Origin of the sequence: Serratia sp. CY47444, from assembly GCF_052168635.1 — a bacterium.
GTDB lineage: Bacteria > Pseudomonadota > Gammaproteobacteria > Enterobacterales > Enterobacteriaceae > Serratia > Serratia bockelmannii.
The window spans coordinates 1-55,991 of sequence record NZ_JBJNMH010000020.1; the positions used below are offsets into that span (position 1 = coordinate 1).

At 62.5% G+C, this 55,991-nt stretch carries 55 protein-coding genes (1 of these 55 running past the window's edge); 35 read left to right on the forward strand and 20 right to left on the reverse strand.

Annotation, left to right across the window (positions count from 1 at the left end; genetic code table 11):
* Window positions 1-17: 17 nt before the first annotated feature.
* The 6 genes from ACJ8IL_RS20810 to ACJ8IL_RS20835 all read right to left on the reverse strand — a co-directional run bounded on the left by ACJ8IL_RS20810 (window position 18) and on the right by ACJ8IL_RS20835 (window position 6,661).
* On the reverse strand, window positions 18-1,100 hold the full coding sequence (locus ACJ8IL_RS20810; protein ID WP_442516805.1) for a porin: 1,083 nt from the start codon (window positions 1,098-1,100) through the stop codon (window positions 18-20).
* A gap of 31 nt (window positions 1,101-1,131) precedes the next feature.
* Window positions 1,132-1,923: an ABC transporter ATP-binding protein gene (locus tag ACJ8IL_RS20815; RefSeq protein ID WP_193402583.1), complete on the reverse strand. Its 792-nt coding sequence runs from the start codon at window positions 1,921-1,923 to the stop codon at window positions 1,132-1,134.
* A gap of 15 nt (window positions 1,924-1,938) precedes the next feature.
* Window positions 1,939-3,660, reverse strand: coding sequence for an ABC transporter permease (locus ACJ8IL_RS20820; RefSeq protein ID WP_238476084.1), 1,722 nt, complete (start codon window positions 3,658-3,660; stop codon window positions 1,939-1,941).
* 484 nt (window positions 3,661-4,144) lie between these two features.
* Window positions 4,145-4,834, reverse strand: a complete 690-nt coding sequence (locus ACJ8IL_RS20825) for a trehalose-6-phosphate synthase (protein ID WP_049207774.1) — start codon at window positions 4,832-4,834, stop codon at window positions 4,145-4,147.
* Window positions 4,835-4,847: 13 nt separating this feature from the next.
* Window positions 4,848-5,258, reverse strand: a complete 411-nt coding sequence (locus tag ACJ8IL_RS20830) for a GNAT family N-acetyltransferase (RefSeq protein WP_043136244.1) — start codon at window positions 5,256-5,258, stop codon at window positions 4,848-4,850.
* Between the two features lie 32 nt (window positions 5,259-5,290).
* Window positions 5,291-6,661, reverse strand: coding sequence for a glutamine synthetase family protein (locus tag ACJ8IL_RS20835; RefSeq protein ID WP_334274024.1), 1,371 nt, complete (start codon window positions 6,659-6,661; stop codon window positions 5,291-5,293).
* A gap of 236 nt (window positions 6,662-6,897) precedes the next feature.
* On the opposite strand from ACJ8IL_RS20835, the gene ACJ8IL_RS20840 reads away from it, so the two are divergent.
* Complete coding sequence (locus tag ACJ8IL_RS20840; RefSeq protein WP_163966142.1) at window positions 6,898-7,197, forward strand: hypothetical protein; 300 nt, start codon at window positions 6,898-6,900, stop codon at window positions 7,195-7,197.
* Window positions 7,198-7,621: 424 nt separating this feature from the next.
* Here the strand turns inward: ACJ8IL_RS20840 and ACJ8IL_RS20845 are convergent, their stop codons facing one another.
* From ACJ8IL_RS20845 to ACJ8IL_RS20855, 3 genes are all read right to left on the reverse strand, one after another.
* Window positions 7,622-8,017, reverse strand: coding sequence for a hypothetical protein (locus ACJ8IL_RS20845; protein ID WP_025305147.1), 396 nt, complete (start codon window positions 8,015-8,017; stop codon window positions 7,622-7,624).
* A complete protein-coding gene (locus tag ACJ8IL_RS20850) occupies window positions 8,017-9,021 on the reverse strand; it encodes a hypothetical protein (RefSeq protein ID WP_442516806.1) in 1,005 nt (334 codons plus the stop codon). Before ACJ8IL_RS20850 ends, ACJ8IL_RS20845 begins: the two co-directional genes overlap by 1 nt.
* Window positions 9,022-9,129: 108 nt before the next feature.
* Complete coding sequence (locus tag ACJ8IL_RS20855) at window positions 9,130-10,029, reverse strand: LysR family transcriptional regulator (protein ID WP_197781089.1); 900 nt, start codon at window positions 10,027-10,029, stop codon at window positions 9,130-9,132.
* 168 nt (window positions 10,030-10,197) lie between these two features.
* On the opposite strand from ACJ8IL_RS20855, the gene ACJ8IL_RS20860 reads away from it, so the two are divergent.
* The 7 genes from ACJ8IL_RS20860 to ACJ8IL_RS20890 all read left to right on the forward strand — a co-directional run bounded on the left by ACJ8IL_RS20860 (window position 10,198) and on the right by ACJ8IL_RS20890 (window position 17,430).
* A complete protein-coding gene (locus tag ACJ8IL_RS20860) occupies window positions 10,198-10,896 on the forward strand; it encodes a CoA transferase subunit A (RefSeq protein ID WP_004933280.1) in 699 nt (232 codons plus the stop codon).
* Between the two features lie 11 nt (window positions 10,897-10,907).
* Window positions 10,908-11,561: a CoA transferase subunit B gene (locus tag ACJ8IL_RS20865; protein ID WP_019453268.1), complete on the forward strand. Its 654-nt coding sequence runs from the start codon at window positions 10,908-10,910 to the stop codon at window positions 11,559-11,561.
* Window positions 11,562-11,575: 14 nt separating this feature from the next.
* Entirely contained in the window at window positions 11,576-12,760 is a 1,185-nt protein-coding gene (locus ACJ8IL_RS20870) for an acetyl-CoA C-acetyltransferase (protein ID WP_442516807.1), read from the forward strand.
* A gap of 18 nt (window positions 12,761-12,778) precedes the next feature.
* Window positions 12,779-13,702: a 3-hydroxyacyl-CoA dehydrogenase family protein gene (locus tag ACJ8IL_RS20875; RefSeq protein ID WP_414104717.1), complete on the forward strand. Its 924-nt coding sequence runs from the start codon at window positions 12,779-12,781 to the stop codon at window positions 13,700-13,702.
* A 45-nt stretch (window positions 13,703-13,747) separates the two neighbouring features.
* Entirely contained in the window at window positions 13,748-15,139 is a 1,392-nt protein-coding gene (locus ACJ8IL_RS20880) for a GntP family permease (RefSeq protein ID WP_072626667.1), read from the forward strand.
* A gap of 12 nt (window positions 15,140-15,151) precedes the next feature.
* Entirely contained in the window at window positions 15,152-15,922 is a 771-nt protein-coding gene (locus ACJ8IL_RS20885; protein WP_147823097.1) for a 3-hydroxybutyrate dehydrogenase, read from the forward strand.
* A 371-nt stretch (window positions 15,923-16,293) separates the two neighbouring features.
* Entirely contained in the window at window positions 16,294-17,430 is a 1,137-nt protein-coding gene (locus tag ACJ8IL_RS20890; protein ID WP_025305156.1) for a porin, read from the forward strand.
* Window positions 17,431-17,464: 34 nt separating this feature from the next.
* Here the strand turns inward: ACJ8IL_RS20890 and ACJ8IL_RS20895 are convergent, their stop codons facing one another.
* Window positions 17,465-18,286 carry an AraC family transcriptional regulator gene (locus ACJ8IL_RS20895; protein WP_060448205.1) on the reverse strand — a complete coding sequence of 274 codons (822 nt, stop codon included), beginning with the start codon at window positions 18,284-18,286 and terminating at the stop codon, window positions 17,465-17,467.
* Between the two features lie 121 nt (window positions 18,287-18,407).
* On the opposite strand from ACJ8IL_RS20895, the gene ACJ8IL_RS20900 reads away from it, so the two are divergent.
* The 10 genes from ACJ8IL_RS20900 to ACJ8IL_RS20945 all read left to right on the forward strand — a co-directional run bounded on the left by ACJ8IL_RS20900 (window position 18,408) and on the right by ACJ8IL_RS20945 (window position 27,368).
* A complete protein-coding gene (locus ACJ8IL_RS20900) occupies window positions 18,408-18,785 on the forward strand; it encodes a hypothetical protein (protein WP_060434112.1) in 378 nt (125 codons plus the stop codon).
* A 10-nt stretch (window positions 18,786-18,795) separates the two neighbouring features.
* Complete coding sequence (locus ACJ8IL_RS20905; RefSeq protein ID WP_025305159.1) at window positions 18,796-19,671, forward strand: helix-turn-helix domain-containing protein; 876 nt, start codon at window positions 18,796-18,798, stop codon at window positions 19,669-19,671.
* 232 nt (window positions 19,672-19,903) lie between these two features.
* On the forward strand, window positions 19,904-20,824 hold the full coding sequence (locus ACJ8IL_RS20910; protein WP_025305160.1) for a L,D-transpeptidase family protein: 921 nt from the start codon (window positions 19,904-19,906) through the stop codon (window positions 20,822-20,824).
* A 254-nt stretch (window positions 20,825-21,078) separates the two neighbouring features.
* A complete protein-coding gene (locus ACJ8IL_RS20915) occupies window positions 21,079-21,459 on the forward strand; it encodes a type II toxin-antitoxin system RelE/ParE family toxin (RefSeq protein WP_033641319.1) in 381 nt (126 codons plus the stop codon).
* The gene (locus tag ACJ8IL_RS20920; RefSeq protein ID WP_049207794.1) at window positions 21,422-21,745 is read left to right on the forward strand and encodes a helix-turn-helix domain-containing protein; all 324 of its coding nucleotides are present in this window, start codon (window positions 21,422-21,424) and stop codon (window positions 21,743-21,745) included. The genes ACJ8IL_RS20915 and ACJ8IL_RS20920 overlap by 38 nt, the downstream gene beginning before the upstream one ends.
* A gap of 244 nt (window positions 21,746-21,989) precedes the next feature.
* Window positions 21,990-22,397: an ExbD/TolR family protein gene (locus tag ACJ8IL_RS20925; protein ID WP_049207797.1), complete on the forward strand. Its 408-nt coding sequence runs from the start codon at window positions 21,990-21,992 to the stop codon at window positions 22,395-22,397.
* A gap of 1 nt (window position 22,398) precedes the next feature.
* Window positions 22,399-23,145 (forward strand): energy transducer TonB family protein, encoded by a 747-nt coding sequence (locus ACJ8IL_RS20930; RefSeq protein ID WP_261126839.1) that lies wholly within the window; start codon window positions 22,399-22,401, stop codon window positions 23,143-23,145.
* A gap of 39 nt (window positions 23,146-23,184) precedes the next feature.
* Entirely contained in the window at window positions 23,185-25,428 is a 2,244-nt protein-coding gene (locus tag ACJ8IL_RS20935; RefSeq protein WP_049204587.1) for a TonB-dependent receptor family protein, read from the forward strand.
* A 46-nt stretch (window positions 25,429-25,474) separates the two neighbouring features.
* Window positions 25,475-26,125 (forward strand): MotA/TolQ/ExbB proton channel family protein, encoded by a 651-nt coding sequence (locus ACJ8IL_RS20940; protein ID WP_147823090.1) that lies wholly within the window; start codon window positions 25,475-25,477, stop codon window positions 26,123-26,125.
* Complete coding sequence (locus ACJ8IL_RS20945) at window positions 26,118-27,368, forward strand: phospholipase D-like domain-containing protein (RefSeq protein ID WP_442516808.1); 1,251 nt, start codon at window positions 26,118-26,120, stop codon at window positions 27,366-27,368. The genes ACJ8IL_RS20940 and ACJ8IL_RS20945 overlap by 8 nt, the downstream gene beginning before the upstream one ends.
* 38 nt (window positions 27,369-27,406) lie before the next feature.
* Here ACJ8IL_RS20945 and ACJ8IL_RS20950 read toward each other — a convergent pair whose 3' ends face one another.
* From ACJ8IL_RS20950 to ACJ8IL_RS20965, 4 genes are all read right to left on the reverse strand, one after another.
* On the reverse strand, window positions 27,407-28,516 hold the full coding sequence (locus ACJ8IL_RS20950) for a DmpA family aminopeptidase (protein WP_442516809.1): 1,110 nt from the start codon (window positions 28,514-28,516) through the stop codon (window positions 27,407-27,409).
* A gap of 2 nt (window positions 28,517-28,518) precedes the next feature.
* The gene (locus ACJ8IL_RS20955; RefSeq protein WP_442516810.1) at window positions 28,519-29,895 is read right to left on the reverse strand and encodes an APC family permease; all 1,377 of its coding nucleotides are present in this window, start codon (window positions 29,893-29,895) and stop codon (window positions 28,519-28,521) included.
* Between the two features lie 126 nt (window positions 29,896-30,021).
* Window positions 30,022-31,530 (reverse strand): CoA-acylating methylmalonate-semialdehyde dehydrogenase, encoded by a 1,509-nt coding sequence (locus tag ACJ8IL_RS20960; RefSeq protein ID WP_442516811.1) that lies wholly within the window; start codon window positions 31,528-31,530, stop codon window positions 30,022-30,024.
* 10 nt (window positions 31,531-31,540) lie between these two features.
* Window positions 31,541-32,881 (reverse strand): aspartate aminotransferase family protein, encoded by a 1,341-nt coding sequence (locus tag ACJ8IL_RS20965; RefSeq protein ID WP_442516812.1) that lies wholly within the window; start codon window positions 32,879-32,881, stop codon window positions 31,541-31,543.
* Window positions 32,882-33,016: 135 nt separating this feature from the next.
* Here ACJ8IL_RS20965 and ACJ8IL_RS20970 point away from each other — a divergent pair, with 135 nt between their 5' ends.
* Window positions 33,017-33,946, forward strand: coding sequence for a LysR family transcriptional regulator (locus ACJ8IL_RS20970; protein WP_025305173.1), 930 nt, complete (start codon window positions 33,017-33,019; stop codon window positions 33,944-33,946).
* Window positions 33,947-34,081: 135 nt separating this feature from the next.
* Here ACJ8IL_RS20970 and ACJ8IL_RS20975 read toward each other — a convergent pair whose 3' ends face one another.
* A complete protein-coding gene (locus ACJ8IL_RS20975) occupies window positions 34,082-35,209 on the reverse strand; it encodes an iron-containing alcohol dehydrogenase (protein ID WP_442516813.1) in 1,128 nt (375 codons plus the stop codon).
* A gap of 229 nt (window positions 35,210-35,438) precedes the next feature.
* On the opposite strand from ACJ8IL_RS20975, the gene ACJ8IL_RS20980 reads away from it, so the two are divergent.
* The 3 genes from ACJ8IL_RS20980 (at window position 35,439) to ACJ8IL_RS20990 (ending at window position 37,984) form a co-directional block, all read left to right on the forward strand.
* Entirely contained in the window at window positions 35,439-36,197 is a 759-nt protein-coding gene (locus ACJ8IL_RS20980) for a helix-turn-helix transcriptional regulator (RefSeq protein ID WP_147823084.1), read from the forward strand.
* Window positions 36,198-36,298: 101 nt separating this feature from the next.
* Window positions 36,299-37,600 (forward strand): NAD(P)/FAD-dependent oxidoreductase, encoded by a 1,302-nt coding sequence (locus ACJ8IL_RS20985; RefSeq protein WP_033636959.1) that lies wholly within the window; start codon window positions 36,299-36,301, stop codon window positions 37,598-37,600.
* 18 nt (window positions 37,601-37,618) lie between these two features.
* Window positions 37,619-37,984 (forward strand): cupin domain-containing protein, encoded by a 366-nt coding sequence (locus ACJ8IL_RS20990; protein WP_015376517.1) that lies wholly within the window; start codon window positions 37,619-37,621, stop codon window positions 37,982-37,984.
* Between the two features lie 46 nt (window positions 37,985-38,030).
* Here ACJ8IL_RS20990 and ACJ8IL_RS20995 read toward each other — a convergent pair whose 3' ends face one another.
* The 4 genes from ACJ8IL_RS20995 to ACJ8IL_RS21010 form a co-directional block, all read right to left on the reverse strand.
* Complete coding sequence (locus ACJ8IL_RS20995) at window positions 38,031-38,837, reverse strand: alpha/beta hydrolase (protein WP_442516814.1); 807 nt, start codon at window positions 38,835-38,837, stop codon at window positions 38,031-38,033.
* 95 nt (window positions 38,838-38,932) lie between these two features.
* Window positions 38,933-40,045 (reverse strand): class II histone deacetylase, encoded by a 1,113-nt coding sequence (locus tag ACJ8IL_RS21000; RefSeq protein ID WP_167324818.1) that lies wholly within the window; start codon window positions 40,043-40,045, stop codon window positions 38,933-38,935.
* On the reverse strand, window positions 40,042-41,229 hold the full coding sequence (locus tag ACJ8IL_RS21005) for an MFS transporter (RefSeq protein WP_043136167.1): 1,188 nt from the start codon (window positions 41,227-41,229) through the stop codon (window positions 40,042-40,044). Before ACJ8IL_RS21005 ends, ACJ8IL_RS21000 begins: the two co-directional genes overlap by 4 nt.
* A 139-nt stretch (window positions 41,230-41,368) precedes the next feature.
* Window positions 41,369-42,016, reverse strand: coding sequence for a helix-turn-helix transcriptional regulator (locus tag ACJ8IL_RS21010; RefSeq protein ID WP_043136164.1), 648 nt, complete (start codon window positions 42,014-42,016; stop codon window positions 41,369-41,371).
* A 482-nt stretch (window positions 42,017-42,498) separates the two neighbouring features.
* Here ACJ8IL_RS21010 and ACJ8IL_RS21015 point away from each other — a divergent pair, with 482 nt between their 5' ends.
* The 7 genes from ACJ8IL_RS21015 (at window position 42,499) to ACJ8IL_RS21045 (ending at window position 49,960) form a co-directional block, all read left to right on the forward strand.
* The gene (locus tag ACJ8IL_RS21015; RefSeq protein ID WP_049204609.1) at window positions 42,499-44,211 is read left to right on the forward strand and encodes an arylsulfatase; all 1,713 of its coding nucleotides are present in this window, start codon (window positions 42,499-42,501) and stop codon (window positions 44,209-44,211) included.
* A complete protein-coding gene (locus ACJ8IL_RS21020; protein WP_149569893.1) occupies window positions 44,208-45,392 on the forward strand; it encodes an anaerobic sulfatase maturase in 1,185 nt (394 codons plus the stop codon). The genes ACJ8IL_RS21015 and ACJ8IL_RS21020 overlap by 4 nt, the downstream gene beginning before the upstream one ends.
* Before the next feature lie 129 nt (window positions 45,393-45,521).
* Window positions 45,522-47,015, forward strand: coding sequence for an APC family permease (locus tag ACJ8IL_RS21025; protein ID WP_261425211.1), 1,494 nt, complete (start codon window positions 45,522-45,524; stop codon window positions 47,013-47,015).
* Complete coding sequence (locus ACJ8IL_RS21030) at window positions 46,990-47,580, forward strand: DUF3156 family protein (protein ID WP_043136151.1); 591 nt, start codon at window positions 46,990-46,992, stop codon at window positions 47,578-47,580. Before ACJ8IL_RS21025 ends, ACJ8IL_RS21030 begins: the two co-directional genes overlap by 26 nt.
* On the forward strand, window positions 47,573-48,355 hold the full coding sequence (locus tag ACJ8IL_RS21035) for an SDR family NAD(P)-dependent oxidoreductase (protein ID WP_043136148.1): 783 nt from the start codon (window positions 47,573-47,575) through the stop codon (window positions 48,353-48,355). Before ACJ8IL_RS21030 ends, ACJ8IL_RS21035 begins: the two co-directional genes overlap by 8 nt.
* A gap of 11 nt (window positions 48,356-48,366) precedes the next feature.
* A complete protein-coding gene (locus ACJ8IL_RS21040) occupies window positions 48,367-49,164 on the forward strand; it encodes a molybdenum cofactor biosynthesis F family protein (RefSeq protein ID WP_261425208.1) in 798 nt (265 codons plus the stop codon).
* Window positions 49,165-49,168: 4 nt separating this feature from the next.
* Window positions 49,169-49,960, forward strand: coding sequence for an SDR family oxidoreductase (locus ACJ8IL_RS21045; protein WP_442516815.1), 792 nt, complete (start codon window positions 49,169-49,171; stop codon window positions 49,958-49,960).
* Window positions 49,961-50,016: 56 nt separating this feature from the next.
* Here ACJ8IL_RS21045 and hpaR read toward each other — a convergent pair whose 3' ends face one another.
* On the reverse strand, window positions 50,017-50,469 hold the full coding sequence (gene hpaR, locus ACJ8IL_RS21050; RefSeq protein ID WP_049204618.1) for a homoprotocatechuate degradation operon regulator HpaR: 453 nt from the start codon (window positions 50,467-50,469) through the stop codon (window positions 50,017-50,019).
* Window positions 50,470-50,795: 326 nt separating this feature from the next.
* Here hpaR and ACJ8IL_RS21055 point away from each other — a divergent pair, with 326 nt between their 5' ends.
* The 6 genes in view from ACJ8IL_RS21055 to hpaH are tightly spaced (at most 50 nt apart) and all read left to right on the forward strand, a layout consistent with a single transcriptional unit that may run on beyond the window.
* Window positions 50,796-51,428, forward strand: a complete 633-nt coding sequence (locus ACJ8IL_RS21055) for a fumarylacetoacetate hydrolase family protein (protein WP_197835648.1) — start codon at window positions 50,796-50,798, stop codon at window positions 51,426-51,428.
* Window positions 51,425-52,189, forward strand: a complete 765-nt coding sequence (locus ACJ8IL_RS21060; protein WP_033641766.1) for a fumarylacetoacetate hydrolase family protein — start codon at window positions 51,425-51,427, stop codon at window positions 52,187-52,189. Before ACJ8IL_RS21055 ends, ACJ8IL_RS21060 begins: the two co-directional genes overlap by 4 nt.
* Window positions 52,186-53,640, forward strand: a complete 1,455-nt coding sequence (gene hpaE / locus ACJ8IL_RS21065) for a 5-carboxymethyl-2-hydroxymuconate semialdehyde dehydrogenase (protein WP_033636981.1) — start codon at window positions 52,186-52,188, stop codon at window positions 53,638-53,640. Before ACJ8IL_RS21060 ends, hpaE begins: the two co-directional genes overlap by 4 nt.
* Window positions 53,641-53,677: 37 nt before the next feature.
* Window positions 53,678-54,751: a 3,4-dihydroxyphenylacetate 2,3-dioxygenase gene (hpaD, locus tag ACJ8IL_RS21070; protein WP_089180517.1), complete on the forward strand. Its 1,074-nt coding sequence runs from the start codon at window positions 53,678-53,680 to the stop codon at window positions 54,749-54,751.
* Between the two features lie 50 nt (window positions 54,752-54,801).
* Window positions 54,802-55,188, forward strand: a complete 387-nt coding sequence (locus ACJ8IL_RS21075) for a 5-carboxymethyl-2-hydroxymuconate Delta-isomerase (RefSeq protein WP_004933172.1) — start codon at window positions 54,802-54,804, stop codon at window positions 55,186-55,188.
* Between the two features lie 14 nt (window positions 55,189-55,202).
* Window positions 55,203-55,991, forward strand: the 5' portion of a protein-coding gene (gene hpaH, locus ACJ8IL_RS21080; RefSeq protein WP_043136119.1) for a 2-oxo-hept-4-ene-1,7-dioate hydratase. It continues 15 nt past the right edge of the window; 789 of the gene's 804 nt are visible here — the first part of the coding sequence; it begins with the start codon at window positions 55,203-55,205; the stop codon falls past the right edge of the window.

Genomic DNA, 55,991 nt, shown 5'->3' on the forward strand with positions numbered 1-55,991 from the left:
CTGCGGCCGGTATCGGGTCAGAACTGATACATGATGCCGGTTTCGACAATGTCGTCGGCGCCGGCGCCGACGGCGTTCTGCCGTTGCAGCAGGTTGAGCTTGTACTCCACGTAGGTCGACATATTGGCGTTGAAGCTGTAGTTCAGCGCCAGATCCAGGTATTTGACCAGATCGGCGTCGCCGATGCCGGGCAGGTTACGGCCGCGCGTTTGCAGGTAGGCTACCGAGGGCGTGACGCCGGAATCGAAGTGATACTGCGCGACCGCCTCGACGGCGTCCGCGCGGGGGGCGAAGCCGGCGTAGCGATCGCCGTCGACGTAGGTCATGTTCTCGGTGCGCGCGTAGCTGGCCGCCAGGTAGAGGTTGTCCTGGTCGTATTTCAGCCCCAGGGTCCAGGCCCGGGCGCGATCGCCGTCAGCCAGGCCGAAGCGCTGTTGCGCCAGCGTGCGCGCAGAGTTGGCGTAGGCGCCGCCAACGTTGAGCCCCACGCCGGTGTCGTAGGTGGCGGAAAAGGCGTAGCCATCGCCGTTTTGCGTCTGAATATCCTTCGCCCGCAGAGCGTCGTCCCCCCGATTCTTCCCCTGATATTGCAGGCCGAGATCCAGGCCGTCGACCAGGCCGCCCAGGCTGCGGTTGTGGTAGGTCAGCAGGCCGTTGGCGCGGCCGGTCATAAAGTTGTCGGCCGCTTCGTAGCTGTCGTTGCCGAATTCAGGCAGCACGTCCGTCCAGCCGGCCACGTCATACAGCAGGCCGTAGTTGCGGCCGTAGTCCAGGCTGCCCCAGCGGCCGAACGTCAGCCCGGCGAAGCCCAGCCGGGTATAGCTATTGCCCGGCCCGGCGCTTTCCGGCTGATCGAGCCCCGCCTGATATTCCCATTGGCCATACCCTGTCAGCCCGTCGGCGATCTGCGTCTCGCCTTTGAAACCGAAGCGGGTGTAGGAGCGATCGCCGTTATTGTCGGCATCGCTGCTGAAGTAATGCACCCCGTTCAGTTGGCCGTACAGATCCAGTTTATTGCCGTCTTTGTTGACGATTTCTGCCCCGGCGGCGGCCGCCGGCAGCAGGATGACCAGCGCCATCAGTAAGCTTTTATGTTTCATTTCACTACCCTGAGTTAACGAAAATGCGGCCTTATCCGGCCGGTTGTGCTTGCGCGATTTTTTTGTATAGGCAGCTGCGGATCCGATCGGTGAGGTGCCGCAGGCTTTCCCGGTTGCGCGCCGCACGCGGGATATTGACGCTGAATTCGTCATCGATCCGTTTGCTGGTCGCGTCCAGGATCAGCACCCGATCGGACATCAGCACCGCCTCTTCGACGTCGTGGGTCACCATCACCATGGCGCGCGTGCGCAGCCGGTTGTCTCCCCACAGCGCCAGCAGATCGCTGCGCAGTTTTTGCGCGGTAAAGATATCGAGGGCGGAGAAGGGCTCGTCCAGCAGCAAGACATCGGGCTCTACCGCCAACGCCCGGGCGAAGCCCACGCGCTGGCGCATGCCGCCCGAGAGCTCGCGCGGCCAGGCGTGCTCATAGCCGCTCAGCCCCACCAGGCGCAGCAGCGCCCCCAGCCGCTCGGCGATCGTCTGCGGCGGCAGCCGTTGCGCCAGCAGCCCGAAGGCGATGTTGTCGTACACCGTTAGCCAGGGATAGAGCGCGTAGGACTGAAACACCATGCCGGCGTTGGCGCTCGGGCCATTGATCGGTTTGCCCGCCAGGGTGAGCGTGCCGCTGTCCGGCGGGATCAGCCCGGCCAGCATGCGCAGCAGCGTGGACTTACCCGAACCGGATTGCCCCAGAATGGTGACGAACTCGCCGGCGTGCACGGTCAGCGACACGTCGCGCAGCACGGGGGTGGGGCGCTTGTTTTCGCCGATAAACGTCTTGTTCAGCCGGCGGGCGCTGATAATTACCTCTTGAGTCAGCATGTTGTTCCCCCTTGATCAGTCATATTTGAATTTGGTTTCCGCGATGCGATACAGCGGTTGCCAGACGAAGATGATGCACAGCGCCACCAGCGCACACATGGCGGCGCAGCCCAGCGCAGACTCCGGGTTCTTACCGGCGTCGGTGACGACGGAAATGAACGCACCCAGCCCGGTGGCGCTGAGGGTGGTGCTGCCCCACTGGATCACTTCGGCGGCGATGGCGCTGTTCCAGGCGCCGCCGGCGGCGGAGATGATGCCGGTCACGATGTAGGGGAAAATTGCCGGCAGCATGTAGTAGCGCCACCAGCGGAAACGGCGCAGCCCGAAGGTTTCGCTGACCTCGGTGATCTGCGTCGGAATGGCGGAAACGCCGGCGATCACGTTGAACAACACGTACCACTGGGTGCCCAGCATGATCATCGGGATGGCCCACCAGCCGAGATCCTGATGATAAATGGCGATAAAGGCGGCGATCAGCGGGTAGAAAATGTTGGGCGGAATGGCCGCCAGGATCTGGATGATCGGCTGGAAGATCTTCACCAGCCGTGGATTCAGGCCGATCCACACCCCCAGCGGCGTGAAGATCGCCACGCTGAGCAGCATGGCCGCAGCCACGCGCGCGGTGGTAAGCAGCATCCACTCCGGCAGCATGGCGAAGTACTGTTTGGGGAAGTATTCCCACAGCCGGTAACCGAACCAGACGCAGGCCAGCACCACGCCGAGATACCACAGGCTGCGCCACAGCCAGTTCCCCTTGGCGGCGAGCCTGAACAGGCGGTGCAGGCCGAGGGCGTACCACAGCCGCGGCAGCTTGAACAGCCACAGGTCAGCCAGCGCGCGCAGCGTGCGGCCGAGCGCCGCGCCGACGTGCGAGAAGGCCAGGCTGTTGTAAAACCACGGATTGCCGAGCGGGCGATTGGCGGTGACGTCTTCGTATTTGAAGCGGGCGGTGTAACGCACCAGCGGGCGGAAAACCAGCTGATCGAGCAGCACGATGTTGGCGGCCAGCGCGACGATCGCATACAGGATCGCCGGCACGTTCTGCTGCGCCAGCGCTTCGGCGATATAGGAGCCGACGCCGGGCAGTTCGACCGAGCGATCGCCGACCGGAATGGCTTCGGAGGCCACCAGGGCGAACCAGGCGGCGGATTGCGACACCATGGCGTTCCACAGCAGGCCCGGCACCGAATAGATGAATTCCAGCCGCCAGAAGCGTTGCCACGGGTTGTAATTGAAGCTGCGGGCGGCTTCATCCAGCTCCTTGGGCACGATGCGCAGCGTCTGATACAGCGTCAGCATCATGTTCCAGGCCTGGCCGGTAAACACCGCGAAGATGGCGGTGCACTCCAGCCCCATCACGCTGTGCGGGTAGAGGTTGAGAAAGTACACGGTCGTGAAGGTCAGGAACCCCACCAGCGGCACCGACTCCATAAAGTTGACGAAGGGCAGGATCACCCGGCGCAGCGGCGCATAGCGCGCGGCCAGCACGGCGAACACCACAGAAAACAGCAGCGACCAGGCCATGCCGAGGAGAAAACGCATGCTGGTTCTGAGCGAATAATAAAGCAGGTTCCAGGCATCGAGACTAATGGCAGAGACGTTTTGTTCATTGAAGTCGCCGTGCATGTCGCCCCACGCGCGAATAAAAAAGGCAATGAAGAAAACGCCGATGGCGATAACGATAAAGTCATTTAAATAAGACTTTCTGAAAATAGATGTACCCCGGTTATTTTGCATAACGCAATACCTTATTTTTCCCATAAGAAATCCGTCGCCGCTCGGGTAATAGGCCCGGCGACACCAGATAAATACCGCTGTAGCGGTTGAGACAGACGTTGTTTTCGCAGCGGGGCGATGGGCGGGCAGGCAGAGCGGGAAAGGCCGTCAGAAGGAGAGCGGTTGCCGCATTCCGTATCTTTCAGAATGCAACGTGGATGGCATTACTGAAAGGTGCCCAATAGCATTAGCATAAAACTAAAACTTTCATCGCCCATAGGGCCCTCCTCGGTTTAAATATGGCACGGAGAGGGTAATGTGTTTTGCTGATAAAAAGCAATTGGCGGCGTAGGGTTTTTACGGTTGATATGTAACAGGATGAATATTTATTTTTTAATCGCTATATTCAGAAAATGAAATAACCTATTTTGATGGCGGTAAATACGGTGAAAATAAATCACGGCGAAATAAAGCGGCGCGCCCGAAGGGGGCGCACCGCCGTAAATTAATAAACCTGCCTGCCGTTGATGCCGGCGGGGAAAATGCCGGTGGCGAACAGATGCCCGTTGGCCTGGATCTGATCGTCGGGCAGCATCTCCAGCGGGAATTCGCCCGCCAGGCAGCTGAGAAAGGCGTTGCGATCGTCGGTGGTGGTAAAACCGATCAAATCGTAGAACAGCAGCGACGCGATCAACTGGCGATGTTCCGGGATGCGCCGCAGCAGCGCCGCCGACGGAAACGGCAGGTGGAAGAAGAACGCGCAGGCGTTCAGCAGCCCCTGTTCCTTCAGCGCCTGCGCGCAGGGCAGCAGCTGGTAGTCGTCGATGCAGACGATGTCGCCCGGACACAGGTGCTCGCAGGCGATATCGGCAAACCGGCGGTTCAGCTGCCGGTAGGCGCGGTAGTTTTCCGGCGTGAAGTGCGCTTTCTCCGGCTGGTTGTGGAACACCGGCCACAGGCCGTCGTGGTAGTAGCCCTGATAGTGGCGGCGGAACTCTTCGATCGACAACGGGAAGGTCACCTGATCATAACCGGCACGTTGGCGGCAACTGATCGGGCGCTGCGCGAAATTCTGCACGTCGCCGTTCCAGCCGAGCCACAGCCCCGGTTCGGCGTCGGCCGCCAGCGTCTGGCCGGCGCAGGCCAGATCCTTGCCGTCGCACTGCTTGTTGGAAATCAGCACCAAACGAGACATGAGGGTCTCCTTATCAGTGAAGGGCACGCAGGGCGTGCGCCGAACCATCGGCGCGCCAGGGCGCTTGCAGAGCGGGCAGCGTGACGCGCAGGCCGCGCAAAGCCGGGTGCGCCAGGCAGCAGCGCGTCAGCCAGCTTCCCAGCCCGACGCCGCGGTACTCGGCGCTGACGAACAGTTCGCTCACCGAGGCGAAGGTGGCGTAGTCGGTCACCATGCGGGCGAAACCGAGCAGGTGGCGCTTGCGGTATAGCCCGAAGCACAGGCCGTGGTGTACCAGGCGCTCCGCCGCCGCCCGATCCTGCAGGCTGAGGAAACGCTGGATCGCGTCGATATCCAACAACTGCCGATCGGTGCTGATATGAAAAACGCCTTTGCGCCAGCAGAGCAGCGGCTGCACGGACGCCCGTTGCGGTTGCATGTTCATGATTATCCTTAGGTTAACGAATCGGAGGTCGGTTACAGCATCCAGCCGAGTTCGGCGGCGGTGACCTGTTCCTCGAAGCGGCGCAGCTCGGCGCTTTTGCAGGTGTGCCACAGGGTACAGAACGCCGGGCCGAGCAGCTCACGCAGCGGATCGCTGTGGCGGAACAGCGCCAGCGCCTCCTGCTGGCCGAGCGGCAAGGGCGCGGCGTTATCGCTCTCGCAGCCGTTGGCGGCGGGCGGCAGCGGTAGCGGGTGTTCCAGCCCGTGCAACAGGCCGCCGAGCATCACCGCCAGCGCCAGATAAGGGTTGGCGTCGGCGCCGGCCAGGCGGTATTCGATACGCTGGTTGGCGCTGTCGGCGCAGGGCAGGCGCAGCGCCACCGTGCGGTTGTTGTGGCCCCAGGAGGCGCGCAGCGGCACGTGCATGCCGGGGCGGAAGCGGCGAAACGCGTTGATGTTGGGCGCCAGGATCGCCATCGATGCCGGCATCAGCGCCAGCATGCCCGCCATCGCCTGCTGCATGTTATCGCTCAGTTCGCCCGGCGCGCCGGTCAGCAGGTTCTCGCCGTGCTCGTCCTGCAAGCTGATATGGAAATGTAGCCCGCTGCCGGCAGCGTGGGCGCAGGGCTTGGCCATAAAGCAGGCGTGCTGGTGATGCTGCTCGGCAATCTGCCGCGTCAGGCGTTTCAGCGCCATGATCTGGTCGCAGGCTTCCAGCACGCGCCGGCTGTGATGCAGGTTCAGCTCGTACTGGCCGGAAGCGGCTTCGGCCACCACGCCGGTCAGCGGCAGGCTTTGCAGCCGCGCGTGCCGTTCGATGTCGCTCAGCAGCGCATGGTGGCGCTCGGGCGCATCCACCGCGAAGCTCTGCGTTGGGCAGGTTTCCGCCTCGGCGGGATGCTGCGGATCCTGCAGGTAGAACTCCAGTTCGGCCGCCACCACCGGGAAGCAGTTGCGCTCGTGCAGGCGCTTCAGCACCCGTTGCAGCACCACGCGCGGCTCCAGCTCGCAGGCGCCGCCGTCGGCGTTTTGCATCGTCAGCAGCAGCTGGGCGTGGCGTTCGGGATCGCGCGCGCAGGGGCGCAGCGTGCCGGGCACCGGCAGGCACAGCCGATCCGGCTCGCCCGCCCGTTGCCCCAGCCCGCTTTCTTCAATCACCCGGCCGTGCAGATCCAGGGCGTAGATCGACAGCGGGAAGTAGCAGCCTTTTTCCAGCCCAAAGGCTTCGGCGATCGGCAGGCGCTTGCCGCGCAGCTGGCCGTTCAGATCGTGCAGATAAATATCCAACTGTTCGGTATCCGGATAGCGCTGCAGGTAGTGTTCCAGCTCTTTGCGGAAGGTGCGCGTCGGCGATGCGGGCAGCTCCGCCAGCAGAGGATTGAAGCCGATGATATTAGCATGCATGGCGCGCTCCAGAACGAAGACCGGTCACGGCCAGAGGCAGGGATAAACGCATGAGACAACTCTCTTGTGAGGCCATAGCGGCGATGTGAAAAGGGTATCTGCGGCGGCAAAAACTGTCTGTAAAAACGCCGTAACGTTAACGGGGCGCGGAATAAAAATGCCGTAAAGAGCGCGGCGGGTTGGCCGGGTCGGTACGGTCTATACTGGCGAGATGGGCCGTAGAAGGAGAGGTAACGATGAAGAGAATAGGGCTGCTTATCGCCGCGCTGGCCGCGTTCCACGCCACCGCGTCTTCCCCACAGGCGTGGGCCGAGAGCGAGCGGGCGATGCGCGCCGCCTGCCTGAAAGCCAGCGGGCTAAAAAACGCCAGGGTGGAAGGGGCGATCGTTCACTACGGTGATGACGTCGGCTATTCGGCGCTGTTTATCGGTGGGCGCTACCCGCAGCCGTTTATGAAAAACCAGCCGGGCAGGGAGCTGTGCTTATATCAGCGCGCCACGCAGAAGGCGGCGGTGCAGGCGGTGGAGGGGGATTAGACCGACTTCAGGAGATAGTTCAGGAGACACATGATGATTAAGAGTGCTCCTTGTAACATTAATAATCTGAAATCATTACGGATCCAATTTTTTAACCTTGGTGATGAAGCTGCTCGAACGAAATCGTAGGTTTTGGGACTTAGCCAAACGTTGCGAGTCAGTTTTAATTTCCGGTTGTTCAAAATCCAACGAAACCACTGGGCTTTTAGTGAAACACCGATGAAGTTAAGGTTGTCCGCTATCACGACAAAAAGTGGAACAGGGTGTTTACTCACCACATAGTGTTGATAAAAGAGATCAAACTCTTTTTTATGAAGTCGATAGTAAATAAATTGGATAATAGCGATAAGAAGGAAAAGAAAGAATAGTAATACCACTAAGAGTTTTATCTCTTTTATGTAAGACTCAATATAATTGATCATTTTTATACGCTGATTTTGATGAGATAAATAAAAATACAGCCCACGGTGGTAATAATGGCTTCTACGAGCAAAAGTATAAAGTCCATCGCCAGCCACTTCTGTAGCTCAGGAGAGGCGGTTTTTTGCACGAAATCGTAGGTTTTCGCATCGAGCCAAACTTGATCCCTTATTTTTATTTTTTTCCTTTTCAGAATCCAAAGAAACCACTGTGCTTTCAATGAGGTTCCAAGCATGCCGAGGCTATCGGCAAAGGCGACGTAGGGCGGAATAAAATGTCCGCTGCCAGCGTAACGTTGATAGAAAGCATCAAACTCTTTTTTATGGCGACGGTAACCAATGAACTGGATGAAGGCGCTTAAAACCAGCAATATCAAACACGATATGACGATAAATTTCATCATTCACCTACCACTAACGTCGTCAAATAATCGGAACCCATGCCACCCAGTGTGGATCCTGCTGCGCCGCCTATAGCGGCTCCAGCGATACCACAAACGATCGCACCTGTTCCTGCTGTTGCTGCACCTAACACAATTGAACAGGCTGCAATCGCAAGACCTGCACCTGCATTCCCTACCCAAATCCCCGCCGAAGTACTTGCCGCAAAATGACTGTATCCCTTCACCGCGATCTTGGCGCACTCTTGTTCGCGGCCGGTGGTGCAGGCGTTGTAGACGTCGTTGGTGGTATTCAGCCCACTCAATCCGATGCCGATCCAGCCGCCGGCTTTCATAAACTTGGCCGCCCGGCTGGCGCTGTCGACGTAGTTCGAATAACCCTTGATGGCGCCGACGCCGGCGGTGCTCCATTCATGCACCAGCGATTTACTGGAGAGCCCTAGCGCGTGTTTGATTTGCGCATACTCTTTCATATTGAGTTGAGCACGAGTAAGGCGATTCAGTAACGGTTTTAATGTACCGAACAGCCGCGCTCGTTCCACCTGAAACTGGGTGCCAATCAACGCGCCACTCGTGCGGAACTGATTTTGGTAGGTTTTTTCAATCTCGACCAGGATATTTTTGATCTGGCTGAAGTAGCGTTCTCCGGCATCCGAAGCCAGCCCGACGACCGTTTCCCCATAGCTGGTGAAGGCGGCGATAGCGGCGTAATTGCGGTGCAAGAAGGTGGAGAAATCGCTGTCACCGGCTTTCACCGCTTTGCTGGTGCGGCTCTTGGCCTGCATCAGGGCGGCGATCTGCGTAGATTGGTTATGATTGCGCGGATCGGCGACGATCAGCATTTGCCCCGGTTGAACCAGCGGCGTATCGGCATTGAGCTGCATAAAAAAGCGTGCCGCTTCCGATGGCTTGCCACCGAACAGATAGTTGGCGTGGAAGGCGAGCGGGCCGGTTTGTTGGGCGATGCAATAGCCCGGTGCGATGCTGCTGGATTTCTGTTCCATGTCGAAAAGCCTCCTTATTTTTAGGAAACTTAACATTTTCTACAGGGTGGTAACAGGTTCTGGCTCACGCTCTCGATCGGAGAATCATCTGAAAATGCTGGTGCCGCCTTACCCGCCACTCCCCGCCATTTCCCGTTCGATCACCGTCGCCAGCGCCTGCGCAGCGGAAGAGAGTTGGTGCTGTGCCAGGCGGATCAGGCCCACGCGCCGTTCGATGATCGGGCCGATCAGCGGCACGCAGACCGCCCCCAGCTCATCCATCTGTCGCTCGCACAGCGCAGGCACCGCGCTGGCGCCGAGGCCGTTGGCCACCATGCGCCCGACCGTCACCAGCTGGTGGCTCTCAAACGCCACCTCCAGCGTTCGACCGCTGCGGGCCAGCTCCTGCTCCAGCATCAGCCGCACCGCCGATGGCCGCTGCAGGGTGATGAAATCCAGCGTCAGCAGCTCCTTCCAGCTCACCTGCGCCTTGCGCGCCAGCGCCGAATCCTTCGGCACCACCGCCAGAAAGCGATCGCGGCACAGCGGGGTGAAGTGCAGGGTGTCGCTCGGCTCCGGCTCGAAGGCGATGCCCATCTCTACCCGCCCTTCGCGGATCATTTCAAACACCTGTTCGTTGATGACGTCATGCACCGCCACGTTGATGCCGGCATAGCGATCGCGAAACGCCTTGAGGATCGGCGGCAGCGGGTTGCCGGCGAACGACGGCATGGCGGCGATCGCCACCTTGCCCATCTGCAGGGTGAAGCGCTGACGCATCGCCTCTTCCGCGTTGTCCCAATCCGCCAGCAGCTGGCGCGCCATCGGGAAGAAGGTTTCCCCCTCCGGCGTCAGCGTCACCCGGCGGGTGGTGCGCAGCAGCAGCGGCCCGCCCAGCGCGTCTTCCAGCCCACGGATCGCCAGGCTGAGCGCCGGCTGAGAAATATTCAGCCGCTCGCTGGCCTGGGCGAAATTCAGAGTGTGAGCTACCGCTAAAAACGCACGTAACTGTTTGATGCTCATTTTCATTTTGGTTGGCGTTAACTCTTTGTTAATTGTCGGTTAACGAGTGATTGATAAAAATTCTAAATGAATGCGGCATAAAAACAAAATTAACAAATCATTTTTGTGACCTGAAGATGCCCTCACGTAAGCCAGGGCATTTCGCCCTGCGCCGCAACATGCAGGGGCAACGATATGGCAGGGCTCGACAAACGCGTCGGCAGCTACCAGGAAGCGCTGGCAGGCCTGACGGACAACATGACGGTGCTGGCGGGCGGCTTTGGCCTGTGCGGCATCCCGGAGAATCTGATCGAAGAGATCCGCCGGCGCGGCGTGCGCGGGTTGACGGTGGTTTCCAACAACTGCGGCGTCGACGGGTTCGGCCTCGGGCGGCTGCTGGAAACCCATCAGATCCGCAAGGTGGTGGGATCTTACGTCGGTGAAAACGCGCTGTTCGAGCAGCAGGCGCTCAGCGGCGAGCTGGAGGTGGATCTCACGCCGCAGGGCACGCTGGCGGAGAAGATCCGCGCCGGCGGCGCCGGTATCCCGGCGTTCTTCACCGCCACCGGTTACGGCACGCCGATCGCCGAAGGCAAAGAGGTACGCGAGTTCAACGGCCGCCCCTACATCATGGAAACCGCTATCACCGGCGATTTCGCCATCGTGAAAGGCTGGAAGGCCGATCACTTCGGCAACGTCATCTACCGCCACACCGCGCAGAACTTCAATCCGCTGATGGCGACCGCCGGGCGCATCACGGTGGTGGAAGTGGAAGAGATCGTGGCGCCGGGCGAGCTGGATCCGGCGGCGATCCACACCCCCGGCATCTATGTCGATCGGTTGATCCAGGGCACCTTCGAGAAGCGTATCGAACAACGCACCCTGCGGGCATAAGGAGAATTCGCATGCTTACCCGTGAACAAATGGCGCAGCGCGTGGCGCAAGAGCTGAGGGACGGTTACTACGTCAACCTGGGCATCGGCATTCCGACGCTGGTGGCCAACTACGTGCCGGCGGGCATGGACGTGATGCTGCAGTCGGAAAACGGCCTGCTGGGGATGGGCGAGTTCCCGACCGAGCAGCAGCTGGACGCCGACATGATCAACGCCGGCAAGCAGACGGTCACCGCGCGCCTCGGCGCGTCGATCTTCGATTCGGCGCAGTCGTTCGCCATGATCCGCGGCGGCCACGTCGATCTGACCGTGCTGGGGGCGTTTGAAGTGGACGTCGAGGGCAACATCGCCTCGTGGATGATCCCCGGCAAGATGGTCAAGGGCATGGGCGGCGCGATGGATCTGGTGGCGGGGGCGGAGAACATCATCGTGGTGATGACCCACGCCTCGAAGGGCGGCGAGTCCAAGCTGCTGCCGCGCTGCACGCTGCCGCTGACCGGGGCCAACTGCATCCGCAAAGTATTGACCGATCTGGCCTATCTGGAAATAGAAGACGGCGCCTTCGTGCTGCGCGAACGCGCGCCCGGCGTCAGCGTGGCGGAGATTGTCGCCAAAACCGCCGGCCGGCTGATCGTGCCGGAGCAAGTGCCGGAAATGCGTTTCTGAAACGGGAGGTGAATGTGCAACAACGTGAAGTGGTGATCGTGGCGGCGACGCGCACGCCGGTCGGCAGTTTTCACGGCGCGCTGGCGCCGCTGACGGCGGTGGAACTGGGCACGGCGGCGGTGCAGGGGCTGCTGGCGCAAAGCGGCGTGCCGCCGCAGCAGATCGATGAAGTGGTCCTCGGCCAGGTGCTGACCGCTGGCTGCGGACAGAATCCGGCGCGCCAGACCGCGCTGAACGCCGGGCTGCCCGTGACGACCCCGGCGCTGACCATCAACAAAGTGTGCGGCTCCGGTTTGAAGGCGGTGCATCTGGCGGTGCAGGCGATCCGCAGCGGTGACGCCGATGCGGTGATCGCCGGCGGCCAGGAGAGCATGAGCCGGTCGCCTTACCTGATGACTGGCGCGCGCGCCGGCCTGCGCCTCGGTCACGCGCAGATGATGGACAGCGTGATCCACGATGGCCTGTGGGACGCGTTCAACGACTACCACATGGGCATCACCGCCGAGAACCTGGCGGAGAAATACGCCATCAGCAGAGAAGAACAAGACAGGTTCGCGCTGCGCTCGCAGCAGAAGGCGCAGGCGGCGCAGCAGGCCGGGCGTTTCGCGCAGGAGATCACGCCGGTGACGGTGCCGCAGCCGAAGGGCGAAGCGCTGCGGGTAGAGCGCGACGAACAGCCGCGCGACACCAGCCTGGAGGCGCTGGCGCGGCTGCGCCCGGCGTTTCGCAAAGAGGGCACGGTGACCGCCGGCAACGCCTCGTCGCTCAACGACGGCGCCGCCGTGGTGCTGCTGATGAGCGCGGAAAAAGCCGCAGCGCTGCGTTTGCCGGTGCTGGCGCGCATCGCCGGTTACGCCTCGTCGGGCGTCGATCCGGCGATCATGGGCATCGGCCCGGCGCCGGCCGCACGCCGCTGCCTGGAGAAAGCCGGCTGGCGGCTGGAGGACGTCGATCTGATCGAAGCCAACGAAGCCTTCGCCGCGCAGGCGCTGGCGGTGGGCAAAGAACTGGGCTGGGAGGCAGAGCGGGTCAACGTCAATGGTGGGGCGATCGCGCTGGGGCATCCGATCGGCGCGTCCGGCTGCCGCATTTTGGTGTCGCTGCTGTACGAAATGCAGCGCCGCGAGGTGAACAAGGGGCTGGCGATGCTGTGCATCGGCGGCGGGCAGGGCGTGGCGCTGGCGGTAGAGCGCCCGTAAACAACCGAGGAGGGCACCATGCAGTCATCTGACTATGCGGTACTGGGCGCCGGGCTGATGGGGGTGGGTATCGCCACCCACTTTATCCGCCACGGCCATGAGGTGCTGCTGTATGACCCGGATCCGCAGCGCCTGGCGGAAGCGCCGGCGGTAGCGAGCGGCATTCTGGCCGAGCTGAGCGACGTCGGGCAGTTTGATCGCGGTGAGCGCGACGCGGCGCTGGCGCGCCTGCGCGTGACCGGCGATCTGAATGACGTGGCGCGCGTCCGGCTGCTTATCGAGGCGATCCCGGAACGGCTCGAGCTGAAGCACGCGCTGTATGAGCAGTTGGAAGGGCTGATCGCCGACGACGCGGTGATTGCCAGCAACACCAGCGGCCTGCCGCCGGACGAGTTGGCGGCGCGCATGACCCATCCGCAGCGCCTGCTGATCGCCCACTTCTGGCACCCGCCGCACCTGATCCCGCTGGTGGAGATCGTGCCCGGCCGCGCCACCGATCCGCGCCATCTGGCGGCGGTGCAGGCGCTGCTCGGCGGGATGGCGCTGGAGGCGGTGCTGCTGGAGCGCGCCGCGCCGGGGTTTGTCGGCAACCGGCTGCAGTTTGCGGTGCTGCGCGAGGCGCTGCACATCGTCCACAGCGGCATCGCCAGCGCCGAGGTGGTGGATCAGGTGATGCGCGCCTCGCTGGGGCGGCGCTACGCCATGGTCGGCCCGCTGGAGGCCGCCGACATGACCGGGTTGGCGACGGTGGCGGACATCGCTCGCCACCTGTTCCCGGAACTGGCGACCGGCGACGAGATGATGGCGCTGGTGGAACAGCGGCTGCAGCGCGGCGATACCGGTCAGCGCAGCGGCCGGGGATTTTATCTTTGGGATGAAGCCCGCAGGGAACGCATTCAACGGCGACGGGCGCATCAGCTGCGCTTTGCGCTGAAACCGTAATTTCGCACGCCGTACCTGACAATAACAACGATAGCGAGGTGTCCGATGAGCGTTTTGATTGCCCTGGCAGCACTGGGATTACTGATGCTGGCCGCCTATCGCGGCTACAGCGTGATTTTGTTCGCCCCGATCGCCGCGCTGGGCGCGGTGCTGTTGACCGATCCCGGCGCGGTGGCGCCGACCTTCACCGGGCTGTTTATGGAGAAGATGGTCGGCTTCGTGAAGCTCTACTTCCCGGTGTTCCTGCTGGGGGCGGTGTTCGGCAAGCTGATCGAGCTGTCCGGCTTCTCCCGTTCGATCGTCGCGGCGGCGATCCGCATTCTCGGCCGGCGTCACGCCATTCCGGTGATCGTGCTGGTGTGCGCGCTGCTGACCTACGGCGGGGTGTCGCTGTTCGTGGTGGCGTTCGCGGTCTATCCGTTCGCCGCCGAGCTGTTCCGCCAGAGCGGCATCCCCAAGCGGCTGATCCCGGCCACCGTAGCGCTCGGCGCCTTCTCCTTCACCATGGACGCCTTGCCCGGCACGCCGCAGATCCAAAACATCATCCCGACCAGTTTCTTCGGCACCAATGCCTGGGCTGCGCCCTGGCTGGGGCTGATCGGCTCGCTGTTCATCATCGCGGTCGGTTTGCTGTATCTTGAACGCCAGCGGCGCAAGGCGCAGCTGAAGGGGGAGGGTTACGGTACCGATCTGCTGAACGAGCCGGAAACCCCGGACGACATCAACCTGCCGAACCCGCTGATCGCCATCCTGCCGCTGATTTTGGTCGGGGTATTCAACCTTGGCTTCACCCATTGGATCCCGCAGTGGTACGGCGCCAGCCATGAGCTGACGCTGCCGGGGCTGGCCAAGCCGATCACCACCGATGTGGCGAAGATCACCGCCATCTGGGCGGTGGAAGCGGCGCTGGTGTCGGGTATTCTGCTGGTGGTGGTGTTCGGCTTTCGCAATATTCGCGGCCGGCTGGCGGAAGGCAGCAAGACGGCGGTCGGCGGCGCAATTCTGGCGGCGATGAACACCGCCTCCGAATACGGCTTCGGCGCGGTGATCGCCGCGCTGCCGGGCTTTTTGGTGCTGTCGCAGGCGCTGTCGGCAATCCCCAACCCGCTGCTGAACGAAGCGATCAGCGTCACCCTGCTGGCCGGTATCACCGGTTCGGCCTCCGGCGGCATGAGCATCGCGCTGGCGGCGATGTCCGACAGCTTTATCGCCGCCGCCCATGCGGCACACATTCCGCTGGAGGTGCTGCACCGGGTGGCCTCGATGGCCAGCGGAGGCATGGACACCTTGCCGCACAACGGCGCGGTGATCACCCTGCTGGCGATCACCGGCCTTAGCCACCGGCAGGCCTATGGCGGCATCTTCGCCATCACCCTGATCAAGAGCGCCGCGGTGCTGTTCGTGATCGGCGTGTTCTACCTGACCGGCATTGTTTAAAGGAGCGATACCATGAGTGTACAAGGCAAAACCGCGCTGGTGACCGGCTCGACCAGCGGCATCGGCCTCGGGATAGCATCCGTGTTGGCCGCCGCCGGCGCACGCGTGATCCTCAACGGCTTCGGTGACGTGGAGCAGGCGCAAGCGCAGGTCGCGCAGCTGGGCGCCGTGCCGGGATATCACGGCGCCGATCTCGGCGATGCGGGCCAGATAGCGGACATGATGCACTATGCCGAACGCGAGTTCGGCGGCGTGGACATTCTGGTGAACAACGCCGGCATTCAGCACGTGGCGCCGTTGGATCAGTTCCCGGTGGAGAAATGGAACGCCATCCTCGCCATCAACCTGTCGGCGGTGTTCCACACCTGCCGATTGGCGCTGCCGGGGATGCGCGAGCGCAACTGGGGGCGCATCATCAACGTGGCGTCGGTGCACGGGCTGGTGGCGTCGAAAGACAAGTCGGCCTATGTGGCGGCCAAGCACGGCGTGGTGGGGCTGACCAAGACGCTGGCGCTGGAGACCGCGCGCACGCCCGTCACCTGCAACGCCATCTGCCCCGGCTGGGTGCTGACGCCGCTGGTGCAGCAGCAGATCGACAAACGTATCGCCGCCGGTACCGATCCGCAGCAGGCGCGCGATGAGCTGTTGGCGGAGAAGCAGCCTTCGCAAGCGTTCGTCACGCCTGAGCAGCTCGGCGAGCTGGCGCTGTTCCTGTGCAGTGATGCGGCGGCGCAGGTGCGCGGCGCCGCCTGGAACATGGACGGCGGCTGGCTGGCGCAGTAGTGAATTCTCTCTCCCGGAGCGCGCAACGCGCTCCGTCGTTATTTCCCGCCTTTAGTTAATTCCCCTGCGTGACGGTTTACCTGCGGCAATAATATTTATTTGTTATTTGCTATCTTTATTCCCGGATAATCACGCCGGGTTATTTTGGATAAAAGATGCGGATTGGTTTATTTCGTGCTGCGGTTATTACATTGTTTTTCTTCGCGTTACAGATGAACACGTTTATGCTGAAAATAAAACCAACCTGGAATAATGGCAGATTATGACGTGAATTTTTATATCTTGCGTGCGCTGTTTACATCGGGTAATTATTTCCGCGTGGCTTAAGACCACCGTGTTTATAACAATAATTTTTTCGGGCAGGGGTAATAATGAGAAAAAATACAACGCCAATATTCATTGGCGGCGTCTTGCTGTCGGCGTTATCCGCCGGCGCACAGGCCGAGATCACCATTCTGGATAAAAACCCGCAGAGTAATGTGTTGCTGGCGCCGCTCAGTTTAAAGGTGGGCGGCAGCATTCGCCCCGAGTGGATCTTCAATAACGGCCCGGAGCCGGGCTATGACAAAAACGGCCACGACGGCGGCACGCGTTTTCGCTTCAGCGGCGACTATGCGCTGACGCAGGACACCTCGATCATCGGCTATTACGAGTGGGGCGTGGATCTTGCGCACGCGCTCAGCTGGGACGGGCACTATAACGAAGACGGCAAGCGCGACTATCAGCGCCAGCTGTACGCCGGTTTCAAGGACGATCGTTACGGCACCCTGACCTACGGCCACCAATACGGCATCTATTATTCCGTGGTCGGCATCAAAAGCGACGTCTGGGATAACGATGGCCATGCGGGCGGCACCGGCATCGGCATTTCCGGCGACTACGACGGCGGCAATAAACCGAAAAACAGCATCAAGTACACCAATGATTTCGGGCCGGTGACGCTGTACGCCAACTATTTATTGCCGGAAGACGATCTGCACACTGCGGATAACCTGATTTACCGCCGCAAGGGCGGAGGTGGGTTGGGCTTCGATTACAAGGTGACGAAAGACTTCACCTTCAGCGCGGCCTACAGTTATACCGATGCGAAGATCAAAGACAATCTGTACAGCGAAAAGGATTATCACCAGCAGCTGTCCGGCACCGCGTTGACCTGGCAGCCGAACAACTGGTACATCGTCGGCACCGCCAGCTATTACAAAGACTATGTGCCGAGCACCCGCCAGCGCACACTGTCGCACTTCTTCGCCGGTGACGGCTACGGGCTGGAAGGCTTTGTCGGTTACACCTTCAATATCGACAAGCCGTTCCTCAAATCGATCCAGCCTTACGTGGCGGCGGACTCGCTGCGGCTGAAGGGTGACGAGGCGTATCACGCCAACCACGTTTACCTTGGCGCGGGCACCACCATTGGTTACGGTCTGTCGGTGTATGTGGAGCGCACGCTGGCCAACAGCAGCGACAACGAGCCGGACTCCACCTGGATTACGGTGTTCTACGACTTCTGATCCGCCTCTTGCCAGGCCGGCATACGCCGGCCGTTCACATGCTGATCGCGCCGCCCAGGGGCTGCCCGGAGGCGTTGCGCTCCGCCAGATAACGCGCCGGCGGTTTGCCCACCGCCTTTCTGAACATGGTGACGAAGCCGCTGGCGCTTTCGTAGCCCAGATCCAGCGCCACCGTCTGTACGCTCTCGCCCTGCGTCAAGCGCTGTAGCGCCAGCATCACGTGCAGCTGGCGCCGCCAGTGGCCGAAGCTCATGCCCATCTGCTGTTGCAAGGTGCGGCTGAGGGAGCGCTCGCTCATGCCGATGCGCTGCGCCCACTGCCCGAGGGTGGATTTGTCCGCTGGGCAGCTCAGCATGCCTTCGGTCAACTGCCGGATGCGCGCGTCGTCTGATACTGGCAGGTGCAGATTCTCGATCGGCGCGGCCACCAGCTGATCCAGCAGTACCGCCGTCAGGCGCCCTTCGGCGCCCTGTTCGTCGTAGAGCGGTTCGAAGGTGCTGGCCTGCAGCAGCAGCTCGCGCAGCAGCGGCGAGACCGACAGCGTGCAGCAACTCTGCGGCAAGCCGGCGACGACGTGTTGATCGACGAACAGGCAGTAAGCCTCGGTCGAGCCGGCGCCCTGGGCGTTGTGCAACACGTTGCCCGGCATCCACAGCGCGCACTGCGGTGGCACCAGCCACAGGCCGTTTTCCACTTCGCAGCGGATCATGCCGCGCACGGTATAGATCAGCTGCGCCTTTTGATGACGGTGCGGCTCGACTTCCCAGTCCTGTTCGATAGTGGAACTCTGTACGGCGAACAGCGGGCGCGGCACCTGATCGATATCGAGATTGCGGCGAGGGATCTGTACTTTCATGAGAACAATTCTCAATTTGGCGGAATTGAAAAGTATTATGTCCTGATTGCGCAATGTGGTCTAGCGTCGGTGCCGATAAAGTAAGCGCCAGTCCTAAAACCCTTTCGCGAGGAAACTGATTATGTCACTCGATACCGCCACTTTTCCGCTGGTGTGGATGCGCCGAAACGGGCGCGATACCCAGGCCGAGCTGGCTGAATTCAGCGCGCTGTTGGCGCGCGCCGAACCCTTTGTCTTGATGACCGACCGCAGCGTCGGCGATGAAGGTGAAGAGCACGATCGCGATGCCCGCACCCTGGTGGCGCTGTGGAAACGCGATAACCGCGAGGCGCTGAAGCAGTGGGTGAAAGGCATGATCATGCTGGAGCCGGACGACGCCAAACGCGCGGCGGCGGAAGAATTCGCCGAATACGGCGCCAAATTCTGGGGTTATCCGATACTGGTGGCCACCGATGAAGCCACAGGCCGGATGCTGGCGCAGACATTACTGAGCAAATAAGGGGAATACCATGCACCAGCAACAGGTGATTGAACAGCTGCTGGCCTGGATCGAACAGAGCCTGGATCAGCCGCTGACGCTGGACGACATTGCCGCCAAGTCCGGTTACTCCAAGTGGCATTTGCAGCGGATATTCAAGCAGCATACCGGCCATATTCTCGGCACTTACGCGCGCCGCAGAAGGCTGACCGCCGCCGCGCGCGAACTGCGCCTGACCGGCACCAGCGTGGCCTGCATCGCCGATACTTACCAGTTCGATTCACAGCAGACCTTCACCCGCTGCTTCCGCAAGCAATTCGGTTTGCCGCCGGCCAGCTATCGCCGCAGCCAGGATTGGTCGAGCTATGGCCTGCAGCCGCCGCTGCGGCTGACCGAAGCGCCGTTGCCGCAGGCCGACATCGTGACGCTGCCCGCCATGCAGCTGGTGGGCAACACCCAGCGCCGCAGCTTCACGCTGGGGCAGTTGGCGGACTCCAAGTGCGAGCTGCGCCGCCATGCCTGGCGGCAACTGCTGCGGCCGCAGGCGCTGCCGGAGGTGGTGTACGGCCTCACCAGCCTGGAGGTCGACAGGCAACGCCGGGGCTGCCCGCGTATGGCGTATACCGCCGCTTTGCCGGACGAAGGGGCGATGGGGGAGCGGGTGACTATCGAACAGGGAGAGTATGCCCGTTTCACCTATCAGGGGCAGGCGGAAGGGTTACAAAACTTTATTGTCCGATTGTATGACACTGCCATGCCGCAGATGAACGCCATCCGCCGGCCGGGGCAGGATATCGAGCGTTTCTACCCGGCGCAGGAGGGCTGTTGCCCGCTCGGCGGCGCGGCGATCCGCTGTGAATATCTGATCCCCATTCGGCGGGTGGAAGCGTTGGCCGCCGCCAGTTAGGCGGCGGTTCTCGCAAAAAATCGCCTTCGTGGCGCGTCAGGTTACAAAAAATTGCGATATTACATCGGTAATGGTTCACACTTTGATTGATGTGCACATATAATGCGCATCCGGTCAAACCCCCCTGGCTTTTCAGGCCGCAGCGCCGTTGGCTGTCGGCTGAAATTCAACGGGGTAAAGTGGCCGTAGAAACCGATATCCCTAATCGCCAGTGGCCTTGACCAACACGAAGATGAAAATGAGCATTCGCGCGTTATTAACCCTGTTTACGGCACTGGTTGCTTTCAGCCAGGCTGCCTTCGCCGTCGTTTACCCGTTGCCGCCAAAAGACAGCCGTTTGGTGGGCGAGAATATCCAAATCACCGTACCGGAAGACAGCAAGCTGCCGCTGGAGAGCTTTGCCGCCCAGTATCAGATGGGGCTGAGCAACATGCTGGAGGCCAACCCGGGCGTGGATCCGTTCCTGCCGAAGGCCGGCAGCACCCTGACCATCCCGCAGCAGCTGATCCTGCCGGACGCGCCGCGTGAAGGCATCATCATCAACAGCGCCGAAATGCGTCTGTACTACTACCCGAAAGGTTCCAACACCGTGGTGGTGCTGCCGATCGGCATCGGCCAGCTGGGTAAAGACACCCCGCTGAACTGGACCACCACCGTGCAGCGCAAGAAAGACGGCCCAACCTGGACGCCGACCGCCAAAATGCGCGCCGAATACGCGGCTGACGGCGAAATCCTGCCTGCGGTGTTCCCGGCCGGCCCGGACAACCCGATGGGGCTGTATGCGCTGTATGTTGGCCGCCTGTATGCCATCCACGGCACCAACGCCAACTTCGGCATCGGCCTGCGCGTGAGCCACGGCTGCGTGCGTCTGCGCGCCGACGACATCAAGTACCTGTTCGAAAACGTGCCGGTCGGCACCCGCGTGCAGTTCATCAATGAACCGATGAAAGCCACCGTCGAACCGGACGGCTCGCGCTATGTGGAAGTGCACAACCCGCTGTCGGCCAACGAAGAGCAGCTGCAATCGAAAGATCCGGTGCCGCTGACCATTTCCGCGCCAGTCGGCAAAGTGCTGATGGACGCCGGTGTTAACCAGAGCGAAGTGGACGCGGCGATCAAGGCCCGTTCCGGTATGCCGGTGAAAGTGAACTGAAAGCCTTCCGGCCTCAGTGAAAATGCCAAGAAGACGCCTGCGGGCGTCTTTTTTTATGCTTGTAAAACATGTTGTTGCGTGTGCGTTCGCAATGATGCCCTCAGCATTGCACAGAAAGAAGTCATGATGCGCGCCATCATGCAAATCGGGTTTCCCATGGTGGCCATCATCGACGTTTGAGGTGATGCTGGCGAGAAGGAATGCTCTGGAAAAGTGTTTCACTCAGTGCTATGTTTCATGGGGAAGTCATTGCAATGCGTACATTTAAAACTCGTTGGTTTAGCAAGAAGGCTCAGGCGCACGGCATTACCGATAAGGCATTATGTCGGGCGGTACACGATGTACAACGGGGTTTGGCTGTGGATTTAGGCGGTGGTGTATTTAAAAAACGTCTTAATCACAATCGGGACCGTGCGTTGGTATTAGCGAAAAACGGTCGGCATTGGGTGTATGTTTTTTTGTTTGCCAAGCAGGTCCAGGCCAATATCTCTGGGGCGGAATTGCAAGCTTTTCGCAAGTTGGCGGTGCATTTTGGCGCGTTGAGCGACGAAATGCTCCAATCCTTGGTCGTAAAGAACGAATGGATGGAGATTTGCCATGAAGAAGGAAAAAACGTTTCGGAGTCCGGCCTTTGAGGCGATTCACAGCGCGGCTGAAGGATTGCATCGTACTGGCGCCATTTCTCTGGAAACCCTACGCAGTTTCGACGAGTCTTGCCTTGCTCCGGTCGAGATGTTACAGCCCCAAGAGATCAAAGCCTTGCGTGAGCAGCTATGTTTAAGCCAACCGGTTTTTGCCCGTTATCTGAATACCAGCGTATCGACCATACAGAAGTGGGAGACGGGGGTGAAACGGCCCGGCGGCGTGTCGCTTAAGCTGCTTTCGATCGTACGTAAGCACGGGCTTGAGGTCTTGTTGTAGTGACCGTTTGGGCTGTCACTATTCTCACATTATCCTCTCTGGCCTTGGCTCTCTGAAATGCCCGCATTGCAATTATTCCAATAAAAACTATCGCTAATTAATAAGTTATATCTTCTCCCTTATCGCCTGCCATTGAAAAAATTCTCGCAAAAAAAACACGCTGTGAAAATAAGATCACACAAGCGTAACAAAAGGTAAACATACCCCTCCTATATTGGCTGCTTCGCTTTTGGGAGGGAGTGTCATGCGTAACTGGAACGAACCGAAAAAGAACAAAGCGCACATCGAACTGATCCCGATGATCGACGTGATGATGTTTTTATTGGTGTTTTTCGTCTTGATTAGCCTGAACGTCATTCCGGCGCTCGGGCTGAAAACGCAGCTGCCGTCCGCCGGCAGTGCGCAGCAGCTGAAACCGCAGAAGAAAGCGATCATCACGCTGGGGGCCGACGAACAGCTGCAGCTGGATGGCCAGCCGATCGCGCTCGGCGCGTTGGTCACTACGCTCAAGCAACAGCAGCAGGCCAACCAGACCACCACCATTATTGTTAACAGCGACAAGGGTGTGGCGGTCGAGCGGCTGGTGGCGGTCATGGACAACCTGCGCCAGGGCGGTTTCTTCTCCGTCTCCATCGCGACACGGAAGCTGTGACATGTATCTGCTCTATCGCTCACGTCATCTTTTCAGCTGGTTGCCGGCGCTGATTGTCGCCGGTTGCCTGCTGTTCGCCAGCCAGCAGGCGGCGCTGAAGATCCAGCCGCGCTACGACGAAACCGCCATCGAACTGGCGCTGGTGGAGCCTGAATCGGCGCCTGAACCTCAACCGGAAACGCCGCCGGAACCCCAGCCCGAACCGCCGCCGCCCGAGCCGGAGCCGATCCCCGAACCGGTGGTGCCGGCGCCGGAACCGATCGTGGAAGCCAAGCCGGTGCCGAAACCGCAGCCGAAGCCGAAACCCAAACCGGTAAAAGAGAAAGCCAAACCGGTAGAGAAACCTAAACCGACGCCGGCGCCCGCCGCGCCGCGCGCGCTGGTCAGCAAACCGGCGGCACAGCCCGCGCCTGCCGCCCCCGCGGCGCCGAAGGTGAACGCTCAGGCGATTGAAAACGGCTATCTGCTGGCCTTGCGCCGCGAGCTGGAACAGCGCAAGCGCTACCCAAGCGGGCGTCAGGCCTCGCTCGAGCGCCCGCAGGGCAACGTCGAAGTGTGGCTGGAGGTCGATCGCAGCGGGCGGGTGCTCTCTTCCGGCATCGCCAACAAAGCCGCCAGCATGCTGCTGAACCGCGCGGCGATGGGCAGCTTGCAAAGCATCAGTTCAGTAAAGCCGTTCCCGAGCGAGGCATTCGCCGGGCAAACAACCAAAAGATTTACCGCGACGTTCAATTATCAGGCGCCTTAGCGCAAGGGTTAATCGTTTGATTTTTATGGGATGCACACAATGAAATCGTTTAATCGTTCTGGGATCTATCTGGCGGTGATGTCGGCGATGCTGCCGGGCGCCGCGCTGGCGGCCGACGCCACCGATGTCGGCACCATCAGCGTCAAGGGGCAGTCGCTCGGCGGCGGCATGATGGTGCAGGATGACAGCGCCAAGGCGCGTTCTACCGTCACCAAAGAGGCGATGGATAAAATGCCGTCGGCGGCCAACGCCATCGACAAGCTGAAATACACGCCGGGCCTGAACGTCAACAGCAACGACGCCAGCGGCCTGAGCGGCGTGGACTACACCATGCGCGGCATGAACTCGGATCAGATCGGCCTGTCGATGGACGGCATTCCGATCAACGACTCCGGCAACTACGCGGTATACCCGAACCTGCTGGGCGATGCGGAAAACCTGGAGGAGGTGTTCGTCACCCAAGGGTCTTCCGAAGCGGACGGCCCGCACATCGGCTCCAGCGGCGGCAACATCGGCCTGGTGACGCGCCGCCCGGCGAAAGACTTCGGCGGTTTCGTCAAGCAAACGCTGGGCAGCAACAGCCTGAGCAAAACCTTTGCCCGCCTGGAGACCGGCGAGTACAACGGCTTCAGCAACTGGCTCTCCTATTCGCACACCGAAGCGAAGAAGTGGCGCGGCGAGGGGCGACTGTATTCCGACAAGTTCGAGATGAACTCGCTGTACGAAGACGGCAACGGCAACAGCAGCAACCTGGTGATGAAGTACAACCGCCAGAACAACACCAACTACAACACTCTGAGCAAGGCGCAGTTCCAAAACGACGGCCGTGACACCGACTACGTCACCACACCGGAGTACAACAGCAAAGGGCAGTTGAACAAGTACTACAAGATTGAACGCAACCCGTTCGAAACCTTCACGCTGTCGTTCACCCAGAAGCTGCAGCTGCGCGATAACCTGTCGCTGACTCTGCAACCGTATTACTACTGGGGCAACGGCGGCAGCTTCAACGGCCAGACGGCCTCGGTGCTGTCCAGCACGTCGGACAAGGCCGGGCAGTATGACCTCAGCAACCTGCAGTCCAACACCTATTACCGCCCGTCGTGGACCCAAACCTGGCGGCCGGGCATCACCACCAAGCTGAAGTGGGACATCAACGATCAGCACAGCCTGGACATCGGTTACTGGTACGAGCGCGCGCGCCAGCTGCAGACCCAACCGTTCATCAGCATCAAAGATGATGGCAATCCGGCGCAAATCTCGGGCAAACCGGGCGGATCCGATCAGGTGAAGGACGCCAACGGCAATACGGTGCAGGGGCGCAACCAGTACACCATCACCCCGGCGCAGAAGGTGTGGCTGCAGGACACCTGGTTCGCCACGCCGGACTGGACCTTCGTCGGCGGCCTGGCCTATCAGTACGTGGAGCGCAAAGGGGACAACCGCGGCAGCCTGTACAACGTGCCGGAGAAGCGCAAAGCCACCTATCACGAATTCCTGCCGAACTTCAGCGCCAGCTATAAGGTGAACCAGGAAAACCAGGTGTTCTACAACCTGACGCGCAACATGCGCACGCCGCCAAACTACGTGCTGTACAACGTCGGCGACTCGCTCAGCACCAAGCCGGAACTCAGCTGGAACCACGAACTGGGCTGGCGTTTCCAGCAAGAGGACATGCTGCTGAGCGCCACGCTGTTCTACATGCGCTACAGCGATCGCCAGATCTCCACCACCAACTCGGCCGGCGATTACGAGATGATGAACATCGGCAATGTGGAGAACAAAGGGCTGGAGCTGGAGTGGAGCGGCCAACTGCCGCATAACTTCAACTACTACACCTCATATACCTATACCCAATCGAAGCAGAAGAGCGACATCGTCAGCAACGGCGGGCAGCCGCTGCCGACCTCCGGCAAAGAAGTGCCGAACGTGCCGAAAAACCTGCTGAACATGACGTTGGGTTATGACGACGGGCTGTATTACGGCAGCGTCAGCGGCAAGTACGTCAGTGCGTTCTACGGCGATCTGACCAACGACGAGAAGATCGGCGGCCGCACGGTGTTCGATCTGGCGGCGGGGGTGCATCTGCCCGTGGACAAGAAAATCGTCAAAAGCGCCGCGCTGCGCTTTGGCATCAGCAACCTGTTTGACAAGGAATACCTGACCTCGGTGCGCACCACCACCTTCAACGCGGCGCCGTACGGCGGCGTGAAGGCCAGCACGCCGTATTACAACGTCGGCGAAGAACGCACCTTCAGCGTCTCGCTGGAAGCCACCTTTTAACTGAATACCCCGCCGCCTGCCCGGCGGCGGGGAAGAGGAGCCCTGTATGGACGCCAATCTGTTGCACGACATTATTTTCTACGTGATGTACGCCGCGTTGGCGATCGCGCTGGTGATCATCATCGAACGCACGCTGTACTTCGCCTATACCCAACGCCAGGCGCGCCGGCTGGAGCAGGCGCTGACGCCGGACGTACGCCGCGCCGCCGATCTGCCGGACGAGCTGACCCAGCGCAACAGCCTGCCGATGGCGGTGATCGCGCCGGTATTGGCGCAGAAGCACCGCGCCGGCGACCGCGAGGCGATCGGCGATCTGATCGACGCCCAGTACCTGCTGAGTAAGCCGCCGATGGCGCGCGGCCTGTGGCTGCTGGAAACCGTGGTCACCGCCGCGCCGCTGCTGGGGTTGCTCGGCACGGTGATGGGGATCATCGAAACCTTCAAGGCGCTGGCCGCCTCGGGAGTGTCCGAGCCGAGCCTGGTGTCGGCCGGGATGGGCACCGCGCTGTATGCCACGGGGCTGGGCATCGCCATCGCGCTGCTGTGCCTGGTCGCCAACAACTTCCTGCAGAGCCGCATGGAGCGCATCAACGAGCTGCTGAAAGTATTGCTGATCCGCGCCGGTCAGCCGGCCAGCCGCCCGGAGAACGGCAGCGGCGAACAATGGGTTGACAGCGGAGCGCCGCGCTATGCCTAATGGCCATCCAGTACGGCGGCCGCTCGGCCGCCTTTATACGGCATTGTGGGGCGGTTGTTTGTTGATGTTGAGCCAGAGCGCTGCGGCGCGTTTTGCTATTCCCGGCTATGAGCTGGTGTACACCGCGCCGGTGGAAACCGCGCTGCAGGCCGACGACCTGCGCAACACCGCCGAGGTGTGGCGCGAGATGTTCGACGCGGCGAAAACCCGCATCGACCTGGGGCAGTTTTACGTGGCGAATCAGGACGGTTCGCTGCTGGACGGTGTGCTGCAGCACCTGAAGGCGGCCGGTGAGCGCGGGGTGAAAATCCGCTTTTTGGTGGAAGAGAAGGGCATTCGCATTTCTACCGCCGAAACGCTGGAACAGCTGAAGGCGATCCCCAATCTGGAGCTGCGCATCATTCCTTACCAGAAGCTGAGCGGCGGCATCCTGCACGCCAAATATCTGCTGGTGGACGGCGAGCAGGCGTTTGTCGGCAGCCAGAATTTCGACTGGCGCGCGTTGGAGCATATTCACGAAACCGGGCTGCGCATCAGCGATGCTAAAGTGGTGGGGCAGATCCAGGCGATCTTCGAACAGGACTGGCGGGCGCAGGCGCTGCTGGCGCAGGATAAGCCGGTGCCGGCGTTGCCCGATTCGCCGCCGACGGCGCCGCCGCAGGGCAACTATCTGGTGGCCAGCCCGCGGGCCTACAACCCGGCGGGGGTGATTGACTCGCAGGCCGAGCTGCCGTGCTTGCTGGCCGGCGCCAAACGGCGGGTGCGGGTGCAGGTGATGGACTACGCGCCACTGTCGTTTGGCCCGGAGCGCAGTCGCCCCTTCTACGCGGTGATCGACAACGCGCTGCGCAGCGCGGCGGCGCGCGGCGTGCAGATCGAGCTGATGGTGGCCAACTGGAACACCAAAAAGCCGGATATCGCCTGGCTGAAGAGCCTGGCGCTGGTGCCGAACGTGCAGATCAAGGTGGTGACCATTCCGCCGGCCAGCAGCGGCTTCATTCCGTTTGCCCGCGTGATCCACAGCAAGCTGATGACCATCGACGATGAGATTGCCTGGGTGGGCACCAGCAACTGGACCGGCGGCTATCTGGACAACTCGCGCAATCTGGAGCTGGTGATGCACAGCGCGGCGATGAGCGGGCGGTTGGACCAGCTGTACCAACAGCTGTGGAACAGCGTCTACGCCGAACCGTTGCGGCTGGATTACGACTACCCGACACCCAAGCCGGGCGGTGGATCCTGATAATCAGGGCGCGGTTAACCTCCGCGCCCTGTGTTTTTTTACCGCCGCCAGCCGGCTTTCTCCAGCGCCGTCACCAGCTGTTCGGCGCTTAACCCTTCCGCCCGGTGGCCGTTGCCGCTGACGGTATTGGCCGCCAGCAGCGCATTGACGATCGCCTCTTCCACCGCTTCCGCCGTCGCGGCGAACAGCGCCGAAATGTAGTCGTTGTTCACCATGCGCAGCGGTGTGGTGAAATCGCCTTTATTGGCGTAGTCGGCGGGCGGCAGGCCGTCGTTGCCGGTGGCGAAGGCGATAAAGATATCGCCGCTCGAATCCTCGGTGCCGCCGCCGGTGCGGGCGATGCCGATGCTGGCGCGCTGCGCCAGCCGCGCGCACTGGTGCGGCAGCAGCGGCGCGTCGGTCGCCAGCGCCACCACGATGGAGCCCATGCCGGGATGCGGCAACTGCGGCGTGAACGGCGAGGGGAGATGCCCCAGATGCCGGCCCACCGGGTAACCGCCGACCAGCAACGACTCGCGCTTGCCGTGGTTGGCCTGCACGATGGCGCCCACCGTCCAGCCGCCCTGATCGGCGGGCAAGCGGCGCGACGCGGTGCCGCTGCCGCCTTTGAACTCATGGCAGATCATGCCGCTGCCGCCGCCGACCGCGCCTTCCTGCGGCAAGCCGCCTTGAGCCGCCTGCTGTGCCTGGCGCACGTGCTCAGCCTTGACGTGAAAGCCGTTGATGTCGTTGAGCAGGCCGTCGAAGGTTTCCATCACCACCGGCATATTCCAGTACACCGCATTGTCGCTCGCGGGCAGCGCTTCACGCTCCAGCGCGATCAGCGCATCGCGCACCACGCCCACGCTGTGGGTGTTGGTGAAGGCGATCGGGCTGGTCAGCAGGCCCGCTTCGCGTACCCATTCCAGGCCGGTGGCGTCGCCGTTGCCGTTCAGCACGTGCACGCCGGCAAAGCAGGGGGCGTGGCGGGCGGAGCCGGGGCGCGGTTCGATCACCGTCACGCCGGTGCGCACGCTGCGCCCGTCCGCTAAATCGGCATGAATGCTGGCATGGCCGACGCGCACGCCGGGCACGTCGGTGATGGCGTTCAGCGGGCCGGGCGTGCCCTGTCCGATGATGATGCCCAGATCCTGAGCGCGCTGCGTCATGGTTATTCTCCTTCTATTGAGGGGGCGGCCAAGGGCGCCGTCTGGCGGCCGCGCAGATGGTTTAGCGCCAGCCCGAAGCCGATGATGCCGGCAATGATAATAAAGTCTTTCAGGCTGCTGGCGATCAAAATCGTCCACAGCACGTACAGGCAGCACAGCAGTGCCACCACCACCGGCAACGGCCACAGCGGCATCAGGTACGGATGGTGGAAGTGGCGGCGACGGCGACTGATCAGCGCCGCCACCGCCATGATGATGTACACCAGCAGCAGCAGGATCACGGTGAACGAGGTCAGCGATTCGAGATCGGAGCAAAACGCCAGCAGCGCCGAGGGCACGCCGAACAGCAGGGTGGCGATCCAGGGGGTGCCGAAGCGCGGGTGGATGATTTTCAGCGCCCGGTTGAACGCCGGCAGCCAGAAGCCATCACGTCCGCTGGCGAACATCATGCGGCTGAACTGCGCCACGATGGCGATAATGGCGTTGAACACCGACAGATAGATTGCGCCACTCACCACCCGCGCCAGCGTCGGGCCGCCGAGCTGGGTGACCACGTAGCCGACCGGATCGGCCTGTTTGGCCATCTCCGCCAGCGACGGCGAGCCGATCAGCAGGGCGGTGAACGGCACCAGTTCCACCAGCACCACGATGACCAGCGTCAGCATGATCGCGACCGCCATCGGTTTGCCCTGCTCGCGCATATCTTCCGCCATGTACACCGCCGCGCCGTAGCCGTTGTAGGAGAACAGCGCGACCCCGACCATGGCGACGATCAGCGGCAGCGAAACCGGCGCCAGGCTGCCCTGCGCGTCCAGCATCACCGGCGCGGTGAGGATCTCCGTACTCTGATGCGGGTGGCTGAAGCCGAGCCAGGCGATCAGCGCCAGCACCGCCACTTCCACCACCAGAAAGGCGCCGGTCAGCAGGGCGTTGGCCTTGATGTTGAAAATGGCGCAGGCGCCGCCGATCAGCACGGTGATCATGCCGGCGGTGGAGGCGTCGAATGAGGTGCCCAGCGCGGTATTCAGGTAAGGCACCGCGCCGGTGGCCAGTACCGCCGGCACGAACAGCGAGGCGCTGAGGATAAACAGGTAGGTCTGCAACCCGCACAGGGTGCCGAACAGGCGCTTGATGATGCTGTATTCGCCGCCGGCGCTGGGGTGTGCGGCGCCGAGCTCGGCATAGCACAACGCGATGGCGGCGGCGACGCAGGCGGCGATCAGAAACGACAGAAAGGCGCCGCTGCCGGCGTTGGCGATCGCCAGCGGCGCGATAACGAAGATCGAACTGGCCGGCGTCACGCCGGACGCGGTGATCATCACCACGTCGAGGACGCTGAGATTGCCTTTGAAGGTGTGTTCAGGGGCGGACTCTTTCATGGGATAACGACTCCATTAACGTGTGAGTGAGTTATTGTTTTGCTGCACAGGCTGTACGCAGGAATCAAATGGAGCGCGCTAAATGCCGGGGAGCGTTGCTCCCCGGAAGTTTATTGTTCTTATGTGTTACCCCTGCCCCGACGGGAAGCTGAAGCTGGCGCGGCGGGCATCGCCGGAGGCCGGCCAGCGCTGGGTCACGGTCTTGCGTTTGGTGTAGAACCTGACGGCGTCCGGGCCGTAGGCGTGCAGATCGCCAAACAGCGAGCGCTTCCAGCCGCCGAACGAGTGGTAGGCCACCGGCACCGGCAGCGCCACGTTGATCCCCACCATGCCGACCTGAATGCGGCTGGAAAAGTAGTGCGCCGCTTCGCCGTCGCGGGTGAACAGGCAGGTGCCGTTGCCGTATTCGTGTGCGTCGATCATGGCCATCGCCTCCGGCAGCGATGCCGCGCGCACCACGCCGAGCACCGGGCCGAAGATCTCTTCCTGATAGATGCGCATGCCGGGCGTCACGCGATCGAACAGCGTCGGGCCGAGGAAATACCCCTGGCTGGGGCGGCCGTCGGCGCCGATCACGCTCAGTTCGCGGCCGTCCACCAGCAGCTCGGCGCCTTCGGCCACGCCCTGATCGATATAGCCTTTTACCTTCTGATAATGCTGTTGGGTCACCAGCGGCCCCATGTCGTTGCGGCTGTCGCTGCCGGGGCCGACGCGCATGGCGGCCATCTGTTGCCGCAGCCCGGCGATCAGCGCGTCGGCGGTGCCGTCGCCCACCGCCACCACCAGCGGGATGGCCATGCAGCGCTGGCCGCAGGAGCCGAAGGCGGCACCCATCAGCGCGCCGACCGCGCCGGAGATGTCGGCGTCCGGCAGCACCACCGCGTGGTTTTTGGCGCCGCCCAACGCCTGCACCCGTTTGTTCTGCGCGCAGCCGGTGTGATAGATGTGTTCCGCCACCGGCGTCGAACCGACGAAGCTGATCGCTTTGACGCGCCCGTCATGCAGCAGCGTCTCCACCGCTTCACGATCGCCGTTGACCACGTTGAGCACCCCCGGTGGCAGCCCGGCCTCCGCCGCCAGCCGGGCGATATACAGCGCGGCGGAAGGCACGCGCTCGGAAGGCTTCAGCACGAAGGTATTGCCGCAGGCGACCGCCATTGGCCACATCCACAGCGGCACCATCGCCGGGAAGTTGAACGGGGTGATGCCCGCCACCACCCCCAGCGGCTGAAACTCGCTCCAGCTGTCGATGCCCGGGCCTGCCTCTTTGCTGTGTTCGCCCTTCAGCAGTTCCGGCACATAGCTGGCGTATTCGATATTCTCAATGCCGCGCTGCAGTTCGCCCAGGGCGTCGCTGAGCACTTTGCCGTGCTCGGCGGTGATCAATTGGCAGACGGCGTCGGCATGTTGCTCCAGCAGATCCTTGAGCTTCATCATGATGCGCGCGCGCTTCAGCGGCGGGGTATCGCGCCAGGCGGGATAGGCCTGTTCGGCGGCGGCGATGGCGCGCTCCACCGTGGCGCGGTCGGCCAGCTGCACCTCCTGCGCCGATTGGCCGGTGGCCGGGTCGTAAACCGGCTGGCTGCGTTCGCCCCCGGCGGCGGGCTCGCCGTTGATCCAATGGGTGATGGTCATGGTTCTCTCCTTATTCGGTGGCGTTGAGGGCGTCGCCCACGGCGTTGATCAGCGCATCGATCTGCGCTTCGCTGCTGATGAATGGCGGCGCCAGCTGCAGGGTGTCGCCGCCGTAGCGCACGTAAAATCCGCTTTCCCAGCAGCGCATCGCCGCCTCGAAGGGACGCCGCGCCGGTTCGCCCGGCCGCGCCGCCAGCGTAATGCCGGCCGCCAGGCCGATGTTGCGAATGTCGGCGACGTGTTTGGCTCCCTGCAGGCTGTGCACCGCGCGCTCGAAGTAGGGCGCCAGCGCCTGTACGCGCTCCACCATCTGTTCGCGCTGCAGGATGTCCAGCGTCGCCAGCGCGACCGCGCAGCTGACCGGGTGGGCGGAGTAGGTGTAGCCGTGCGGGAATTCGAGCTGGTAGTCCGGCTCGCCGCCGTTCATGAAGGTGTGGTAGATCTCCGGCCGCACCACCACCGCGCCCATCGGCTGCGCGCCGTTGGTCACCTGTTTGGCGATGTTCATGATGTCCGGCGTGACGCCGAACGCCTCGGCGCCGGTCATCGCGCCGCAGCGGCCGAAGGCGGTGATCACTTCGTCGAAGATCAGCAGGATGTCATGCTGGGTACAGATTTCGCGCAGGCGCTGCAGGTAGCCGACCGGCGGCACGATCACCCCGGCGGAGCCGGAGAAGGGTTCGACGATCACCGCGGCGATCGTTGAGGCGTCGCGCAGCGCGATGATGCGGTTGAGCTCTTCCGCCAGCTCCGCCCCCTGTTGCGGCATGCCGCGCGAAAAGGCGTTGCCGGCCAGCAGGGTGTGCGGCAGGTGGTCCGCCTCGGCGCCGGCGCCGAACGTCTTGCGGTTGCCGGCGATGCCGCCGACCGAGATACCGCCGAAGTTAACGCCGTGATAGCCCTTTTCCCGGCCGATAAAGCAGGTTTTGCCTGCCTGGCCTTTGGCGCGCCAGTAAGCGCGCGCCATTTTCAGCGAGGTGTCCGCCGCTTCCGATCCTGAGCCGGTGAAGAACACGTAATCCAGCCCCACCGGCGTCAGTGCCTTGATCTTGTTGGCCAGTTCGAACGACAGCGGGTGGCCGAACTGAAACGCCGGCGAGTAATCCAGCGTCGCCAGCTGGCGCTGGGCGGCGTCGGTGATTTCCTGCCGGCCGTGCCCCAATCCGCAACACCATAATCCGGACAGGCCGTCGAAAATCTTTCTGCCGTCATGGCTGGTGTAATACGCCTCCGCGGCTTGAGTAATGATGCGCGGCTGCGCTTTAAAATTACGGTTACCGGTAAAAGGCATCCAATGGGCCTCTAACCCTTCGGCATCGAGACTATTTAGCGGGTGATTTTCAGCGGCCATGTTTTCCTCCGAACAGGAAAATAAGAGCGATTAATGAAATAAACCGATTTGTTAACGAATTGTTGTGCGAAATTGACTATGTACCGCTTGTTCTCTACTGTGAATAATCATATGTCGAAACTTACTTAAGGTTTTATGCAAGTAAAAAAGCGCGCGCTGTTAGGGCAATTGTCGGATATGGATCTGCGTTTGCTGCGGGTATTCAAGGCCGTGGTCGACTGCGGCGGCATGAGCGCCGCCGAATTGGAACTGAACATCAGCCTGTCGACCATCAGCAAACACATCAAGGATCTGGAGCAGCGGCTGGGCCTGACGCTGTGCCAGCGCGGGCGCGAGGGCTTTGCAGTCACCGACGAGGGACTGTTGATCTACCAGGAAACGGTCAACCTGCTGGCGGCCACCGAGGCGTTCCGGCGCGGGGTGGACGAGGTGCACCAGCGCATGGGCGGGCAGCTGCACGTGGCGATATTCGACCATACGGTCAGTAATCCGCAGGCGCAGATCGGCCGGGCCATCGCGTTATTCAGCGAGCGTGCGCCGGAGGTTTCTTTGCAAATGTACGTGGAGCCGATTAATACCATTGAACGCGGCGTCATTGACGGGCAATTTCAGGTTGGTGTTATTCCCATGCACCGCAGCGCGGAAAGTTTATCTTATCATTCGTTATTCAGTGAGAGGATGTTCTTATATTGCGGCGCGCAGCATGAATTATTTTCCGGCCCCCATGAAACATTAAATTGGGATCTGCTGCACAATTATGCCTTCGCCGGATTAGGCTATCATTCGCCGAATATGGAACTGAGCCTGCAGCAACATTTGCATCGCAAGGCGACGGGGTTCGCGCAGGAGTCGATCGCCACGCTGATCCTGTCCGGCAAATACGTCGGCTTTTTGCCGGATCACTATGCGGCGTTTTTCGTGGCGCAGAATATGATGCGGGCGATCAAACCGGCGCTGTTCCGCTATCACTGCGAATATTCCAGCGTGCTGCGCCGCTCGCCGGTGCCACAGCGGGTGGTGAAGCTGTTCCATGAGTGCCTGCTGGCGGCCCACGGAACAGCGTGACGCTTACTGCTCTTTCTTCTTGCCGAAGATCCTGATCAGCGCGCCGACCAGGATGCCGACCGCGATGCCGGCGAAGATCCAGCCGATGATGCCCATTTTCTTAACTCCTGCTAGTGCGTTGATCTGATTATATAATCATTCGACGCGAAACGCCTCTTCGATCATCCGTTGCCGCTGCGCCGGCGCATAGTCGATCCAGGAATTCTTGCTGTTGGATTTCTCCAGAGCGACCGCCAATTCCTGGCCGGAAATCGGCAAATCGTCCTGCCAGAACGGCGCAATGGTGTGGCGGGTGATGAAATCGGTCAGGTAGCTCTCCGGGCTGCCCTGCCAGTGCGGGTACAGGCGCGCGGCCAGCTCGGCCATCAGTGCGCGTTGCTGCGGCTGCTCGCTGCTCTCCAGCAGGGCGAGGAACGGCAGCAGCAGGCGGCCGCAGACCTGGCCGTGGTGGTAGTCGCGCAGCGCGCCGATCTCGCCGGCGATGCCGTGGATCACCCCCAGCCCGGCGGCGCTCAGCGTCAGCCCCCCGAGGTACGAAGCTTGCATAATCGCTTCGCGCGCCGCATCGCTGCGGTTGAGCGCCGGCCAGGCGGCGAGGAAGTGGCGTATGCCGTTCAGCGACATGTCGCGCGTCATGGCGCCGGCGGTTTTCGACAGATAGGCCTCGAACAGGTGGGTGAAGGCGTCGATGGCGCAGTAGGCCAATACTTTGTCCGGCGCGCCCGCCAGCAGCTGCGGATCGAGAATGGCGGTGTGCGGCACGAAGTTATTGTGGCGCAGCGAGGCCTTCACTTTGCTGACCTGGGTATCGGTGATCACCGCGTTCTGCGTCACCTCGCTGCCGGTGCCGGCGGTGGTGGGAATGGCGATCAGCAGCAGGGTGGCGCCGCTGATTTTGCTGTCGCCGACTTTTTCCATATAGCGCAGCGTCGGCAGCGGATGCTCCACCAGCGCGGAGAACGCCTTGGCGGCGTCCAGGACGCTGCCGCCGCCGATGGCCACCACGCGCCGCGCCTGGCCGCGCCAGCGCGCCACCCAGGCGTCTATTTCCTGCGGCGACGCCTCGTGGCTGACGATCTCCGTGCCGATAAGCAGCGGCGTCAGCGATTCGCGCAGGCCGGCGTACACCGGGCCGTTGAGAAAAGATCGGCAGCTGAACAGCAGCGTCGGCTGCGGATCGGCAAGCAGCAGCGGCGGCAGTTGCTGGATGCTGCCGTGGCCGAACCAGGTCTGGCGGTTGGCGATGATGTGGCTGACGGACATGAGGTCTCCTTGACGACGTTGCAGAGCGCGATGCCACAGCATAAGCCAGCGGGCGCGGAGCGGCCACCGCTTTCCCCGCCGCGGCAACCTGTGAGTTGTTTAACATGTAAACGATCGCGCTCTTGCATTTCGGCGCTGCGGATGCTTTTTTTAACAGTACCGGCCTTCATGCGGCCAACACCATCCGAAATCGGTAGATTGTTAATGTATTAATAATGGCGAGGCGGGTATGGAAATTCAGGTTGAACGCTTGTCTGCGGTGATCGATGCGGTGGCCAGCCCACGCTTTTATCCCAGCCTGTTGAGCTGGCTGGAAGGGTTTTTCGCCTTCGACAACGCCATCGTCTATGCCTTCGAACGCGGCCGGCCGCCGCGCTGCCTGATTAAAACCGAGCGGGAAAACAGCGATGCGGTCAACCAGATCTACCAACAGGGCGCCTACCTGCAGGATCCGTTTTACCGCGCGCTGAGCGACGGCGGCGAAGGCGAGGTGCTCACGCTGCGCCAGCTGGCGCCCTGCGGGTTTTATCACAGCGATTATTACCGTAATTTTTATCGCAAGACCGGCTGGCACGACGAGGCCGGCGTGCTACTGCAGCTGACGCCGGAGCGCGGGCTGGGGGTGTTCTTCGGCTCGGCGCGCCGCACGGTGACGGTACGCTATCCGCAGCGGGCGGATCTGCGCAGTGCGCTGACGCTGGTGAAAAGCGTGGCGCGGCTGCACGGTGAGGTGGTGGCGGCGCCGGCCGAGGCCGCGACGGTGAACAACGACGGCGGGCAGGCGCGTTATCTGCTGACGCCGCGCGAGCGCGAGATCGTCGATCTGATCCTCGCCGGCTGCGGTTCGCAGCAGATTGCCGACCGGCTGTTCATCAGCCTCGGCACGGTAAAAAATCACCGCAAGAACATCTACGGCAAGCTGAACATCGGCTCGCAGGCCGAGTTGTTTAGCCTGCTGCTGACCGCCCCGCAGCGGCGCAGCGCGTGAATGTTAATTTTTTGTAGCGAATGTCCCTAAGGGGACATAGCGAACGATCCCACTGCTCCCGATAATCCGATGTCATGGCATAGGCAATCGGGAGTGCGGCAGTGAACAACGAAATCGAGTCCTTAACCTACTACGCGGCGACCAAAAAATACGATCTGCGCTTCCCGACGCTGGAAGAGGATCTGGACGTCGACGTGGTGATCATCGGCGGCGGCTTCTCCGGCATCAACACCGCGCTGGAGCTGGCGGAGAAGGGCATCACCAACATCGCCATTCTCGAAGGCCGCTATCTGGGTTACGGCGGCACCGGACGCAACGGCGGCCAGGTGATGGCCGGCATCGGCCACGATCTGGAGAAGATCAAGCGCCACGTTGGCCCGGCCGGGCTGGAAACCATCTTCAAAATCAGTAACCTCGGCGCCGGCATTATCCGCGAGCGCATCAAGAAATATGACATCGACGCCGACTTCTGCTTCGGCTACGGCTATCTCGGCAGCAACGCACGCCAGGAGAAGACCCTGCGCGGCTGGCTGAAGGAGTTCAAGGCGGTAGCGCCGCAGGAGGAGATTGAGCTCTACACCGGGGCGGAGGTGAAGCAGGTGGTGGGCTCCGACGCCTACACCTGCGCGCTGAAACACATGGGCGGCGGCCACGTGCATTCGCTTAACCTGTTGCTGGGCGAGGCCAAGGCGCTGAGCGGCTACGGGGTGAAAATCTTCGAGAACAGCAGCGTGCTCAACGTGGAGTATGGCCCGCGCATCACGGTGCGCACCGCCATGGGCTCTGTGCGCGCCAACAAGATGCTGTGGGCCTGCAACGGCTTTCTCAACGGCATGGAGCCGCAGATCTACCGCAAGACCATCAATACCTACGCCTTCCAGCTGGCCACCGAGCCGCTGTCTGACGATCTGATCCGTCAGATCAGCCCGATCCGCGGCGCCTACAGCGACATCCGCCCGGTGATCGATTATTACCGGGTGACCAACGAGAACCGGCTGCTGTTCGGCAGCGCCACCCGCCTGATCGAATATTTCCCATCGGATCTCAAGGCCTGGAACCGCAACCTGATGCTGAAGGTGTTCCCGTACCTGAAAGACGTGAAGATCGATCTGGCCTGGGGCGGCCCGCTGTGCTGTAGCGCCAACCTGTTCCCGCAGATCGGCACGCTGCCGGATCGCGACAACGTGTTTTACGTGCAGGGCTACTCCGGCTTCGGCGTGACGCCGAGCCACATCGTGTGCAAGGTGCTGGCGGAGGGCATGAGCGAAGGATCCGATCGGTACGATCTGATGAGCTCGATCCCGCACGTCAACATCTTCGGCAAGGACAAGCTGCGGCGGGTGATGACCACCGCCGGTAAGGTTTGGCACCAGACATCCGGCTACTGGAAAGGCCGCCGTTAACCCTCAGAGGAGAATCTCATGAAACCGTTATTGCTTAAACAACCGCTGCCAGAACTGCTGGAGATCGGCAGCGTCAGCAACCTGGGCGCCACGGTGATCGCCGGCACGCCAAACGTCGGCGTGGCCAGCATCTTCGGCGAACCGACCGACAACCTGAACTGCGGCGTGTTCAGCTGCACCCGCGGCAGCTTCGTGATGGAGTATCCGTTCGCCGAGCACGCTACGGTGTGGGAAGGCAGCGCGACCCTGACCAACGAACGCACCGGCGAATCGGTGCAGTATCAGGCCGGCGATTCCTGGTTCGTCGAGAAAGGCACCCCGGTGCGCTGGGACATCACCTCGGATCGCTTCGTCAAACACTACCTCGCCATCGTCGAAGGCTGACGCCGTCATGCCCCCCTCAGCAGGCTGAATGCCGAGGGGGAGCGCCTTAGCCTAACGTCCGCGTAATAAAATCAGTCACCCGCTTGAGGATCTGATCCTTATTGGTTTCGTTAAAGCTCTCGTGCCGCCCGCCCGCATTGATCATCCGTTCGAAATCGTCGCCGCGCAGACGATTGAGCGCGGTTTGCGTTTCGCTCATCAGCACCAGCCGATCGTCGTCGCCATGGATCCACAGCGTGGGCAGCGCGCCGAAGCCCGGCCCGGCGTTGATGGCGGCGAGGATCCGCTGCATGGCGCGCAGGGTGGGACGCTTGAACGGCCCGTGCCACACCAGCGGATCTTCCTGATACGCCGCGCCAACCGCCGGATCGCGCGCCAGGGTCGCGGTATCCAGCGGCGCGTCGGGGATCGTCGGCAGTTCAGCCAGATCGGAAATCGCCGTTCTGTCGCCGAGCAGCGGGCCGGACAGCACCAGCGCGCGTACCTCCTCGCCATGGCGCTGCACGTAGCGGGTGGCGATCATGCCGCCCATCGAGTGGCCGATCACCACCAGCGGCAAGGTGGGGTATTGCTGCCGGAAATGGCTGACCACGCGCTGCACGTCGTCGACCACGGCGTCATAATCTTCGATCAGCACGCGCTCGCCCTGCGACAGGCCGTGGCCGAGATGGTCGGGGCCGAACACCCGCGCGCCCTGCGCCTGCAGCGTGCGCGCCACGTATTGATAGCGGCCGAGGTGCTCGCCGTAGCCGTGCACCAGCAGCGCCAGATAGCGCGGCTTGTCGTTTCCCCAGTCGTGCACGGCGATGTCGCCGTGACGGCCTTTGATAAAGCTGACGGTTTGTTCGGACATGTTATTGTTCTCATGGTGGTAGGGTTGCCTTTCAGCGTAGCGGCTGGCGGCGAGGTTGTCAGGGGCGCCGGGTGCGGCGCCCGCAGAGAGGGGGATTACAGGCCGAACTGGCGCGCCAACGCGTCGAGCGCTTCGCGCTGGAAGCGGTTGAAGGCGTCGCGCGGCTGCTGTTGCTGGATGAACGCCAGCAGCGGATCCTGCACTTCAGTGCGCACGCCGCTTAGCTGTTCCATCACCGCCAACCCGCAGAACGGCACGTAGGATTCGGCGTAGCCGCCTTCATGCACCATCACCAGTTTGCCGCCGCACAGCCGGTCGGCGGCGTCCTGCACCAGCGCGGTCATGGCACGGAAGCTGTCGCTGTGCAGCTGCATGCGCGCCAGCGGATCGAGGGCGTTAGCGTCGTAACCGCAGGCGACAATGATCAGCTCCGGCTCGAATTTTTCCAGCGCCGGGATGATGATGCGCCGCATGGCGTGCAGGTAGCCGTCGTCGCCGGCGCCGGCCAGCATCGGCACGTTAACGTTGCAGCCCGCCCCGGCGCCCTCGCCGCGATCCTGCTCGCCGGAATAGCCCGCCGGGAAGCAACCGTCCTGATGCAGCGACAGCGTCAGCACGTCGCCGCGCTGCCAATAGATGTGCTGGGTGCCGTTGCCGTGGTGCACGTCCCAGTCGAGCACCGCGACTTTGCCGAGGCCGTAGCGGGCCTTGGCGCGCTCGATGGCAATGGGAATATTGGCCAGGAAGCAGAAGCCCATCGATTGATCCGGCAGGCAGTGGTGGCCCGGCGGGCGCGACAGCGCATAGGCATTATCCAGCTCGCCCTGCAGCACCGCCTCCACCGCCGCGCAGGCCAGCCCGGCGGAGAGTTTGGCGATTTCATAGCTGCCCGGCCCCAGCGGCGCTTCCTCCCCCAGCAGGCCGCCGCCGCTGTCGCTCACCTGTTTGAAGCGCTGCAGGTAGTGGGCGGGGTGGATGCGCAGCAGGTCTTCTTCCGTCGCCGGTTCGGCGCTCAGCAGGGTGAGCTGGCGCGACAGGCCGGATACGTCCATCAGGTTCTTCATACGCCGTTTGGTTTCCGGCGATTCGGCATGGCCGGCGCCCGAGGGCGGTTGCACCCAGCCGCCGACCGGCAGGGTGGTGGCGTGCAGGCCGGTGCTGTGCCAGAAACAGCGTTCATCAAACAAGAAACCGGTTGTTCTTTTCACCTTTCTCCTCCTGTTATACGGCGCGGTGCGCGCGGTGAAGCCAGCGAAATCAACAGCAGCGACAGCAGCGCGCAGCCCAGCGCGCCAAACAGCAAGGCGTTGAAACCGCCGGAAGATTCGATCAGAGAGCCGGCCAGCGTCGGGCCGATGGCCATGCCGCCGCCGATCACCAGGTTGATGCCGTTCATCAGCTTGCCGTCGTTATCCAGCCCGGCGACCCGCGCCAGAATGAACGGCAGCACGAAGGTCCAGGTGAATTTGAACAGCAGGGCGGCCAGGGCGAAGCGCAGGAGCAGGGGCTGGCCCGTCAGCAGCGCCACGCTGGCCAGCAGCAGGGCGTACCCCAGCACGATCAGGCGTCCGCCGCCGAAGCGCGCGCCGATCAGCGCCGCGGCCCCCGCGCCGACGATGCCGAGCAAGGTGGCGACGGCCAGCACCTGGCCGCTGTGGGCCGGCGACAGCCCGGCGCCGGCGGCGATGCCGCCGATAAAGGTCCAGACCGCGCTCAGGCTGATGTAAAAGGTCAGCACCGCCAGCACGGCGCACAGCTTGCGCGCCAGCGAGGCGGCGGGGCCGCTGCGGGCGGTGCGGGCGGCGGTGAAACCGTTGGGGAACGCCGGGATGAGCGGCAGGCAGCACAGCATGATGGCGGCCAAAATCAGGTAGACCGCCATCAGGCCGAAGTGCGCAAACAGCGGTGGCAGCACCAGCAGCCCGACCGCGCCCAGCACCAGCTGGCCGAGCACCCAGAAGGCATAGACGCGGCTGGGATTGGCGGTGCCGGCAGCGCAGGTGATGCACAGGATCATCAGGGTGCCGCCCGCCAGCGAGGCGATAAAGCGCAGCGGTAGCAGCAAGGTAAAATCTTGCACCAGCGCCGAAGCCAGGTTGCCGGCGATAAACACCAGCGCCGACAGCGTAGCGACCCGCCGCCAGTTGATGCGCCCGATCCACCACCACGCCGGCAGCGTGGCCAGGCTCATGGCGCCGAGTTCGGTGGAGAACAGGTGGCCGATCTGCGCCGGGCCGAGCTGCCACTGAGTAGCGAGCTGGGCGGCCACGGCGGGGGCGGTCATCAGAATGCCCGGCGCGATGGCGGCGAAGACGATAATGGCGGTCAACAGCCGCGGCGGGCAGGGGAGCGCCGCGCCGACGGCGGGCGCGGAAACCGAATCACTGGACATAAACCTTTTCCCCAAGCGTTGAGTGACGATGAAATATCCCGCCCGGCCCGATTGCGGGCAGGGGGAGGCCGCGCCATAAATGGCGAATACGTTTTGGCGTTATTTTCCGGCCGTCGGCAGCGGCGGCCGTTATCGGGCGTTAACCGTGGGCGAGAAAGCCGCCGGCGACCAGTTCGGTGCGGTTCACCACGTCGGTTTTGGCGAAAATATTGCGCATATGGGTTTTCACCGTGGACAGCGAAATGCCCAGCTTCAGGGCGATGCGCTTATTGCTGGCGCCTTCGCGAACCAGGTTGACGATCTCTTGCTCTTTGGCGGTCAACAGCTGCGCCTCGCCGTCGGGCAGCAGATCGCGCGTCGCTAGCTCGATCAGCGGCAGCACCGCGCGCAGGCGGCCGCGCTCCACGTCAGTAAACGGCGTATCGCGGATCAGCGATACCCCGGCGACGATGCGCTTGCGCTGGCGGATGAAGATCTCCGTCATGTCGCGCATGTCGTTCGGCAGCATAAAGTCGTGGTAATAGCGGCGGTTGCCGGCGATCGCCGCCGGGCTCATGCCGACCATGGTGATGTCCTGGCGATGGAAATTGGCCGGCTGCAGCGGGTCTATCTGCTGGAAGTGGTTCAGGTACTGCTGATGCGTTTTATCGGGCATGCCGTGCAGGATGTAGTGATCCGGCCGCAGGTCGCGATCGACCAGATAAAACACCCCGGCGGACACCGGGATCAGGTGCGTAATGGTCGCCAAACAACTGTTGATAAAGGCATCGGATGCGGTGCTGTGCATGATTCGTATTCCTCCCTTTATCGTTCAATCTGGAGAATGTTGGCGGTCAATATATGAACGATACAAGCATAGTTGTAGCAATTTGGCAACACAATAAAAACATATTAACAACGTGAGGCCGATTGCAATAAAACACATAAATAACAAGATGACACTGCGTTTATCAGGGCTTTTTAGGGCGGATTTTTCGCGATTTTCATTAATAGGTTAATGAAATAGTTCGCCGCTTTTCCCGCTGAATTTACAGCGCTTTTGAATGCTTGCCTGGACGAAGCCCTCGCCGCCCGGCGCGTGCTACAACCGGCGCGACCGTCGCCGCCCCTCGTTCTTAAGAACGATAGCCAGGCTTTTCCACCGCTTCCTACACTGCGAATTGAAGATAGCGCCAGGCGGCGCCAAACGTATAAGACGAAAAAATGATGACCTTTCTCGGGCTGAGGCGTCGGGTTGTTCAGTCCGCATGACCATACGGGGAACGAACGATGCAGAAAAAAACGTTGGCGGTGGCGTTGAGCGGTGCCTTATCGGGCCTGGCACAGGGGGCGGACGCCGATCGCCCTAATGTGCTGATCATTCTGGTGGACGACATGGGCTACTCCGACATCAGCCCGTTCGGCGGCGAGATACCGACCCCCAACCTGCAGGCGCTGGCCGAACGGGGCGTGCGCATGAGCCAGTACTACACCTCGCCGATGTCGGCGCCGGCGCGGTCGATGTTGATGACCGGCAACACCAACCAGCAGGCCGGCATGGGCGGCATGTGGTGGTATGAGAGCACCGCGGCGCAGCCGGGCTATGAAATGCGGCTGACCGACCGCGTGACCACATTGCCGGAGCGCTTTCGCGATGCGGGGTACGCCACCATGATGGCGGGCAAATGGCACCTGGGCTATGTCGACGGCGCCAAACCGACCGATCGCGGCTTCGAGCGCGCCTTCGCCTTCATGGGCGGCGGCACCAGCCATTTCGACGATGCGAAACCGCTGGGCACCGTGGAGGCGTTCCACACCTTCTACACCCTGAACGGCAAACGCGTGTCGTTGCCCAAAGATTTCTACTCCAGCAAGGCCTATGCCGATCAGCTGGAACAGTGGATCCGCGATACACCGCAGAATCAGCCCGTCTTCGCCTATCTGGCGTTCACCGCGCCGCACGATCCATTGCAGGCGCCGGATGACTGGATCGCTAAATTCGACGGCAAATACGACGCCGGCTATCAGCAGGCCTATCAGCAGCGCATTCAGCGCCTGAAGGCGCTGGGGTTGATTTCCGATCGCACGCCGATGCCGACGCTGGCGTTGGATAAGGCCTGGAACGCGCTGACGCCCGAGCAGCAAAAATATGAAGCCAAGACCATGCAGGTATACGCGGCGATGATTGCCTATATGGACGATCAGGTCGGCGCGGTGCTGAACACCCTGAAGCAGACCGGCCGCGACCAAAATACGGTGATCGTGTTCGCCACCGACAACGGCGCTAACCCGGCCAGCGGCTTCTACTACGGCTCGAAGCCGGAGTATTGGCGGCAGTTCGACAACAGTTACGCCAACCTCGGCCGCAAGGGATCGTTCATCTCTTACGGGCCGCACTGGGCCAACGTCAGCAATGCGCCGTACGCCAACTACCACAAAACCACCAGCGCACAGGGCGGCATCAATACCGATTTCATCATCTCCGCGCCGCGGCTGAAGGGGCGCGGCGGCATCGACCGCACGCCGATGGCGGTGTATGACATCGCCCCGACGTTGTATGACTATGCCGGCATCGACGCCAACAAACCGCTGAAGGCCAAACCGACGCTGCCGATGGTCGGCGTCAGCTTCAAGCGCTATTTCAGCGGCGAGGCCGACGGTGTGCCGCGCGCGACCTACGGCGTGGAGTTGCATAACCAGGCCGCCTATGTAGACGGCATCTGGAAGCTGCGGCGGTTGGTGAAGGCCGGGCCGACGGCGCAGATGGCACCGTGGGGGCTGTTCAACCTGCATGACGATCCGCTGGAAACGCGCGATCTGGCCGCCGCCAACCCGGAACGGGTCAAACGGCTGAGCGAAGCGTATCGCCGCTTTGCGCAGCAGAGCATGATTATTGAAGCTAAAGGCGCAGCGATCGACTACCTCGGCGTTGACGCCAGCACCGGTGACTACATCGGCCTGGATCCGCAGACCCACAAACCGTTGCCGCAGGCGGCACCATGAACCTGGCCCAGCTGCGTGCGCAGCAGATCCCGGTGGAGAGCGAACCGCGCGCGGCGGCGCCTTTTCATTTGCTGGTGAAGCCGATCGGCGCCGGCTGCAACCTGGGTTGCCGCTACTGCTACTATCCGCAGCGCCAGGAAGAACGGACGCGCAAGATGGACGATGACCTGCTGGCGGAATTTATCCGCAGCTACATCGCCGCCCAGCCGCGTTACAGCCGCGAGATCAACTTCGTCTGGCAGGGCGGTGAGCCGCTGCTGGCGGGGATCGGTTTTTACAAGCGGGCGCTGGCGTTGCAGCGCCGCTATGCGCCGCCGGGCGTGCGGATCAGCAACAGCCTGCAGACCAACGGCACTCTGCTGAACGACGCCTGGTGCCGGCTGTTCCGGCAACATCACTTTATCCTCGGCGTCAGCCTGGACGGCGATCGCGAGGTGCAGGACGCCCACCGGCCGGACAAGCGCGGCGGCGCCAGCTATGACGCCGCGTTGCGCGGCATTGCGTTGTTGCAGCGCCATCAGATCGACTTCAACCTGCTGATGGTGGTGCACGACGGCGTCGCGGATCGCGCCGAGGCGATCTACGATCATGCGGTGGCGATCGGGGCGCGTTATCTGCAGTTTCAGCCGCTGATGCTGGAAGGGGATGCGCCCACCGCCGGTTACGGACTGAGCGCCGCCAACTGGGGGCGCTTCATGCTGGCGGTATATCGCCGCTGGCGCAGCCGCGGGCATATCGGCCAGGTCTTCGTGATGAACATCGAACAGGTCTACGCGCAGTATTTCACCCACGTCAGCCCCAGTTGCGTGCACGCCGAACGCTGCGGCGGCAATCTGGTGATGGAGCCGGACGGGCGGCTTTACGCCTGCGATCATCTGATCAATGCGCAGCATCTGCTCGGCCATGCCGATCGCCACACGCCGCTCGCCACCCTGGCGGCAAGGGCGGTGGAGATGCCGTTCGGTAAAAACAAGAGCCTGCGCCGCGAGTGCCAACGCTGCAGCGTGAAAAGCGTCTGCCAGGGCGGCTGCCCGGCGCATGTGGGCGAAGATCGCTACAACCGGCTGTGCGCCGGCTATTACGCCTTCTTTTCCGCGCTGCTGGCGCCGCTGCGCGCCTACCCGCGCAGCCCGCAGGGGGCGATGCAATGGCGCGCCGCCGTGAGCGCCACCGCAGGTTGAAATCGTCTCGTCCTTAAGGACGATAGTCAGCATTTTCCTTTCCTCTCTATAGTGAGATTACCGCCGCTGGCGGTGAAAAACCTGCAAGCACCTGCATGCATCAGGCCAAAACTATAAGAGGAAATAACCATGAACCTGTCGTCGCGGTTGCACGCCCACCTGGCTCGAGGCAAGGTCGGCTTTCCCACCACCCTGGCCAGTTCGGTCGGGGTGATCATGGCCAGCCCGGTGATCCTGACGGTCACCAGCGGCTTCGGCATCGGCGGCGACACCTTCGCGCTGGCGATGCTGATCGCCTTCATCATGATGCAGGCGCAGCTCACCACCTTCTCCGAAGCGGCGTCGCTGCTGCCGACCTCCGGTTCGGTTTACGACTACATCTCCTGCGGCATGGGGCGCTTTTTCGCCATCACCGGCGCGCTGTCGGCCTACCTGATCGTGCATATCTTCGCCGGCACCGCCGAGACCATTCTTTCCGGCATCATGGCGCTGGTGAACTTCGAGCACCTCAACACCCTGATGGAAAGCCACAATGCCTCCTGGATGGTCGGCGTTGGGCTGGTTGTCGTGTTCGGCCTGCTCAACGCGTTTGGCATCGAGGCCTTCGGCAAGGCGGAGATCGTGCTGACCTTCGCCATGTGGAGCACGCTGGTGATTTTCGGCATCGTCGGGCTGCTGTCGCCGCATGCGGTGCCGCTCGAGGGCTGGTTCGGCAGCGCGCTGAGCCTGAACGATCCGTTCGCGGTGTTCAGCCTGATCGGCATGGCGATGTTCATGTTCGTCGGCTGTGAGCTGGTGACACCGATGGCGCCGGAGATCAAACGCTGCGATCGGGTGATCCCGCGCGCGATGGCGCTCGGGCTGTGCGGCGTGGCGGTGTGCATGGCGCTGTATGGCGCGGCGCTCAGCCACCAGGTGGAAAACGTGGTGATCGACGCCGCCAGCGGCACGCGCCTGCTGGAAACGCCGATGGCCATCCCGGCGTTCGCCGGCCAGGTGATGGGCCAGTTCGGCAAATACTGGCTGGGCGTCGGCCTGCTGTTGGCGGGCGCGGCGACCATCAACACGCTGATGGCGGCGGTGCCGCGCATTCTGTACGGCATGGCGCTGGACGGCGCGCTGCCGCGCATGTTCGCTTATCTGCACCCGCGCTTTAAAACGCCGGTGGTCGGCATTTTGGTGGCGGTCCTGATCCCCTGCGTACACGCCTTCGCCATTCAGGGCAACCTCGACAGGATCATTCCGCTGGTGCTGGCGGCGGTGTGCGCCTGGGGCGTGGCCTACCTGCTGGTGACCTGCTCGGTGGTGATCCTGCGCGTGCGCCGCCCCGACCTGCCGCGTGCCTATAAATCGCCGTGGTTCCCGCTGCCGCAAATCGTTTCCAGCGTCGGCATCGTGCTGGCCATCGTCTACATCACGCCGCCGGGGATGAACCCGAGCGATATCTACATTCCCTTCGGCTGGATGATCGGCCTGACCGCCGCCTATGCGCTGTTCTGGACGCTGTGCGTGCAGAAAGTGAACCCGTTCAAGCCGGTGCCGGTCGAGCAGGTGCTGGAGAACGCATTTGCCAAGGGTGAAAACGAGGAGGCGCAGTTTGATCGGCTTACTTCCCTCACTTAATCGCGCCTGGCGGCGCGCGCCGTCGGGCTATCGGCCGGGCGCCGCGCTGGATCGTCTGGCGCGCAATCTGGAACCCTACGCGTGCGAACGCCTGGCGCCGGGCCTGCTGCGGCTGACGCTGCCGCAGGGGCCGCAGATCGAGATCGGCGAACAGGTGCAGGGGCTGTTTATGGCGCATATCGTCAGCCACCGTTTTCGGTTGCAGGGCGCATGCGCAGCGCAGCCTCCGCTGACGCTGGACGTGGTGACCGGCGGCTGGCTGCGGCGGCGCGGGGTGCGCTATCTGTTGCGCCAACGCCATGCAGCCGCGCAGCGAGTGCTGGAAGGGCTGCAGCGCTACCCGCAGATCGGCGAGACGCTGGCGCAGCTGGATTTTCGCCGCGTGCGGCTGACGGTGAACGACGGGCGCTGGCAGGTGGATATCGAGCATTTCGCCGCGTCGGAGGTGGTCAGCCGTTTGCCGGCCGGCCGCCGCTATCTGCGGCTGGATGCCGAACAGCGGCGGCTGCTGTTGAGCAGCCTGCTGATGATCGGCCAACTGATGGAGAAGCTGAATCATGAATAGAGTGGTTGTGATTACCGGCGGCGGTACCGGCGTCGGCGCCGCCTGCGCCCGCCTGCTGGCGGCGCAGGGCGATCGGGTGTTCATCATCGGCCGCCGCCCGGAACCGCTGGCGGCGCTGGCGCAAGAGATCGGCGCGCAGGCGCTGGTGGGCGACGCTGCCAGCGGCGAGAGCTGGAACCACACGCTGCTGCCGGCGATTCTGCGCGACGCCGGGCGCATCGACTGCCTGATCGGCAGCGCCGGCGGCATGGGCTTCAAGCGTATCACCGAGATGACCGACGCGCAGTGGCAAGGGGCGATGGACAGCAACCTCAACAGCGCTTTCGCCAGCGCGCGCGCCTGCCTGCCGGAGCTGATTAAAAGCGGCGGCAACCTGCTGTTCGTGGCCTCGATCGCCTCGCTGGCCGCCGGGCCGGAGGTCTGCGGCTACGTTACCGCCAAACATGCGCTGATCGGGCTGATGCGTTCCATCGCCCGCGATTATGGCCCGCTGGGCGTGCGCGCCAACGCGGTGTGTCCGGGCTGGGTGACCACGCCGATGGCGGACGAAGAGATGCAACTGCTGATGGACGCCCATCAGATTTCGCTGGAGCAGGCCTACCAAATGGTCTGTCGCGACGTACCGCTGCGCCGGCCGGCCAGCGCTGAGGAGATCGCCCGCGTCTGCCGTTTCCTCTGTTCCAGCGAGGCTTCAATCATTACCGGCGCGGCGCTGGTGGCCGACGGTGGCTCCACCATCGTCGATGTGCCGACCCTGGCTTTCACTTCCCTGTAAGGAGTATTTCCATGAGTTCAGAAGCGGTATTCATTCAGGTTGGCGCGCTGGCGGAAGGCTTTGCGCCGCACAGCAATACGCTGGAACGGCAGCACGGGCTGGCGGGCACTACGCTGACGCTGCGCTTTAGCGACGGCGCGACGCAGCGCTGCCGGTTTACCGACGAGCAGACGCTGGAGTGGGGCGAACGGCGCAGCGTCGCCTATCGCGCGACCAGCATTCGTCCCGGCGTGCTGTTCATCGATTTTCTCGACCCCGCCCGCGCCAACGCCAGCATTACGCTGGTGTGCGACCGCAATCAGGGCAACTTCACCGCGGTGTACGGCCAACTGCCGGACGAAGCGCAGGCTCGGCTCGACGCCTTCAGCCGGGTGGAACAGGGGCTGCCGCTGACCCCGGTCGAGGCCGAATTCCGCTTCGGCACGCTGGACGACGCCGACGTGGCGCCGCCGGGCTTTACCGACGAGCTGATCGGCATGCGCAATATGTACACCTACAGCCCGACCGAGCGGTACGAGCACATCTACCTGAACGACAACTTCTACGCCTGGCAGTGTCTGGACGGGGTGGAGAAAGGGCTGGCGGACGTCGATCGCTGCCACTACGTGAAGGTGGCGGATCAGCTTTATCTGTTCGTCTGGCGCGAGAAGATCATCCCGACGCTGGGCGTGGTGATGATCGATCTGCAGGGCATGCGCACCGACGGCAAGATCCTCGGTTATCAGGGCAGCGATTTCAGCGCGCTGAGCAACTTTGCGGTCGGCGCCCACGCGCAGGTGCTGAACATCACGCACCACCCGCGAGGATAGGCCGATGAGCGCAACCTATGCGGCCAATGCCTTCGCGGGGCAGGTGGTGCTGGTGACCGGCGGCGCTCAGGGTATTGGGCTGGCGATCGTCAGCGCCTTTGCCCGGCTGGGCGCCGAGGTGACGATCGCGGACGTGCAGCTGCCGCAGGCGCAGGCGGCGGCGCAAACGCTGCGGGACGAAGGGCTGAGCGTACAGGCGCTGGCCTGCGATCTGGCCGAGCCGGGGCAGATCGCCGAGGGGGTGGCGGCGGTGGGTGAGCGCCGTCAACGGTTGGACGTGGTGATCCACAACGCCGCCTATTTTCCGCTGACGCCGTTCGCCGCCATCGACGCGGCCCTGTTGCAACGCACGCTGAGCGTCAATCTGATGGCGCCGTTCTTTCTGGCGCAGGCGGCGTTGCCGTGGATGCGCCGTCGGGGCGGGGGCTGCCTTCTGGTGACCTCGTCGGTGACCGGCCCGCGGGTAGCCTACCCGGGGCTGGCGCACTATGCGGCCTCCAAGGCCGGGGTGAACGGATTTATTCGCGCGGCGGCGCTGGAGTTGGCGGCGGAGAACATTCGCGTCAACGGCGTGGAGCCGGGGATGATCCGCACGCCGGCGATGGCCAATCTGGGCGACGCGCAGGTGAATCAGGCGATCGCCGCCTCAGTGCCGCTCGGGCGGCTGGGGGAACCGGCAGACATCGCCGCGGCGATGGTGTTTCTCGCCTCGCCGGCGGCGGCCTACATCACCGGCCAGACGCTGGTGGTGGACGGCGGCGCGCTGTTGCCGGAAACGAATTCTCTGCTTACTTGACGCTGCAGCGTTGTTGGCTGCAACGCCAATTAATTTGAGCATTCCGGTTGGTTAAATCACTGCTTGGCGGGATGCGCGGCGACGTTGGCAGGCAGGCTGTCACCCAGGGTGATCAGCTCGTCCAGCAACGTCATCAGCTGGTCCATTTTCTGCCGCGAGAAAGCGGCTTCAATCTCGGCGTAGCCCTGTTCCACCTGGTGGCGCGCCACTTCATACAGATCCTGGCCCTGCTGGGTCAGCGACACGTACAGCTTGCGCTGATCGTTAACCGGCTTGAGGCGGAAGATCAGCTTATCACGCTCCATGCGCGACAGAATGCCGGTCAGGCTGGGGCGCAGGATGCAGGTTTCCGCCGCCAGTTCGTGGAATTCGATCGAACGGCTGTTGGCCAGCACGCGGATGATGCGCCACTGCTGCTCGGTCAGGTTGTGGCTTTTCAGGATCGGGCGAAAGAACCCCATGGCGGTTTCGCGCGCCTGCAGCAGGGCGATGGTTAACGATTCATGCATAAGTTTGGCCTTAGCTATCAAGGTGTTCGTTGTCACGGCGCTTACCGCAGGGCTGTTACCCCGCCAGGCCCGATTTTGTTAATAACTTAATAGTAGCCAAAGTTACCCGCAGGGATAAAGCAAAAATGCGCGGGGCAGCGAAAAATGGCGATAAAAATGATTAATACGCTGAATAATCACGCTAATGTTCGTTGTTTGTGAATATTTTGTTATCACGATCACAAATCACTCCAAGCGCGTTGCGTAAAAGCTGCACAGTGTATAAAAGTAATCATTAATATATTAATGAATGCCGGTTGTCATGTTTTGCCATTGGAGGAGTTCGCATGAAAGGCACCGTATTTTCCGTTGCGCTGAACCACCGCAGCCAACTGGACGCCTGGGATCAGGCGTTTCACCAGCCACCGTATCAAACCCCGCCCAAAACCCCGGTGTGGTTTATCAAACCGCGCAACACCCACCTCGCCAACGGCGGGGCGATCCCGTTTCCGGCCGGTGAAACCGTGCAAAGCGGCGGCACGCTGGCGGTGATCATCGGCGACACCGCACGCAAGGTGCCGGCGGCGCAGGTGGGCCGTTATCTGGCCGGTTACGCGCTGGCCAACGACGTCAGCCTGCCGGAAAGCAGCTTCTACCGCCCGGCGATCAAGGCCAAATGCCGCGACGGGTTCTGCCCGCTGGGGGAGATCGGCCAGCTGGCGACTGCCGATCGGCTGGAGATCGTCACCGAGATCAACGGCGTGGAGCGGGATCGCTGGTCCACCGCCGATCTGGTGCGCTCGGTGCCGGAGCTGATCGCCGCCATCAGCGACTTCATCACTCTGCAGCCGGGCGATGCGGTGCTGATCGGCACCCCGCACCAGCGGGTGGAGATCAAACCGGGGGATGAGGTGACGGTGCGTGCCGCCGGCCTGCCCACTCTGACCAACCGCGTCACCCAGGCAGGAGCCGAATCATGAAACATGCTCGTATTCGCCATCATGGCCAGGTCTTCAACGTGCAGGTGGATGACCAGCTGCGCGTCACGCTGCCGAACGGCGAGGTGCTGCAGGAGCGCGAAGTGGAATGGCTGCCGCCGGCGCAGGGCACGGTGTTCGCCCTGGGGCTGAACTATGCCGACCACGCCAGCGAGCTGGAATTCAAGGCGCCGGAAGAACCGCTGGTGTTCCTCAAGGCGCCAAACACCCTGACCGGGCACCGTCAGGTGTCGGTACGCCCGGCCGGCGTGGAGTACATGCATTACGAAGCCGAGCTGGTGGCGGTGATCGGCAAGACCGCGCGCAACGTCAGCCGTGAGCACGCCATGGAGTACGTGGCGGGTTACACCCTGTGCAACGACTACGCCATCCGCGATTACCTGGAGAACTACTACCGGCCGAATCTGCGGGTGAAGAGCCGCGACACCCTGACGCCGATCGGGCCGTATATCGTCGATCGCGACGACGTCGCCGATCCGCACCGGCTGGCGCTCGGCACCTATGTCAACGGCGAGCTGCGCCAGCGCGGCAGCACCGCCGACATGATTTTCGACATTCCGTTCCTGATCGCCTACCTGAGCGAATTCATGACGCTGCAGCCGGGCGACATGATCGCCACCGGCACGCCGAAAGGGCTGGCCGACGTGCAGCCGGGCGATGAAGTGGTGGTGGAGATCGAGGGCATCGGCCGTCTGGTTAACCACATTATCAGTGAAAAAGATTACGAGGAGAGCCTGCGATGAAAACCATCAACCACTGGATCAACGGCAAGAACGTCGCCAGCAAAGAGTACTTCACCACCACCAACCCGGCGAACGGCGAGGTGCTGGCGGAGGTGGCTTCCGGCGGTCAGTTGGAGATCGACCAGGCGGTGGCGGCAGCGAAAGAGGCGTTCCCCAAATGGGCCAACACGCCGATGAAAGAGCGCGCGCGCCTGATGCGCCGCCTGGGGGAGCTGATTGACCAGAACGTGCCGCAGATCGCCGAACTGGAAACCGCCGACACCGGCCTGCCGATCCACCAGACCAAAAACGTGCTGATCCCGCGCGCCTCGCACAACTTCGAGTTCTTCGCCGAGGTGTGCCAGCAGATGAACGGCAAGACCTACCCGGTGGACGACAAGATGCTCAACTACACGCTGGTGCAGCCGGTGGGGGTGTGTGCGCTGGTATCGCCGTGGAACGTGCCGTTCATGACCGCCACCTGGAAAACCGCGCCTTGCCTGGCGCTGGGCAACACCGCGGTGCTGAAGATGTCCGAACTGTCGCCGCTGACCGCCGACCGCCTGGGCGAGCTGGCGCTGGAGGCCGGCATCCCGGCCGGGGTGCTGAATGTGGTGCAGGGCTACGGCGCCACTGCCGGCGACGCATTGGTGCGCCATAAAGACGTGCGTGCGGTCTCCTTCACCGGCGGCACTGCCACCGGCCGCCGCATCATCGAAAGCGCTGGGTTGAAGAAATTCTCCATGGAGCTGGGCGGCAAGTCGCCGGTGCTGATATTTGAAGACGCCGACATCGAGCGGGCGCTCGACGCCGCGCTGTTCACCATCTTCTCGATCAACGGTGAACGCTGCACCGCCGGTTCGCGCATCTTCATTCAGGAGAGCATCTACCCGGAATTCGTCAAACGCTTTGCCGAGCGTGCCAACCGCCTGCGCGTGGGCGACCCGCAAGATCCCAACACCCAGGTAGGGGCGCTGATCAGCCCGCAGCACTGGGAAAAAGTCTCCGGCTATATCCGCCTCGGGGTGGAAGAAGGGGCAACCCTGCTGGCCGGCGGCCCGGACAAACCGGCCGGTTTGAGCCACGGCAACTTCCTGCGCCCGACGGTGCTGGCGGATGTCGATAACCGGATGCGCGTGGCGCAGGAGGAGATTTTCGGGCCGGTGGCCTGCCTGCTGCCGTTCAAGTCGGAAGAAGACGGCCTGCGCATGGCCAACGACGTGGAGTACGGCCTGGCGTCGTACATCTGGACGCAGGATGTGAGCAAGGTTCTGCGCCTGGCCCGCGGCATCGAAGCCGGCATGGTTTTCGTCAACACCCAAAACGTACGCGATCTGCGCCAACCGTTCGGCGGCGTGAAAGCCTCCGGCACCGGCCGCGAAGGCGGCGAATACAGCTTCGAAGTGTTCGCCGAAATGAAGAACGTGTGCATTTCCATGGGCGACCACCCGATCCCGAAATGGGGCGTTTGAGCCTCAGGCCACAATAATAACGAAAGAGATGAGAACAATGACGACAAAACTTACCACTGATGCTGTCCCTGCTCCCGACGTCGTGCGCTGTGCCTACATGGAAATTCAGGTCACGAACCTTAAAGCCGCACGCGAATTTTACGTCGATATCCTCGGCCTGGTCGTGACCGCCGAAGAGGATAAAACCCTCTACCTGCGTTCGATGGAGGAGTTTATTCATCATAACCTGGTGCTGCGCGAAGGCCCGGTCGCCGCCGTGGCGGCGTTTGCTTTCCGCGTGCGCACGCCGGAAGACGTCGATCGCGCCGAAGCGTATTTCAAGGCGCTTGGCTGCCGTACCGAGCGTCGGGTGAACGGGTTCGCCAAAGGCATCGGCGATGCGGTGCGGGTAGAGGATCCGCTCGGTTTTCCGTATGAGTTTTTCTACGACGTGCAGCACGTCGAGCGTCTGGCCTGGCGCTACGATCTGTATACGCCGGGCGCGCTGGTGCGCCTCGACCACTTTAACCAAATCACCCCTGACGTGCCGCGCGCCGTGGAATACATCCAGGGGCTGGGCTTCCGCGTGACGGAAGACATCCGCGATGAAGACGGCGTGGTTTACGCGGCCTGGATGCGCCGCAAGGCGACGGTGCACGATACCGCGATGACCGGCGGCGCCGGGCCGCGCATGCACCACATCGCCTTCGCCACCCATGAAAAGCACAACATTTTGGCCATCTGCGACAAGCTCGGCGCGCTGCGCAAATCCGATTTGATCGAACGCGGCCCTGGTCGCCACGGCGTCTCCAACGCGTTCTATCTCTACCTGCGCGATCCCGATGGCCACCGGGTGGAAATCTACACGCAGGATTACTACACCGGCGATCCGGACAACCCGACCGTGACCTGGGACGTGCATGACAACCAGCGCCGCGACTGGTGGGGCAATCCGGTGGTGCCGAGCTGGTATACCGAAGGATCGCTGGTGCTGGATCTCGATGGGCAGCCGCAGCCGGTCATCGAGCGCAGTGCGCCCAGCGAAATGGCCGTCACCATCGGCGCAGACGGTTTTTCCTATACCCGCGAGGGCGATACGGAAAAAGGTTTCAAACTTGGCAATACGCTGTAAATGCCGCTGCGCGGGCCGCGCCCGCGCCTATGCGCCGTCTGGAGAACGTTATGCCCCATTTTTACGCTGAATGTACCGACAACATCCGCCGCGAGGCGGATTTGCCCACCCTGTTCGCCAAGGTCAACGAGGCGCTGGCGGCGACCGGCATCTTTCCGCTGGCCGGCGTGCGCAGCCGCGCCATCTGGCTCGACACCTGGCAGATGGCCGACGGCAAGCAGGACTACGCCTTCGTGCACATGACGCTGAAGATCGGCCACGGCCGCAGTCTGGAAAGCCGGCAGCAGGTGGGCGAGATGCTGTTTGCGCTGATCAAGGAACACTTTGCCGCGCTGATGGCGCAGCGTTACCTGGCGCTCTCTTTCACCATGGAAGAGCTGGATCCGGTGCTGAATTACAAACAGAACAATGTCCACGCGCTGTTCAACAAGGCGTGAATAAGGGGTCGTACATGCTGGATAAAGAGCAGATTAACCGCGCCGTGCAGCGCCTGCATCAGGCGGAAAAGAGTCGTGAGCAGATCCGCGCGCTGTCGCTCGATCATCCCGAGATCACCATTGAAGACGCCTACGCCATTCAGCGGCAGTGGGTGGAGCTGAAGATCGCCGAGGGGCGCACGCTCAAAGGCCACAAGATCGGCCTGACCTCGCGCGCCATGCAGGTGAGCTCGCAGATCACCGAGCCGGACTATGGCGCGCTGCTGGACGACATGTTCTTCAACGACGGCAGCGACATTCCGATCGATCGCTTTATCGTGCCGCGGGTGGAGGTGGAGCTGGCTTTCGTGTTGGCCAAGCCGCTGCGCGGGCCGAACTGCACGCTGTTCGACGTCTACAACGCCACCGACTACGTCATTCCGGCGCTGGAGATCATCGATGCGCGCAGCCACAACGTCGATCCCGAGACGCAGCGGCCGCGCAAGGTGTTCGACACCATTTCCGACAACGCCGCCAATGCCGGGGTGGTGATGGGCGGGCGGCCGATCAAACCGGATGCGCTGGATCTGCGCTGGATCTCTGCGCTGCTGTACCGCAACGGCGTGATTGAAGAGTCCGGCGTAGCGGCCGCGGTGCTCAACCACCCGGCCAACGGCGTGGCCTGGCTGGCCAACAAGCTGGCGCCGTATGAGGTGGAGCTGGAAGCGGGACAGGTGATCCTCGGCGGCTCATTCACCCGGCCGGTGCCGGCGCGGCGCGGTGATACCTTCCACGTCGACTACGGCCCGATGGGCTGCATCAGC

Coding starts and splice junctions, on each gene's coding strand:
- ACJ8IL_RS20810 (WP_442516805.1), bottom strand. CDS start 1,100: ATGAAACATAAAAGCTTACTGATGGCGCTGGTCATCCTGCTGCCGGCG.
- ACJ8IL_RS20815 (WP_193402583.1), bottom strand. CDS start 1,923: ATGCTGACTCAAGAGGTAATTATCAGCGCCCGCCGGCTGAACAAGACG.
- ACJ8IL_RS20820 (WP_238476084.1), bottom strand. CDS start 3,660: ATGCAAAATAACCGGGGTACATCTATTTTCAGAAAGTCTTATTTAAAT.
- ACJ8IL_RS20825 (WP_049207774.1), bottom strand. CDS start 4,834: ATGTCTCGTTTGGTGCTGATTTCCAACAAGCAGTGCGACGGCAAGGAT.
- ACJ8IL_RS20830 (WP_043136244.1), bottom strand. CDS start 5,258: ATGAACATGCAACCGCAACGGGCGTCCGTGCAGCCGCTGCTCTGCTGG.
- ACJ8IL_RS20835 (WP_334274024.1), bottom strand. CDS start 6,661: ATGCATGCTAATATCATCGGCTTCAATCCTCTGCTGGCGGAGCTGCCC.
- ACJ8IL_RS20840 (WP_163966142.1), top strand. CDS start 6,898: ATGAAGAGAATAGGGCTGCTTATCGCCGCGCTGGCCGCGTTCCACGCC.
- ACJ8IL_RS20845 (WP_025305147.1), bottom strand. CDS start 8,017: ATGAAATTTATCGTCATATCGTGTTTGATATTGCTGGTTTTAAGCGCC.
- ACJ8IL_RS20850 (WP_442516806.1), bottom strand. CDS start 9,021: ATGGAACAGAAATCCAGCAGCATCGCACCGGGCTATTGCATCGCCCAA.
- ACJ8IL_RS20855 (WP_197781089.1), bottom strand. CDS start 10,029: ATGAAAATGAGCATCAAACAGTTACGTGCGTTTTTAGCGGTAGCTCAC.
- ACJ8IL_RS20860 (WP_004933280.1), top strand. CDS start 10,198: ATGGCAGGGCTCGACAAACGCGTCGGCAGCTACCAGGAAGCGCTGGCA.
- ACJ8IL_RS20865 (WP_019453268.1), top strand. CDS start 10,908: ATGCTTACCCGTGAACAAATGGCGCAGCGCGTGGCGCAAGAGCTGAGG.
- ACJ8IL_RS20875 (WP_414104717.1), top strand. CDS start 12,779: ATGCAGTCATCTGACTATGCGGTACTGGGCGCCGGGCTGATGGGGGTG.
- ACJ8IL_RS20880 (WP_072626667.1), top strand. CDS start 13,748: ATGAGCGTTTTGATTGCCCTGGCAGCACTGGGATTACTGATGCTGGCC.
- ACJ8IL_RS20885 (WP_147823097.1), top strand. CDS start 15,152: ATGAGTGTACAAGGCAAAACCGCGCTGGTGACCGGCTCGACCAGCGGC.
- ACJ8IL_RS20890 (WP_025305156.1), top strand. CDS start 16,294: ATGAGAAAAAATACAACGCCAATATTCATTGGCGGCGTCTTGCTGTCG.
- ACJ8IL_RS20895 (WP_060448205.1), bottom strand. CDS start 18,286: ATGAAAGTACAGATCCCTCGCCGCAATCTCGATATCGATCAGGTGCCG.
- ACJ8IL_RS20900 (WP_060434112.1), top strand. CDS start 18,408: ATGTCACTCGATACCGCCACTTTTCCGCTGGTGTGGATGCGCCGAAAC.
- ACJ8IL_RS20905 (WP_025305159.1), top strand. CDS start 18,796: ATGCACCAGCAACAGGTGATTGAACAGCTGCTGGCCTGGATCGAACAG.
- ACJ8IL_RS20910 (WP_025305160.1), top strand. CDS start 19,904: ATGAAAATGAGCATTCGCGCGTTATTAACCCTGTTTACGGCACTGGTT.
- ACJ8IL_RS20915 (WP_033641319.1), top strand. CDS start 21,079: ATGCGTACATTTAAAACTCGTTGGTTTAGCAAGAAGGCTCAGGCGCAC.
- ACJ8IL_RS20920 (WP_049207794.1), top strand. CDS start 21,422: ATGAAGAAGGAAAAAACGTTTCGGAGTCCGGCCTTTGAGGCGATTCAC.
- ACJ8IL_RS20925 (WP_049207797.1), top strand. CDS start 21,990: ATGCGTAACTGGAACGAACCGAAAAAGAACAAAGCGCACATCGAACTG.
- ACJ8IL_RS20930 (WP_261126839.1), top strand. CDS start 22,399: ATGTATCTGCTCTATCGCTCACGTCATCTTTTCAGCTGGTTGCCGGCG.
- ACJ8IL_RS20935 (WP_049204587.1), top strand. CDS start 23,185: ATGAAATCGTTTAATCGTTCTGGGATCTATCTGGCGGTGATGTCGGCG.
- ACJ8IL_RS20940 (WP_147823090.1), top strand. CDS start 25,475: ATGGACGCCAATCTGTTGCACGACATTATTTTCTACGTGATGTACGCC.
- ACJ8IL_RS20945 (WP_442516808.1), top strand. CDS start 26,118: ATGCCTAATGGCCATCCAGTACGGCGGCCGCTCGGCCGCCTTTATACG.
- ACJ8IL_RS20950 (WP_442516809.1), bottom strand. CDS start 28,516: ATGACGCAGCGCGCTCAGGATCTGGGCATCATCATCGGACAGGGCACG.
- ACJ8IL_RS20955 (WP_442516810.1), bottom strand. CDS start 29,895: ATGAAAGAGTCCGCCCCTGAACACACCTTCAAAGGCAATCTCAGCGTC.
- ACJ8IL_RS20960 (WP_442516811.1), bottom strand. CDS start 31,530: ATGACCATCACCCATTGGATCAACGGCGAGCCCGCCGCCGGGGGCGAA.
- ACJ8IL_RS20965 (WP_442516812.1), bottom strand. CDS start 32,881: ATGGCCGCTGAAAATCACCCGCTAAATAGTCTCGATGCCGAAGGGTTA.
- ACJ8IL_RS20970 (WP_025305173.1), top strand. CDS start 33,017: ATGCAAGTAAAAAAGCGCGCGCTGTTAGGGCAATTGTCGGATATGGAT.
- ACJ8IL_RS20975 (WP_442516813.1), bottom strand. CDS start 35,209: ATGTCCGTCAGCCACATCATCGCCAACCGCCAGACCTGGTTCGGCCAC.
- ACJ8IL_RS20980 (WP_147823084.1), top strand. CDS start 35,439: ATGGAAATTCAGGTTGAACGCTTGTCTGCGGTGATCGATGCGGTGGCC.
- ACJ8IL_RS20990 (WP_015376517.1), top strand. CDS start 37,619: ATGAAACCGTTATTGCTTAAACAACCGCTGCCAGAACTGCTGGAGATC.
- ACJ8IL_RS20995 (WP_442516814.1), bottom strand. CDS start 38,837: ATGTCCGAACAAACCGTCAGCTTTATCAAAGGCCGTCACGGCGACATC.
- ACJ8IL_RS21005 (WP_043136167.1), bottom strand. CDS start 41,229: ATGTCCAGTGATTCGGTTTCCGCGCCCGCCGTCGGCGCGGCGCTCCCC.
- ACJ8IL_RS21010 (WP_043136164.1), bottom strand. CDS start 42,016: ATGCACAGCACCGCATCCGATGCCTTTATCAACAGTTGTTTGGCGACC.
- ACJ8IL_RS21015 (WP_049204609.1), top strand. CDS start 42,499: ATGCAGAAAAAAACGTTGGCGGTGGCGTTGAGCGGTGCCTTATCGGGC.
- ACJ8IL_RS21020 (WP_149569893.1), top strand. CDS start 44,208: ATGAACCTGGCCCAGCTGCGTGCGCAGCAGATCCCGGTGGAGAGCGAA.
- ACJ8IL_RS21025 (WP_261425211.1), top strand. CDS start 45,522: ATGAACCTGTCGTCGCGGTTGCACGCCCACCTGGCTCGAGGCAAGGTC.
- ACJ8IL_RS21035 (WP_043136148.1), top strand. CDS start 47,573: ATGAATAGAGTGGTTGTGATTACCGGCGGCGGTACCGGCGTCGGCGCC.
- ACJ8IL_RS21040 (WP_261425208.1), top strand. CDS start 48,367: ATGAGTTCAGAAGCGGTATTCATTCAGGTTGGCGCGCTGGCGGAAGGC.
- ACJ8IL_RS21045 (WP_442516815.1), top strand. CDS start 49,169: ATGAGCGCAACCTATGCGGCCAATGCCTTCGCGGGGCAGGTGGTGCTG.
- hpaR (WP_049204618.1), bottom strand. CDS start 50,469: ATGCATGAATCGTTAACCATCGCCCTGCTGCAGGCGCGCGAAACCGCC.
- ACJ8IL_RS21055 (WP_197835648.1), top strand. CDS start 50,796: ATGAAAGGCACCGTATTTTCCGTTGCGCTGAACCACCGCAGCCAACTG.
- ACJ8IL_RS21060 (WP_033641766.1), top strand. CDS start 51,425: ATGAAACATGCTCGTATTCGCCATCATGGCCAGGTCTTCAACGTGCAG.
- hpaE (WP_033636981.1), top strand. CDS start 52,186: ATGAAAACCATCAACCACTGGATCAACGGCAAGAACGTCGCCAGCAAA.
- hpaD (WP_089180517.1), top strand. CDS start 53,678: ATGACGACAAAACTTACCACTGATGCTGTCCCTGCTCCCGACGTCGTG.
- ACJ8IL_RS21075 (WP_004933172.1), top strand. CDS start 54,802: ATGCCCCATTTTTACGCTGAATGTACCGACAACATCCGCCGCGAGGCG.